Origin of the sequence: Ensifer sp. LC384 (genome assembly GCF_001695865.1) — a bacterium.
In the GTDB taxonomy this organism is placed as follows: Bacteria; Pseudomonadota; Alphaproteobacteria; order Rhizobiales; family Rhizobiaceae; genus Ensifer.
On record NZ_MBST01000035.1, the window covers coordinates 1 to 42,982 of the forward strand.

42 protein-coding genes and 3 pseudogenes are annotated in these 42,982 nt (G+C 61.4%); 30 read left to right on the plus strand and 15 right to left on the minus strand.

Annotated elements, in window-relative coordinates; all coding sequences use genetic code 11:
* Positions 1–339: 339 nt before the first annotated feature.
* Positions 340–507 (plus strand): annotated as a pseudogene (locus BC363_RS34675) (ABC transporter substrate-binding protein); the annotation flags it as partial.
* A gap of 256 nt (positions 508–763) precedes the next feature.
* Here BC363_RS34675 and BC363_RS23555 read toward each other — a convergent pair.
* Positions 764–1,951, minus strand: coding sequence for an ATP-binding protein (locus tag BC363_RS23555; protein WP_065785028.1), 1,188 nt, complete (start codon positions 1,949–1,951; stop codon positions 764–766).
* 210 nt (positions 1,952–2,161) lie between these two features.
* Positions 2,162–2,311: pseudogene (locus BC363_RS33775) on the minus strand (helix-turn-helix domain-containing protein); the annotation flags it as partial.
* 245 nt (positions 2,312–2,556) lie between these two features.
* Here BC363_RS33775 and BC363_RS23560 point away from each other — a divergent pair.
* A pseudogene (locus tag BC363_RS23560) lies at positions 2,557–3,075 on the plus strand (NAD(P)H-dependent oxidoreductase); the annotation flags it as partial.
* Between the two features lie 247 nt (positions 3,076–3,322).
* On the opposite strand, the gene BC363_RS23565 reads toward BC363_RS23560, so the two are convergent.
* Complete coding sequence (locus BC363_RS23565; RefSeq protein WP_083223593.1) at positions 3,323–3,760, minus strand: type II toxin-antitoxin system VapC family toxin; 438 nt, start codon at positions 3,758–3,760, stop codon at positions 3,323–3,325.
* On the minus strand, positions 3,760–4,005 hold the full coding sequence (locus BC363_RS23570; RefSeq protein ID WP_065785027.1) for a type II toxin-antitoxin system VapB family antitoxin: 246 nt from the start codon (positions 4,003–4,005) through the stop codon (positions 3,760–3,762). The genes BC363_RS23565 and BC363_RS23570 overlap by 1 nt, the downstream gene beginning before the upstream one ends.
* A 498-nt stretch (positions 4,006–4,503) precedes the next feature.
* Between BC363_RS23570 and BC363_RS23575 the strand changes: the two genes are divergently transcribed.
* The 4 genes from BC363_RS23575 to BC363_RS35590 all read left to right on the plus strand — a co-directional run bounded on the left by BC363_RS23575 (position 4,504) and on the right by BC363_RS35590 (position 7,900).
* The gene (locus BC363_RS23575; RefSeq protein WP_065785025.1) at positions 4,504–5,448 is read left to right on the plus strand and encodes a tripartite tricarboxylate transporter substrate binding protein; all 945 of its coding nucleotides are present in this window, start codon (positions 4,504–4,506) and stop codon (positions 5,446–5,448) included.
* Positions 5,445–5,936 (plus strand): tripartite tricarboxylate transporter TctB family protein, encoded by a 492-nt coding sequence (locus tag BC363_RS23580; RefSeq protein WP_065785024.1) that lies wholly within the window; start codon positions 5,445–5,447, stop codon positions 5,934–5,936. Before BC363_RS23575 ends, BC363_RS23580 begins: the two co-directional genes overlap by 4 nt.
* Before the next feature lie 14 nt (positions 5,937–5,950).
* Entirely contained in the window at positions 5,951–7,468 is a 1,518-nt protein-coding gene (locus tag BC363_RS23585) for a tripartite tricarboxylate transporter permease (protein WP_065785023.1), read from the plus strand.
* A 264-nt stretch (positions 7,469–7,732) separates the two neighbouring features.
* On the plus strand, positions 7,733–7,900 hold the full coding sequence (locus tag BC363_RS35590) for a hypothetical protein (RefSeq protein ID WP_139110098.1): 168 nt from the start codon (positions 7,733–7,735) through the stop codon (positions 7,898–7,900).
* A gap of 100 nt (positions 7,901–8,000) precedes the next feature.
* Here the strand turns inward: BC363_RS35590 and BC363_RS23590 are convergent, their stop codons facing one another.
* Both BC363_RS23590 and BC363_RS23595 read right to left on the minus strand, forming a co-directional pair.
* Positions 8,001–8,273, minus strand: a complete 273-nt coding sequence (locus BC363_RS23590) for a hypothetical protein (RefSeq protein WP_057223157.1) — start codon at positions 8,271–8,273, stop codon at positions 8,001–8,003.
* 127 nt (positions 8,274–8,400) lie between these two features.
* Positions 8,401–9,504, minus strand: a complete 1,104-nt coding sequence (locus tag BC363_RS23595; RefSeq protein ID WP_065785022.1) for a DUF475 domain-containing protein — start codon at positions 9,502–9,504, stop codon at positions 8,401–8,403.
* A 446-nt stretch (positions 9,505–9,950) separates the two neighbouring features.
* On the opposite strand from BC363_RS23595, the gene BC363_RS23600 reads away from it, so the two are divergent.
* From BC363_RS23600 to BC363_RS23610, 3 genes are all read left to right on the plus strand, one after another.
* Positions 9,951–10,859: a DMT family transporter gene (locus tag BC363_RS23600; protein ID WP_065785021.1), complete on the plus strand. Its 909-nt coding sequence runs from the start codon at positions 9,951–9,953 to the stop codon at positions 10,857–10,859.
* A 93-nt stretch (positions 10,860–10,952) separates the two neighbouring features.
* Entirely contained in the window at positions 10,953–11,348 is a 396-nt protein-coding gene (locus BC363_RS23605; RefSeq protein ID WP_065785020.1) for a VOC family protein, read from the plus strand.
* Positions 11,349–11,477: 129 nt separating this feature from the next.
* Positions 11,478–12,254 (plus strand): ABC transporter substrate-binding protein, encoded by a 777-nt coding sequence (locus BC363_RS23610; RefSeq protein WP_065785019.1) that lies wholly within the window; start codon positions 11,478–11,480, stop codon positions 12,252–12,254.
* A gap of 520 nt (positions 12,255–12,774) precedes the next feature.
* Here the strand turns inward: BC363_RS23610 and BC363_RS23620 are convergent.
* Positions 12,775–13,287 (minus strand): acyltransferase, encoded by a 513-nt coding sequence (locus tag BC363_RS23620; protein WP_244519938.1) that lies wholly within the window; start codon positions 13,285–13,287, stop codon positions 12,775–12,777.
* A gap of 157 nt (positions 13,288–13,444) precedes the next feature.
* Here BC363_RS23620 and BC363_RS23625 point away from each other — a divergent pair, with 157 nt between their 5' ends.
* The 7 genes from BC363_RS23625 to BC363_RS23655 all read left to right on the plus strand — a co-directional run bounded on the left by BC363_RS23625 (position 13,445) and on the right by BC363_RS23655 (position 20,749).
* On the plus strand, positions 13,445–14,485 hold the full coding sequence (locus tag BC363_RS23625; protein WP_065785017.1) for a Gfo/Idh/MocA family oxidoreductase: 1,041 nt from the start codon (positions 13,445–13,447) through the stop codon (positions 14,483–14,485).
* Between the two features lie 37 nt (positions 14,486–14,522).
* The gene (locus BC363_RS23630; RefSeq protein ID WP_202618605.1) at positions 14,523–15,500 is read left to right on the plus strand and encodes an NAD-dependent epimerase/dehydratase family protein; all 978 of its coding nucleotides are present in this window, start codon (positions 14,523–14,525) and stop codon (positions 15,498–15,500) included.
* Positions 15,497–16,645 (plus strand): DegT/DnrJ/EryC1/StrS family aminotransferase, encoded by a 1,149-nt coding sequence (locus BC363_RS23635; RefSeq protein WP_065785015.1) that lies wholly within the window; start codon positions 15,497–15,499, stop codon positions 16,643–16,645. Before BC363_RS23630 ends, BC363_RS23635 begins: the two co-directional genes overlap by 4 nt.
* Complete coding sequence (locus BC363_RS23640; protein WP_065785014.1) at positions 16,645–17,136, plus strand: acyltransferase; 492 nt, start codon at positions 16,645–16,647, stop codon at positions 17,134–17,136. The genes BC363_RS23635 and BC363_RS23640 overlap by 1 nt, the downstream gene beginning before the upstream one ends.
* Positions 17,133–18,248: a DegT/DnrJ/EryC1/StrS family aminotransferase gene (locus BC363_RS23645; protein WP_065785013.1), complete on the plus strand. Its 1,116-nt coding sequence runs from the start codon at positions 17,133–17,135 to the stop codon at positions 18,246–18,248. The genes BC363_RS23640 and BC363_RS23645 overlap by 4 nt, the downstream gene beginning before the upstream one ends.
* A 2-nt stretch (positions 18,249–18,250) precedes the next feature.
* Positions 18,251–19,882 carry a glycosyltransferase gene (locus BC363_RS23650; protein ID WP_065785012.1) on the plus strand — a complete coding sequence of 544 codons (1,632 nt, stop codon included), beginning with the start codon at positions 18,251–18,253 and terminating at the stop codon, positions 19,880–19,882.
* Positions 19,883–19,999: 117 nt separating this feature from the next.
* Positions 20,000–20,749 carry an SDR family oxidoreductase gene (locus BC363_RS23655; RefSeq protein WP_065785011.1) on the plus strand — a complete coding sequence of 250 codons (750 nt, stop codon included), beginning with the start codon at positions 20,000–20,002 and terminating at the stop codon, positions 20,747–20,749.
* 23 nt (positions 20,750–20,772) lie between these two features.
* Here the strand turns inward: BC363_RS23655 and BC363_RS23660 are convergent, their stop codons facing one another.
* Positions 20,773–21,636: a LysR substrate-binding domain-containing protein gene (locus BC363_RS23660; protein WP_065785010.1), complete on the minus strand. Its 864-nt coding sequence runs from the start codon at positions 21,634–21,636 to the stop codon at positions 20,773–20,775.
* A 104-nt stretch (positions 21,637–21,740) separates the two neighbouring features.
* Between BC363_RS23660 and BC363_RS23665 the strand changes: the two genes are divergently transcribed.
* A complete protein-coding gene (locus tag BC363_RS23665) occupies positions 21,741–22,151 on the plus strand; it encodes a 4-oxalocrotonate tautomerase family protein (protein WP_065785009.1) in 411 nt (136 codons plus the stop codon).
* Positions 22,152–22,228: 77 nt separating this feature from the next.
* Here BC363_RS23665 and mmsB read toward each other — a convergent pair whose 3' ends face one another.
* From mmsB to BC363_RS23685, 4 genes are all read right to left on the minus strand, one after another.
* Positions 22,229–23,125: a 3-hydroxyisobutyrate dehydrogenase gene (gene mmsB / locus BC363_RS23670; RefSeq protein ID WP_065785008.1), complete on the minus strand. Its 897-nt coding sequence runs from the start codon at positions 23,123–23,125 to the stop codon at positions 22,229–22,231.
* A gap of 56 nt (positions 23,126–23,181) precedes the next feature.
* On the minus strand, positions 23,182–24,246 hold the full coding sequence (locus tag BC363_RS23675; protein ID WP_065785007.1) for an enoyl-CoA hydratase/isomerase family protein: 1,065 nt from the start codon (positions 24,244–24,246) through the stop codon (positions 23,182–23,184).
* Positions 24,247–24,258: 12 nt separating this feature from the next.
* Entirely contained in the window at positions 24,259–25,401 is a 1,143-nt protein-coding gene (locus BC363_RS23680) for an isobutyryl-CoA dehydrogenase (RefSeq protein WP_065785006.1), read from the minus strand.
* A gap of 122 nt (positions 25,402–25,523) precedes the next feature.
* Entirely contained in the window at positions 25,524–26,942 is a 1,419-nt protein-coding gene (locus tag BC363_RS23685; protein WP_065785005.1) for an XRE family transcriptional regulator, read from the minus strand.
* 141 nt (positions 26,943–27,083) lie between these two features.
* Here BC363_RS23685 and BC363_RS23690 point away from each other — a divergent pair, with 141 nt between their 5' ends.
* The 6 genes from BC363_RS23690 (at position 27,084) to BC363_RS23715 (ending at position 34,788) form a co-directional block, all read left to right on the plus strand.
* Positions 27,084–28,616, plus strand: coding sequence for an acyl-CoA carboxylase subunit beta (locus BC363_RS23690; RefSeq protein ID WP_065785004.1), 1,533 nt, complete (start codon positions 27,084–27,086; stop codon positions 28,614–28,616).
* A gap of 11 nt (positions 28,617–28,627) precedes the next feature.
* The gene (locus tag BC363_RS23695; RefSeq protein ID WP_083223591.1) at positions 28,628–28,918 is read left to right on the plus strand and encodes a hypothetical protein; all 291 of its coding nucleotides are present in this window, start codon (positions 28,628–28,630) and stop codon (positions 28,916–28,918) included.
* A 30-nt stretch (positions 28,919–28,948) separates the two neighbouring features.
* On the plus strand, positions 28,949–30,952 hold the full coding sequence (locus tag BC363_RS23700; protein ID WP_065785003.1) for an acetyl/propionyl/methylcrotonyl-CoA carboxylase subunit alpha: 2,004 nt from the start codon (positions 28,949–28,951) through the stop codon (positions 30,950–30,952).
* A gap of 173 nt (positions 30,953–31,125) precedes the next feature.
* On the plus strand, positions 31,126–33,264 hold the full coding sequence (gene scpA, locus BC363_RS23705) for a methylmalonyl-CoA mutase (protein ID WP_065785002.1): 2,139 nt from the start codon (positions 31,126–31,128) through the stop codon (positions 33,262–33,264).
* A 200-nt stretch (positions 33,265–33,464) separates the two neighbouring features.
* The gene (locus tag BC363_RS23710; protein WP_065785001.1) at positions 33,465–34,046 is read left to right on the plus strand and encodes a VOC family protein; all 582 of its coding nucleotides are present in this window, start codon (positions 33,465–33,467) and stop codon (positions 34,044–34,046) included.
* A 28-nt stretch (positions 34,047–34,074) separates the two neighbouring features.
* Positions 34,075–34,788 carry a glutathione S-transferase family protein gene (locus BC363_RS23715; RefSeq protein ID WP_065785000.1) on the plus strand — a complete coding sequence of 238 codons (714 nt, stop codon included), beginning with the start codon at positions 34,075–34,077 and terminating at the stop codon, positions 34,786–34,788.
* A 15-nt stretch (positions 34,789–34,803) separates the two neighbouring features.
* Here BC363_RS23715 and BC363_RS23720 read toward each other — a convergent pair whose 3' ends face one another.
* From BC363_RS23720 to phnF, 3 genes are all read right to left on the minus strand, one after another.
* Positions 34,804–35,430 carry a hypothetical protein gene (locus BC363_RS23720; protein ID WP_065784999.1) on the minus strand — a complete coding sequence of 209 codons (627 nt, stop codon included), beginning with the start codon at positions 35,428–35,430 and terminating at the stop codon, positions 34,804–34,806.
* 33 nt (positions 35,431–35,463) lie between these two features.
* Positions 35,464–36,858, minus strand: coding sequence for a selenium-binding family protein (locus BC363_RS23725; RefSeq protein ID WP_065784998.1), 1,395 nt, complete (start codon positions 36,856–36,858; stop codon positions 35,464–35,466).
* A gap of 178 nt (positions 36,859–37,036) precedes the next feature.
* On the minus strand, positions 37,037–37,768 hold the full coding sequence (gene phnF / locus BC363_RS23730) for a phosphonate metabolism transcriptional regulator PhnF (RefSeq protein WP_141690408.1): 732 nt from the start codon (positions 37,766–37,768) through the stop codon (positions 37,037–37,039).
* Between the two features lie 90 nt (positions 37,769–37,858).
* Between phnF and phnG the strand changes: the two genes are divergently transcribed.
* The 7 genes from phnG to BC363_RS23765 all read left to right on the plus strand — a co-directional run.
* Positions 37,859–38,326, plus strand: a complete 468-nt coding sequence (gene phnG / locus BC363_RS23735; RefSeq protein ID WP_065784996.1) for a phosphonate C-P lyase system protein PhnG — start codon at positions 37,859–37,861, stop codon at positions 38,324–38,326.
* The gene (gene phnH, locus BC363_RS23740) at positions 38,326–38,925 is read left to right on the plus strand and encodes a phosphonate C-P lyase system protein PhnH (RefSeq protein WP_065784995.1); all 600 of its coding nucleotides are present in this window, start codon (positions 38,326–38,328) and stop codon (positions 38,923–38,925) included. Before phnG ends, phnH begins: the two co-directional genes overlap by 1 nt.
* Before the next feature lie 12 nt (positions 38,926–38,937).
* On the plus strand, positions 38,938–40,044 hold the full coding sequence (locus BC363_RS23745) for a carbon-phosphorus lyase complex subunit PhnI (protein WP_065784994.1): 1,107 nt from the start codon (positions 38,938–38,940) through the stop codon (positions 40,042–40,044).
* Complete coding sequence (locus tag BC363_RS23750; RefSeq protein ID WP_065784993.1) at positions 40,041–40,919, plus strand: alpha-D-ribose 1-methylphosphonate 5-phosphate C-P-lyase PhnJ; 879 nt, start codon at positions 40,041–40,043, stop codon at positions 40,917–40,919. The genes BC363_RS23745 and BC363_RS23750 overlap by 4 nt, the downstream gene beginning before the upstream one ends.
* A complete protein-coding gene (gene phnK, locus BC363_RS23755) occupies positions 40,916–41,692 on the plus strand; it encodes a phosphonate C-P lyase system protein PhnK (RefSeq protein WP_065784992.1) in 777 nt (258 codons plus the stop codon). The genes BC363_RS23750 and phnK overlap by 4 nt, the downstream gene beginning before the upstream one ends.
* A 65-nt stretch (positions 41,693–41,757) precedes the next feature.
* Positions 41,758–42,465, plus strand: a complete 708-nt coding sequence (gene phnL / locus BC363_RS23760) for a phosphonate C-P lyase system protein PhnL (protein WP_025429076.1) — start codon at positions 41,758–41,760, stop codon at positions 42,463–42,465.
* Positions 42,462–42,982: DapH/DapD/GlmU-related protein (locus BC363_RS23765; protein WP_065793329.1), on the plus strand; the 521-nt coding region annotated here is incomplete at its 3' end. The genes phnL and BC363_RS23765, both read left to right, overlap by 4 nt.

Here is a 42,982-nt window from a genome sequence, read left to right on the forward strand (position 1 = left end):
GCAAAACCCGCAGCCGCGGGCGATCATCTTCAATCATGTCGGCCTCCAGATCACCAACACTCTTGAATCAGACTCGTACGCTTCCCGAAATCCCCGTTAACCTGAGTTCAGGGCCGTGGGGCTTAGAGACGTCCTATGTTTGAGCATCACCATGCCACGATACAATGCCGATGAGTCTTTCTCTGCAGATTTGAGGCCAAAGCGCGCAGCTCGGTAGCAATCTTCACTTCACGCGTGGGCGGCATGTTCACCCAGTTGCCGTCGCCTCCCTTTCCTCGCGCGCGTCATAGACCTGATCGGAACAGGCCCCGCGGCGGTGGCGCTGGGTCTGCAGGAACCGCCGTCAGCCCTGAAGTCGCGGGTGAAAACACCGCCAACACCATGCAGGAAATGCTCGGCGCGCAACTGCGTCCGGTACCCGTCAGCCCCGGACTGATGGTCTATCTCGACCAGGTCAAGCGATCCCGGCTGATTGCCCGCTGGAACGAGGTCTTGCGGCTCCACTAAACCAGCGTTTTGCCCTGGTGAAATCTGTTTCGCTACTCCGTCCGTTCTCAGACCGCTCAAACATCGCTGACGACCATGGACCGTCGTGCGTCGCGTACCCTTCATTCCAGCTTCCCAAAAGATTTGCCGAGATCGTCAATGCCGGGGAGGGTTCCGTAGCGCGCAAGAATCCTCAATCGAAATAGGTGGCCTGTTTCGTGGCAATTGCGCGAACTGGAGGATGGAGCGGCGGCGCCATCATCTTGCAGCGTTCTTGCTAAGCTTTCTGAGCCTTGGGCTCTATCCAATTGCGCACCAAGTAGTCGCCAAACAAAGGCACTGTGAAATCGATATCTCCATAGGAAGGGCTATAGATCATTCCCTTCTTGATGATACTTGCCCGCATTGGCCCCAGCTTGTTAGATGGCTCTTTCATCATCTCCGCAACGTCGCCTGACTTGTAGGGCCCGTTGCCCAGCTTAGCCATGGCGCATACGTACTCACGTTCCCGCGGCGTCAGGCGATCAAAACGAACTCTGAAGAATCCGTCGTCTAGTCGCCGCAAAGCCTTCAGTGAAGACTGGTCAACGTCTGCGGCATCTATTGGCGAGTGATCTGCCGTATTCCATGCCTGATAGCCCCATTCTTGAAGGAAATATGGGTAGCCGCGCGTCTTCGCGACGATGGCATGCAATGCGTCGACCGCGATCCGCTCGCCTTCTCCCTCAATAGGATTTTTGATCGCTAGCTCGGCCGACTTTTGATCAAGTGCGCCGACCGAGGGATAAGAGAATAGCCGTTCCGCATAGGACTTTGCATCACCGGAAAGTGCGGCCACCTGAGGTAGGCCGGCGCCGAAGAACAAGACAGGAAGCCCCTTTTGGTTTGTCCGATGAATGGCGACAATCAATGCGCCGTAATCCTGTTCGCCAATGTACTGGATTTCATCGATCAAAAGGGTCCAACCGCGCCCTGCTGCTTTTGCTGCCTCACCGACTCTGACGAAGAGTTCAGCAAGATCATATTCAATGTTTCCGCTATCGGCAGTCCCCATCTCGGGGTCAACGGACAAGGCAAAGTCCCCCATTTCAACTTTGAATATCGAGGCAAAACTACGGAGCGCTCTCATCGCGCTAAAGGCAGTAACTTTCGCCTGCTCAATTACGCTGAGCTTGCGAAGAACCTGGTGGATGCGTGGATATAGGAGGACCGGAAGAGGAATCCCTTCCGGCGCTTCAATCATCGAAGTTAAGTGGCCATGGTCATCGGCGATCTGCTCGATTTTGTTTAGCAACACCGTTTTTCCGACACCGCGAAGACCAAGTACTATTTGCGATTGGGTGGGCTTACCGAAAATGGCTCGCTGGACAGCGATACGCGCGTCCTGAAGAATCCTGTCACGACCGGCCAGTTCGGGGGGTTGCGATCCAGCTCCGGGGGCGAAAGGGTTGCGAACTTCATCCATGACTCATACCCGCTTTAGATAGATATAGCGTAGATACCTTATAAGTGATTATAAGTAAATATAACTCCCTAGAAGCATCTAGAGCACGTCCATTTTAATCGGGGTCATATCCGGCTGCAGCGAAGTAGTTTGCACATTCCTGCGGCTTGAAGAGCGTGACGATTTTCCCGACGGTATCCCACAGCCGGAACGACGGCCCTGTTTGCCTGCGGTCAGTTGACCCTGTCGCGCATTGGCGATCCAGGCAATGGCCGTCGAAATCCCAATCCCAAACCGCGCCGCCGCCGAACGTGCAGACATCCCGGCTGAAGAAGCCGCCAGAACTCGACTGCGAAGATCATCGCTCAATGCCCGTGACATCCCTACCTCCTGATTCGAAAGCAGGGAATCACGGCAAACAACACCTGTCACCCAAATTTCGATTCCGCGTTCAACGGACACGCTCTAGATTCGCTGAGAGCCTGTGCTCAGCGTCGGTTAGCAGGCTACCGATGGTCGGAAGGATGCCATCGCATGGGCCGCGAAGACGCTCAACCGACTGAAGCGAAGATACTCCCTCGCCAATGTGACCGAGCCAGCCACTCCCGCGATCATAAACCACTACTCTCATCCTGCAGTTTCCGCTCGGGTGGTACAGGATGCCGGCGATCCTGAAAGGCTGGGTGGACCGGGTCTATGCTTACGGATTGGCCTATGGTGTTGGCGAGCACAGCGACACCTATTGGGGTGAGCGGTTTGGTGAGGGGACGTTCAAGGGCAAGCGGGCGATGCTGATCGTCACCACCGGCGGATGGCAGGAGCACTACTCGGCCCGCGGGGTCAACGGGCCGATCGACGACCTGCTGTTCCCCATCAACCACGGCATCCTCTACTATCCCGGATATGACGTGCTGCCGCCTTTTGTGGCCTACCGGGTCGATCGCATCGAGGCGGCCGGCTTCGAGGACATGGCCGAACGCCTGCGCGAGCGCATGAGGACACTTTCGACCACACCGCCTATTCCCTACCGACGCCAGAACGGTGGCGACTATCTGATCCCGAGCCTCGAGCTGCGTCCAGACCTCGCCAATCCGAGTGATCGCGGCTTCGCCCTCCACATCGATCGGCAAGATGCAGCCGAATAGCCGTGCAGCAATGCAGATGAAATTTGCAGAAGCTGCTCCACTAGCTCCTGCGCATCGCCAGCGATCCGTTTCCCGGTCTGATCGGGAAACGGATGGCGGACGGAACTCCGGCCTCAGCCTTGTGGCGCCGAACGGCCACACGCCGCGTTGCATTCCAGCGATGGTGCCGGGTTCAGGACGCTGGCTGCTACGCAGGACAAGGTATTGGGCAGCTGTCTACGGCTTGGCGTCGTCCCGGCTGGCGATCTCAGGCAACATCGATATCTGTCCTGGAAAAGTCATCACCTTTGAACAGAAGCGGCAAATGCCGGGACTTCGCACAAGCATAAGCGAAACAATCGCCGAAATTCAGCCGCGCCGGATGGCCGACAAAGCGACCATAGTTGCGTGCCGCCTCAATCGCTGCGCTGTGCAGGGATCCGCTGATAGGCATTTCTTGCCCATCGATTGCTTCAAGGAATTGCGCAACACTCTCCTGCGCCAGTTCGATGATATCCGGTGGCGTTGGAGCCTGGTCGCCGTTGTGCGAGATGGCAATGATACGTGCCAGGCTGATCACCGCTTCGAACACAGCAAGTGACGAATAAAAGATTGGCGTCTTTGACATCTCGATTTTGGCGAGATGATAACCAGCATCTTCCTCGCCGGCCAACACCGCCACGATCACAGAGGCGTCCAGAAACATCAGAGTTCCCACATCTCGTCGGTGAAGCGCTTCATGTCAAAGTTGGGCTTGTTCGACCCCATACGCGCTCTGAACTTGTCTTGAATTTTCGCGACGCGCTCGCGTAACGGCACTTCTTGCCGGATGCGATCGAGTTCATGCTGCAATGCGCGCCGAACGGCCTCTGTCTTGTTAGGAGCCTTGGACAGCTTCTGGAGCTCGGAAGCGAGATCGTCGACTGTATCGTCACGAATATAGAGCGCCATGGTTTTTCTCCTGAATATGCAGCAAGGAATATTCGAATATTCTATTCCGAATATTCAAGCAACACAAGACAGAACAGTTGGCTTACAATGCGCCACAAAACGAAGAGAATTTGAGCTTCCCGACCCACATCACCGCCGGGGCTCACTTCTTAGTTGGCAAATGACGCGAGAACGTTCGCGATTCGCGCACCAACAGGAAACGGCAGGGGGCCTGCCCCATGGCGAGCCCATTCGCGCCGCAAGCGGCAAGCAACAGGCTAAGATTTCGTAAACACTGCGCTTCATTTTCGCATTGAGGACTTGATGTCAGCTTAATGTCAGCTTTCTATGATGGCTTAGCAGTCGCTGGCGCCCCGTGGAGGCGGGCCCGCCGGTTGCGTCTGGGAGGAAGTCACCAATCCGGTCAGCGACAAGGGTCCTTTGGGCACCGTCGCGTCTTCCCGTTCGCACGCAGAAACAACGTGCGCGTGGAAAATCGCGCCTCATGGAGGACTGACCTTGAAACACTTTTTCCTGGCATCCATTCTCGCCGGCGCAATGGCGCTGCCGGCCTATGCGGCTGACTACACCATCATCGCTCCGGCAAACCCGGGCGGCGGCTGGGATCAGACCGCTCGTTCGCTCCAGACCGTCCTGCAGCAGGAAGGCATCTCCGGCAACGTACAGGTCCAGAACGTACCGGGCGCCGGCGGCACAATCGGTCTCGCTCAGTTTGCAAGCCAGCAGAAGGGCAACCCGAACGCCCTGATCGTCGGTGGTTACGTCATGGTCGGCGCGATCCTGACCAACAAGTCGCCGGTCACCCTCAAGGATGTCACCCCGATCGCACGCCTCACCGGCGAATATGAAGCGATCGTCGTTCCGGCCGCTTCCGAGATCAAGACGATGGCTGACCTCGTGGAAGCCCTCAAGAAGGATCCGGGCGCAGTTTCCTGGGCTGGCGGCTCTGCCGGCGGTACCGACCACATCGCCGTTGGCCTGATCGCCAAGGCAGCCGGCGTTGACCCGACCAAGATCAACTACATCGCCTACTCCGGCGGCGGCGAAGCCCTTGCAGCCATCCTCGGCAGCCAGGTTACGGCCGGCATCTCCGGTTACGGCGAGTTCGAAGCTCAGGTCAAGGCCGGCACGCTGCGCCTGATCGCAGTCTCGAGCGGCGAGCGCATCGCCGGCATCGACGCTCCGACGCTGAAGGAATCCGGCCTCGATGTCGTCGTTGAAAACTGGCGCATGGTTGCAGCGGCTCCGGGCCTCACCGACGAGCAGAAGGCGGCCGTTTCGGCCGACGTCGAAAAGCTTGCCAAGTCGGCCGGCTGGCAGGAAGTCCTGAAGACCAAGGGCTGGCAGGATAGCTACCTTGCAGGCGACGCATTCGCCGCCCAGCTCGACAAGGACGTTGCGGCCACCGAAGGCGTCCTCAAGGACATTGGACTGGTGAAATGACCAAGGGGCTCAACCCTTCCACCACAACGCGTCGCCCGGATCGGGCGGCGCTCTTCATCGCGGCCGTGCTTGCCGCTATCGCTGGCCTCATTTTCTGGGACGTGTCGCGCCTGGCAGGCGCTGCCGGTTACTCCCAGGTCGGACCGACGACGGTCCCCTACGCGATCGCCTGCTGTCTCGCCGGCCTTTCGGTCTGGACGGTCTTCGAAGCCCTCCGGAACGACTTTCCTGAGCGCGAGCGTCAGGAGTTCGGTCCAGTTTTCTGGATCGTCGCCGGCCTTGTCGCACAGATGCTGCTGTTGAACGTCGCCGGCTTTTCGATCGCCACCGGCATTCTCTTTGCGCTCACCGCGCGCGGCTTTGGCAAGCGCAAGCTCTGGTTCTCCCTGCCAGTCGGCATCGCGCTCTGTTTTGCCGTCTGGGTGATCTTCGCCAAGCTTCTGCAGTTGTCGCTGCCCGCAGGGCCGCTTGAACACCTGTTCTTCTAAGAGGGCCGTCGACCATGGCTACTTTTGAATTCCTGTTGCAGGGACTGTGGGTTGCTGCCCAGCCGATGAACCTGCTCTACGCGCTGATCGGCGTGACGCTCGGGACCGCCGTCGGCGTGCTTCCCGGCATCGGCCCCGCCTTGACCGTCGCCCTTTTGCTTCCCGTTACCTACCGGCTCGATCCGGCCGGTTCGCTGATTATGTTTGCCGGCATTTATTACGGCGGCATGTATGGCGGCTCGACCACCTCGATCCTGCTCAACACACCGGGCGAAAGTGCCTCGATCGTCACCGCGCTCGAAGGCAACAAGATGGCCCGCGCCGGACGGGGCGGACCTGCGCTTGCGACCGCAGCCATCGGCTCATTCGTTGCCGGCCTGATCGCGACGCTCGGCCTTGCGTTCATCGCGCCCTATATCGTCAAGCTGGCCCTGGTCTTTGGCCCACGCGAATACTTCGCGCTGATGGTACTCGCCTTCGTTACAGTTTCCTCGGCTTTTGGCGACTCTACCCTTCGCGGCTTGACGTCGCTCTTCGTCGGCCTGGCGCTTTCCGTCGTCGGCATCGATCAGCTGACCGGCCAGACGCGCCTTTCCTTCGGCGTCCCCGAACTGCTTGACGGTATCGAGGTCACCACGCTTGCCGTAGCGATGTTTGCTATCGGCGAAACGCTGTTCATTGCCGCACAGGGCGACAAGGGGCCGGACAAGGTCGAGGCCGTCCGCGGCTCGGTCTGGATGAGCAAACTCGACTGGGCACGCTCGTGGAAACCCTGGCTGCGCGGCACCTTCATCGGTTTTCCGATCGGCGCCATGCCAGCCGGTGGCGCTGAAATCGGCACTTTCCTGTCCTATGCGACAGAAAAGCGCCTAGCGAAGCATCCGGAAGAATTCGGCAACGGCGCCATCGAAGGCGTGGCCGGTCCGGAAGCCGCCAACAATGCGTCGGCCGCCGGCACACTCGTACCGCTGTTGACGCTCGGCCTGCCGACGACCGCGACCGCCGCGATCATGCTCGCTGGTTTCCAGCAATATGGCCTGCAGCCCGGACCGTTGCTGTTTGCAACCAACCCTCAGCTCGTCTGGGGACTGATCGCCAGCCTCTTGATTGCCAACTTCATGCTGCTGGTCCTGAACCTGCCGCTGATCGGGCTTTGGGTTAAGTTGCTGACGATCCCGAAGCCGTGGCTCTATGCAGGCATTCTCCTGTTTGCGACGCTTGGCACCATCGGCGCCAACCCGTCGGTCTACGAACTGGGCATGCTGCTCGCGTTCGGCCTGCTCGGTTATGCCATGCGCGTGTTCGGCTATCCGATCGCACCTGTTGTCGTTGGCCTGATCCTTGGGCCGCTGGCCGAGCAGCAGCTCCGCCGGGCACTGGCGATCAGCCAGGGGGATGTCAGCGTGCTCTTCACCTCGCCGATCGCCGCCGTACTGCTGGTCATCGCTGCGGCTGCGCTGATCGTTCCGCTGATCCTGCGGGCGCGCGGACGCGGCCAAGTGCTGGCGCAGCTTGCAGCCAACGAAGACTAAAAAGCCTTACAGCGCCGCGCGCCTGTTCAGGTGTGCAAAGGTCGCTGTAAGGTTTTGATCTTCTGCATAATTTTGTCCCTAAATCGATTCCGATTTAAGGAATTATGCAGGAGCCTCCCAAGGCTCAATCCGCGGGCCCGGTCGATCGACTATCGACCGGGCCTGCTTCCGTTGCATGGCTGTAGTGACTAATTGTGCATTGCAAAAAGACCTGGCAAACCCCATCTTTTTCTCATCAGAGAGAAAACGAAAGCGAGCAAAGAGATGGCTACCACAACTTACCGCAAGGGTTTCATCGGCCGCGCATTCGCAGTTCTCGGCGCCGCTAGCGCCGCTGCCGCTGCTGTCGAAGGCCACCGCCGCCCGAAAGCAAGCGACCTGCGCACCCTCGGCATCGATCCGGCCAATTTCCCGGACGCACGCCGCAGCTAACAAAGATTTCCAGCGCCCGTCACGACGGGGCGCCTTATCCTCCCAAGGATGAAACGGCTCGACCTCGAGAGAGGACGGGCCGTTATTTTTGACCAATGACCTAGCGTCCCGTGGCCATCCGCATCAAGTCGCGCATGCGCTGCCGCAGGATGCGCCCCCATGGCACCTCGGCATCGATTGCCCGGTAGCCGGCCTGCGTCAGCGAAAAGCGGACGCTGCCGTCGATCTCGCGTCTTGTGATGTACTGCATGTTCAAGGCACGAAAGACCGCGGCGTGAAGCTCTTGCGGCCAATCGATATCATCGGCCGGCACCCGATGTGCGCCTGCTCGGTAAACCTCTTCCAAAACCCGCTTCAGATCACCTGAAATCATCCCCCGTTATCCCGGGACGAAAGCAGTTTGGCAATGCTCGGCGGCCGTCGTTGCTGGCTTTCGGCTGCAAAAAGGCCCCGGCGCGGTCCGCACCGGGGCCTTTCAAGAAGTATGCGTGGTTGAGTGCTTATGCCTCGACGTGGGCCCGCTGATGGCTCACTTCCCCGCCGAGTTCTGCCTCGCGTTCCCGCTTATTGTAGCGGATGGAGGACCAGAGCGAGATACCGATCAGGGCAGCGCCGCCGAGGCCGGTGATCACTTCGGGGATGTGCACGAGCGTCTGGAAGTACATCACCACCGAGAGGATCAGGATCGCGTAGAACGCGCCATGTTCCAGGTAGCGGTACTCGTTCAGCGTGCCCTTCTCCACCAGCATGATCGTCATCGAGCGCACATACATTGCACCGATGCCAAGGCCGATGGCGATGACGAAGAGGTTCTGCGTCAAGGCGAAGGCGCCGATGACGCCGTCGAACGAGAAGCTCGCATCAAGCACTTCCAGGTAAAGGAAGGCACCGAAGCCGCCCTTTGCCGCAGCACTCAACGTCTGTTGCGACGCGTCGAGCAAACCTCCGACCACCTCGACGGCGAGGAAGGTCAAGAGCCCATAGATGCCCGAGTAGACGAATGTATGCGCCTCTGCCGGATCGAGCAGGGTCGAGAAACCAAGGATAAGCGCCAGCACGAAGGCAATTTCGATGCCCTTGATCGTGGCAAAACGCGCCATCTTGCTTTCGACCCAGGTGATCCAGTGCACGTCCTTCTCATGGTCGAAGAAGTAGGTGAGGCCCACCATCATCAGGAAGGTGCCGCCGAACGCAGCGATCGGCAGGTGCGCATCATTCATGATGCGGGCATATTCTTCGGGCTTGGTCGCTGCCAGAACGATCGCATCGATCGGGCCGATGCTCGCCGCGATAACGACGATGAGCAGCGGAAAGACGATCCGCATGCCGAAGACGGCGATGATGATACCCCAGGTCAGGAAGCGGTGCTGCCATTCCGGGGTCATGTCCTTCAGTTTGTTGGCGTTGACGATCGCGTTGTCGAAAGACAGCGAGATTTCGAGAACGGCCAAAACGGTGCAGATAAAGAAGACCGTGGCCATGCCGCCGAGCGTGCCGGTCGACTGCCAGCCGAGCCAGGCGCCAAGCACAAGGCCGATCGCCGTGACGATGAAGGCCCACTTGAAATAACCAATGGCGCTTGTGTGCGTTTGAGGCTGCGTCATCGACGGACCTCCTTCGCGCGCACGACACCCGGTTCGGAGAAAAAGTGAGGTTTGGAAACGAAAACACGCACGGCCGAAAGGGCACATGCGTTAGGCATGAGATCAGTTTTCATGGTAGCTAATCCGCCGGCTAATTTGCTGGCGGTACCGACATCACGAGAGCGCCGTAAAACTCTCGCCAGAGGGGCCCGGCACCAGTGTTCATCCCGTGGTCCGATGTCTGGACGGCAGGATCACCCCTTAAGTAGCAGCGCCGCGCGTTACGTCAAGAGGCAACGCCATCTCCCACAGGTCGATCTGGCATTCCGTGATCGAAATCAGGCAAGCGGATTGAGGTCGGCGCAGCGGGATTCATTCGTAAAACTTATCGTCCCATACGAAGAGCGCGATGGATCGGCGCGCGGGAATATGTAAAAGGCACGGGAACACGTTTGAAAGCCGCTCCCATGACCATACTGACCGCCTCTGCAACCGCTCCGAACGCTGCTCGGACAGGTGTCATCATCATGCTTCTCGGCATGTTGATGTTCTCGCTGAACGACGTCATGGGCAAATGGCTGGTGGCGACCTATTCCGTCAGCCAGTTGATGGTGATCCGCAGCATCGCGGCACTGCTCGTGCTTTCGCCCTTCATCCTGAAGCGCGGGCTGCGCTCGATGTTGCGCGTCGAGCGGCCTTGGCTCCAGGCGCTGCGCTCGCTGCTTTTTGCCGTAGATGCATCGGCCTTCTACTTCGCCGTCGCCTACATGCCGCTCGCCGACACCATGACCTATTGGCTGGCAGCGCCGATCTATGTTGCCGCCGCCTCGCCGTTCCTGCTCGGCGAGAAGGTCGGCTGGCGACGCTGGACGGCGATCCTCGTCGGTTTTGCCGGCGTCGTGATCGCGCTGGAGCCGTCGAAGGACACCTTCAGCCTGCCGGCCCTGATTGCCCTTGTCGGCAGCGCCGCCTTTGCCTTTGCGCTGATGCTCGGTCGAACGCTGCGCTCGACCCCGGATACGACGCTGGTCTTCTGGCAGGTCATCGGCGCGCTCATCTTTTCGTTGGTCGGCGTCGCCGCCAACCCTTCCGGCTGGGCGCCCGTCGATGGCGAGGCGATCCTTCAGCTCGGTATGCTGGGCATCGTTGCGATGCTGGCGCACATCCTGGTCAACCGCGCCCTGAAACTCGCGGACGCTGCAACGGTGGTGCCGCTGCAATACACGCTCCTCCTTTGGGCAGTCGTCTTCGGCTGGTGGTTCTTCGGCGACATGCCGCGCCCGACCGTCATCATCGGCGCCGGGCTGATCGTCACTTCGGGCCTCTTCATCTTCTTCCGCGAACAGCAGTTGAAGAAGCGCGGCCGAAACGTCTAGCGGCCGGCAAGCGATCGGAACCTTGGGAGGAGGGTTCCCACCTCCCTCGCCCTCTGATACTTCGCACGCGTCTCAAAGCTGAAGGAGGCTCACTTGGCCAAAGCGATCCATTCGATGATCCGGGTTCTCGACGAGCAGAAGTCCATCGATTTCTACGGCGCTGCATTCGGGCTTTCCGTTGCCGAGCGGCTCGATTTCGCAACCTTCACGCTCGTCTATCTCAGCAATGAAGAGAGCGAATTCGAACTCGAGCTCACGATCAACAAGGATCGCACCGAACCCTATGCGCTCGGCGACGGCTACGGTCACTTCGCCCTGTCGGTGAGCGACCTCGACAGCGAGCACAAGCGATTGACCGAGGCTGGGCTTGGGCCGAACAAGATCGTCGAGTTCAAACGCGACGGCGCGCTTCTGGCGCGGTTCTTCTTCATTACCGATCCGGACGGCTACAAGATCGAGGTCCTACAGCGTCATGGCCGGTACACGTGATCGTCCGACGGCGATCACAATCAATCAAAACAATACCAATTATCGCGTCTATCTATTTCGCTTATAGGCGGGCTGGATTTAGTGTTCTCCGGAAGCATCAAGAATGATGCGCCAACAAGGGGAATACGGATGAAGACGCAGATTGCAGCAATCATGCTGGCTGTCATGGCGGCGGCAACGTCGGCCGAGGCCGCAGACAAGATCAAGATTGGCACCGAAGGCGCCTATCCTCCTTTCAACTTCGTCGATTCGGCCGGCAAGATCGGCGGCTTCGATGTCGACATCGGATTGGCGCTCTGCGAGCGCATGGAGGCGGACTGCGAGGTTGTCGCGCAGGACTGGGACGGCATCATTCCCGGTCTGCTCGCCAAGAAGTACGACCTCATCATCGCGTCGATGTTCATCACCGAAGAGCGCAAGAAGCAGGTCGCATTCACCAATCCCTATTATCTTGCGGCCATGACGCATGTCGCGCCGAAGGGCGCCGGCATCACCGCCTTCACCAATGAGGCCCTCAAGGGCAAGGTGATCGGTGCCCAGTCGGGCACCACCCAGGCGGATTTCATCGCTGCTACCTATCCGGACGCCGAGATCAAGCTCTATCCGACCCAGGATGAAGCCAATCTAGACATGGTCAACGGCCGTCTCGACCTGCAGGTCGGCGACATGCTGCCGCTCCTGGATTGGGTGACGAAGAACGACGACGGCAAGGCCTGCTGCGAAATCATCGGCGAACCGATCACCGACAAGAAGTTCGTCGGCGATGGCGTCGGCATTGCCGTTCGCCAGGACGACAACGACCTGCGCGAGAAGCTCAACAAGGCGCTCGACGAAATCCGCGCCGACGGCACCTACAAGAAGATCAACGACAAGTACTTCACGGTCGACGTCTATACGATGAAGTAGACAGATCTGCTGCGACCGACCGCCGCCAGGGCGGTCGGCGCCAGGACAGGGTCGGTGATCGGCGGCGACTGGCTTTGAAGTCGGGACCATCGACGGTCGCCAGATAGCCCTCCCCCACCATTGGCGCGTCATCATCCGCCGCGGCGCCGTCATCCAGAGTAACACGAGTGTTGATTGGGGAATGTACGGCTGCGACACGGAAATTGGCGCCCACACCGTGATCGACAATTTGGTGCAGGTTGCCCACAACGTCCGCGTAGGCCAGGGATGCCAGATCACCGCCTGTTGCCTTCTCGCCGGCTCGACCATCATCAAGGATGGCGCTCGGATTGGGCCAAATGCGACGGTTTCGAACGGGCTCCGTATCGGGCGGCACGCGAGGCGTTGGGAGCAGTTGTCACGCCCGACGTTCCGGACGGCGGACACGTAACCGGCAATTCCGCCGTCCCACATGAGCGCTTCCTTGATCAGCTTCGGCAGGTGCGCTGACACACTCCTCTGCTAGACGCGTTCCGTAACTTCAATCGGTCACGACGTCTCCAGCGATACGCGCCGGCGTTCCCCACGCCTTCTTTTCGGCCGGGATGTCGCTGTTAACGAAGGACATTGCACCGATGACAGCGCGATCACCGATCGTCACGCCCTTGGCGATGATGGCGTTTGGACCGATATAGACGCCGTGGCCAATGGTCGTCGGAGCATAATCGATCGGTGCCTGGCCAAGCGTGACGCTCCTTTGAACAGTGTCATGCGAGTAGATCTGAACGCCGGCCGAGATGGAACAATGGTCTCCGATCGCCAGGCCACCGGAACCATCAAGAATGGTGTTCGGGCCGATCCAGGTGTGGGCGCCGACTTTGACGTCGCCGAGGATCAAAACATTGTCGTAACAGGATGTCCCCTCGCCGAAGCCATACTCACGTGCGTTCTCCCAGCGATCGGTAAGGAGATCACCGAGAGAGACACGCCGTTTGAACTTCTCGAGCTTCTCCTTCTGCAAGGCCGCTTGCAGCACTCTTAGAGCATTGAACACCAGGCTCCCCCTGACCAATCCGCAATACCTGCACCCTAATTTCCCTGCGGTGGAAACAACAGGCAAGATTGCCCGGCTCCGAGAGTTATACCCACGTCAGGCCCAAGCAAGCTTTCCTCGCAATATGAACCTACGCGGTTGCTTGAGAGGAATCAGCATGGTCAGGGTCGCACTTTGCGGGATGGGGTATTGGGGACGGAATCTTTTTCGGGTGCTGTCGAGCAACCCGGGCGTTGAACTCGTTGCCGTCGTCGATCCGAAACCGGAGCTCGCAGAAAAACTCCGCCAATCGCACCCGCAAATCGTGGTTCACGCCGACGCCAGCGCCGTCATGGCCGATCCGACGATCGACGCAGTGGTCATCGCGACACCGGTATTTTCACATTACGACCTGGCGCGCGCAGCCCTGGAAGCCCGCAAGCATGTCATGGTCGAGAAGCCGATGTGCGCGTCGAGCGCCGAGGCGAGTGACCTTGTCGCGCGCGCCGAGGTTTACGGGTTGACCTTGATGGTCGACCACACCTTCCTTTTCCACCCGGCGGTCCTGAAGCTGGCGGAACTCGTCCACTCCGGAGCGCTAGGTCACGTTTCCTACTTCGACTCACAGCGCATCAATCTCGGTCTGTTCCAGCCGGATGTGAACGTTCTCTGGGACCTCGCGCCGCACGATCTGTCGATCCTCGATTTCCTCTTCGGCATCGAACCGTTCGATGTCGAGGCCACGGGCTACTGCCACGTCAACCAGGGGTCGCCTGATATCAGCTACCTGACGCTGCATTATCCCAATTCGATGGTGGCTCATCTCAATCTAAGCTGGATGTCGCCCGTGAAGCTTCGCCGCGTCGCGATCGGTGGCAGCGAGCAGATGGTCGTCTGGGATGATCTCAATCGAGACGAGCCGCTAAAAATCTACGATTCCGGCATCACGTTCCATTCGAAGCAGGAACGGGATCTCATCCTGCCGAACTACCGGATTGGATCCGTTTCCTCGCCACGGCTTGCAGCGTCCGAGCCGCTTGTCGATGTCGTCGAACACTTCCGGCAGTCCATCACGAAACAAGTCACCTGCAAGACAGACGGGCGCCTTGGCCTGCGCGTCGTGCGCGCCCTGGAGCGCGCGCAAGCCGCACTCGACCTTAGCCTTCGTCGCGTCCGTGGGTTCATGCCTGCTTCAATCAACGCTGTAGCCGCGGAATAAACCAATGCAGAACACATCGTCCAAGACCGTCAACGCCCTGAATGGCAAGCGCATCCTGGTCACAGGAGGAGCCGGCTTTGTCGGCTCGCATATCGTCGATCAACTGATGCAGCAAGACGTGGCAAAGGTCGTCGTCATCGACAACATGGTGCGCGGTAGGCTCGCCAACCTTGCATCGGTTGCCCACCCCGATCGCCTCGAAGTCATCAACGCGGACATTCGCGATCGTGACCTGCTCGACAGTCTGATCGGCAACAGCGACGTCGTGTTCCATCAGGCAGCCCTTCGCATCACCCATTGCGCTGCCGAACCGCGCCATGCCTTCGAAGTGATGGCTCAATCGACATTCGATCTCATCGAAGCCTGCGTGAAGCACCGCGTCGAAAAGCTCATCGCCGCCTCTTCTGCCTCGATCTACGGGCTTGCACCGGAGTTCCCGACGACGGAGGTCGCAGCGCCCTATGCTGACCGGACGCTCTATGGCGGGCTCAAGCTCCTCAACGAAAGCCTGCTTCGCTCGTTCAACGACATGTTCGGGCTCAACTACTGCGCCCTGCGTTATTTCAATGTCTATGGCACGCGCATGGATATCCACGGCCGCTACACCGAGGTGCTTATCCGCTGGATGGAGCGTATCGCCGCCGGACAGGCACCGATAATTTTCGGCGACGGCCTGCAGACGATGGACTTCATCGATGTTCGTGACGTTGCACGCGCCAATATCGCAGCAGCACTCTCGCCTGCGTCCGATCAGGTCTACAACGTCGCTTCTGGCGAGGAAGTGTCGCTCAAGCAACTCGCCGATGCGCTGCTGAAGACCATGGGACGACCAGATCTGTCGATCGAATATATGCCGGCTCGAAGCGTCAATCCGGTCGAGCGGCGTCTCGCCGACCCAACCAAGGCAAAAGAACAGCTCGGCTTCGAAGCGACGATCAGCCTCGAGCAGGGACTGTCCGATCTTGTCGCGTGGTGGCAGCAGGAACGTGCGCTCGCGATGGAGGCAGCACAATGATCCCGCTGATGCGTCCTCTTGTCGGCCAGGCCGAAGCCGAAGCCGTTGCCGCGGTCATCGCCTCCGGCTGGCTGACGCAGGGCCCACAGGTTCTTGCCTTCGAAAACGAATTTGCAGCCATGACGGGTGCTGCATATGCTTGCGGCGTATCGAACTGCACCACGGCCCTGCATCTGGCGTTGCTTGCCGTCGGCGTCGGGCCGGGTGACGAAGTCATCACCGTCAGCCACAGCTTCATTGCCACGGCCAACTCCATTCACATGTGCGGTGCAACGCCGGTTTTTGCCGATATTGGTCCCGACGGCTTCAATATCGACCCGAGCGCAATCGCCGCGCTCATCACCCCGCGCACGAAGGCAGTGCTATGCGTCGATCAGATCGGCATGCCCTGCGACCTTCCCGCGATTTGCGAGGTCGCCCGCGCCCATGGTCTGCGGGTGGTTGAAGATGCGGCCTGTGCGAGCGGTGCGGAAATCCAGGCCAACGGCACCTGGACCAAGCTCGGCGGCATATTCGCCGATGTCGCCTGCTTCTCATTCCATCCCCGCAAGATCCTGACCACAGGGGAAGGCGGAATGATTACGACGAACGACCCCGAAATTGACGCGCGCTGCCGTCTGCTTCGCCAGCACGGCATGAGCGTTTCGGATCTTGCCCGCCACAAGTCCAACCGCGTCGTGACCGAAACTTACGATGAATCCGGCTTCAACTACCGGATGACCGATATGCAAGCGGCGGTCGGGCGCGAGCAATTGAAGCGGCTGGACAGCATCGTTGCCGAGCGCCGTGCCTTGGCGAGACGTTACGCGGAGCAGATCAGCGAAATCGGCGGCATCGCCGTGCCGGCCGAACCCACCTGGGCGCGCTCGAACTTTCAGAGCTACTGTGTCGGCCTGCCTGACATAGCGGATCGTGACGGCGTCATGCAATCCATGCTGGACAAGGGCATCGCTACCCGCCGCGCGATCATGTCGAGCCATCTCGAAAAGCCCTGGCAAAACGCCCGTCACGGCGGGTTGGAACGATCGGAGAAGGTTAGCCGCACACACCTGATCCTTCCACTGTTCAACGGCATGACGGAAGACGAGCAGACGGTCGTGGTCGAAGGCCTGAAAACGTCGCTTTCCGCACAAGGATTGAATTGATGCCGATCGCCGACACTGTTGTCCTGGGTGAAAACGTCGTCATCTACCATCCCGATCTCGCAAACCTCTATGGCTGCAGGATCGGCGATGGCACACGTGTCGGCACGTTTGTCGAGATCCAGTCCGACGTCGAGATTGGCGCCAACTGCAAGATCCAGTCGCATTGCTTCATCTGCTCGGGCGTCACGATCGAAGACGGCGTCTTCGTCGGGCATGGCGTGATGTTTACCAACGACCGCTACCCGCGTGCGATCAATGACGACGGCAGCCTGCAATCGGCAGCCGATTGGACCTGCCTGCCGACCCGTGTTTCCAAAGGCGCCTCGATCGGCAGCAACGCAACGATCCTGCCGGATCTCGTCATTGGTCAATACGCATTGGTGGCCGCGGGTGCCGTCGTGACGCGTAGCGTCCCGGACCACGCCATTGTCGCCGGCAATCCTGCCCGCATCGTCGGTTCAACTTCCCCTTCGCAACGGACATCCGAATGAACGCGCACGCCACAGTACCTTTCGTCGATCTCTCGATCCAGTGGAACCAGGTCCGTGCCGACGTCATGCCCGACGTCGAGCGACTGTTCGAGGCAAATGCCTTTTGCCTGGGGCCATGGGCCAGCGAGTTCGAAAGGCGCATCGCCGACTATCTCGGCGCGCGACATGCGGTTGCCGTCAGCAGCGGCAGCGCCGCCCTGCATCTCGCCGTCATTGCCGCCGGAATTCGCCGTGGAGACAAGGTGCTTGTGCCCGCCCACACCTTTATCGGCACAGTATGGGGCCTTCTCTACGAAGGTGCGATCCCGGTCTTCTGCGATGTGGAGCCGGCTACCGGCACCATTGATCTTGCCGATGCCGAACGCCGGCTAGACGACGGCGTCAGGGCCATCATCCCGGTACATCTCTACGGGCAGCCGGCCGACATGTCGGCGACGATGGAATTTGCTCGCCGCCACAACCTGACGGTCATCGAGGATGTGGCGCAAGCGATCGGCGCACGCCACGACGGCCGCAGCCTCGGGACGATTGGCGATCTCGGTTGCTTCAGCTTCTATCCGGGCAAGAACCTCGGCGGCGCCGGCGAAGGCGGCCTTATCGTCACCAATGACGACGAGCACGCCAAAGCGCTGCGGGCGCTCAGGGATCATGGTCAGTCGCAGCGGTACCTACACGAACGGATTGGCTACAACTACCGCATGGACGGCCTCCAAGCGCTTGTTCTTGGTCACAAGCTCGGCCACCTCGACGCCTGGACGGATCAACGGCGCGCAATCGCCACGCGTTACAAGGACACTCTTGCGCCAACACCGTTGAAACTTCCTGAGATCGTGCACGGCGACCATGTCTATCATCTCTACGTGGTGCGTACCGACCGCCGAGACGCGTTGAAGGCTTATCTTGACGGACACGGCATCCAGACGGGTCTGCACTACCCCATCCCGCTGCACCGGCAGCCGTGCCTGCAGGAGATTGCTGCGGGGCAATCGGACTTCCCTGTCACCGAGGAATTCGCATCACAGGGTCTGTCGCTGCCGATGTTTGCGGGCATGCGCGCCGACCAGCAGCAACGCGTCATTGACGCCGTCCTTGCATTTTTCGACGGAGAGTAGCCATGGCTGAGACAGCACAACGTCGCAAGGTTCTCTGCGTGCGACCGCGACAGAACCCGAACTGCGCGGCGGTCCTAGCGACGGTGATCGATGAATGGGTTCATGCGCTCGCGCTTCACTGCGACGTTAGCGTCATCGAGCAGGACTTCGACTTTGCTGAGGTCTACGAGCAGCTGAAGCCCGATTTCCTGATCTTCGACTCCGTCCATTGGGGGCGACCTCACCGGTTGAATATCGCCAACGCACAAGCGCATCCGCATGTACCGCGTGCGCTGTATCTCAACTGCGACCCGCACGACCCGATGCGGCCGCTCATTCTGCAGATGCTAGACAACTACGGCATCGACACGGTTTTCTGCACCGGCAACGAACAAATCCAACATATGCCGGAACTGCTGCGGATCGCCTCTTTCATACTGCCAAAATTCATCGATCCGACCGTGTTCCGGGATTACAAACTCGACAAGATTATCCCCGTCACGGTGTTCAGCGGGCATCTGTTCCCAACCTTTTACCCCTGGCGTGCACAGGTGACGGAAGAGGTCCAACGCCTGTTCCCGACACTGGTCTACACGCATCCCGGCTACGACAAGAACCATCAGGCACCCTTCGAAGTACGTGACGAGAAATACTCGCAGCTGATTTCACAAAGCTATTTCTCGATTTCCGACACCACACGGATGGACTACGTCGTTCGCAAACATCTGGAGATCCCGGCATCCGGCGCCATCCTCGTTGCGCCGGAATCGGAGCCCTTGAAGGAATACGGTTTCGTCGATCTTGAGAATTGCGTGCTCGGCTCCGGCCGCGAGCTCTACATCAAGATAAATGCGATCTCCCGTAGCCCTGATCTCTATTCCTATATCTGCAAGCAGGGTCACGACCTCGTTCACAGCCGCTATACCCGGCAATCCTGGACACACATGCTCGATTGGTTCGAATGCCGCATCAGGCTTCAGCCGGGCGAAATCGTGCAGCAGCAAGGCAAATTCGGGCCGTTCGAGAATGTCCCGGCCGCTCCTGGCACACCGTGGATTGCCGACGCCGTCATCTTCGATAGCCCGATGTCCGCCGTGCTGCGGTCGGCGCGCGACGCGATCCTCTCGGGAGAAGACCTTACGTCAACCAAGGCAGGGCTCAACGAGCTGACCACCTGGATCGGCCATGTGGCGGAGCCCTGGATCCTGATGGGCGTCATCGCGCTTCTTGAGGGTGACCTCAACCAGGCGGCCCTTTGGCTCAGCCGCAGAGGCAATGCCCAGGGCCAATCGGACCCGGAACTTGGCCGCCTCGATCCGGTCGAAATCGCCTGGCTGTTGATGCTTGCCGAACTGATCGAAGATGAAGGCCTTCGCGACCTGATGCTGGAGCGTGCGATCGACGCTCCCCACGTCAGCATCCGGCGCATGCAATGGCTATGGCGTGCCGATGCTGATGAATTCGATGACCACGCGACCGGCGTCGATGGTCCCGAGCCTGGCGACTGCTTGTCGATCCATTGGCTTGGCCAAGAGGATCTCGCAACCTGGATCTCCCTTGCCGAGCGCGTGCTCGCTGCCAATGGCAGAGCCGATCGGATTCGCTACGGTGCCGTTCTCGACGGCCAGTCCAAGATCATGCTCGGGGTGAGTTGAATAGAAGCGCGAGGCCGTTGATATCAATGGCCTCGTCGCTTCCATAACCTCTGTCGAAGCTTGCCTCCACCTTCCCATCCGGCCAAAGTCCTTCGTACAGGCAAGACGGGGCAAGATATGTTTGATCTGACAGGAAAGACCGCACTGGTCACCGGCGGTGGCCGTGGACTGGGCCTTGAGATGGCAAAGGCACTCGCCAAAGCGGGCGCATCTGTCGCGATCAACGGCCGCAATCGGTTGACCCTAGAGACCACGCGCGATCAGGTTGCGAGCGAAGGCGTAACCCTCGATATAGCGCCAGGCGACGTGGCGACGGATGCAGAAGCGATCCTGGCGGCGGCGGCACGCAGCACCGGAAGCCTGGATATTCTGATCCACGCCGTCGGCGAGCGCGACCGCCGCGGCACAGACGATATGGATGCGGCCGGCTTTGCGGCCCTCATCAACGCCGATCTGACTGCCGCCTACGGCATGGCGAAGGCAGCGCTGCCCTATCTCCGGCAGTCTGCCGCCGGACGGCTGATCTTCGTCACCTCGATCGCGGCCTTTGCAGCCCGTGCGGGTGACCCTGCCTATACCGCAGCGAAGGGTGGGCTTGGGGCGTTGACCCGTTCGCTTGCGGTCGAACTCGGCTCCGACAAGCTCACGGTCAATGCAATCGCGCCCGGCTGGTTTGCAACGGAAACAAACGCCGCGCTTGCCGCAGATCCCGCGTTGCAGCAATTCGTCGATGTCCGCATCCCATTGAAGCGCTGGGGCCGGCCGGAAGAGATAGCGCCGGCTGCCGTGTTCCTTGCATCGCCGGCCGCAAGCTTCGTCAACGGCATCACCTTGACGGTCGATGGCGGCATGACGGTTCAGATGTAGCGGCAGCCGCAGTCGAGCTGCCGTCAGGGCGCAGCAATCGTTTTTGAAAGCCCATCGGCAAGAAGGGCAGCAAGTGTGGCCGCGGCCCTTTCGGCGCCAGTCTTGAGACGCAGGCTGAATTCGGCGTCGGGCAGGGTCGGCAGCGCGAGCCTTTCCGGCGCAATCGCCACGCCCTCGCCGACGAAGCGTTCGGTTCTTGCCGTCAACGCGATGCCGCTGCGAACTGCGGCACGCAGGCCGGAGAGGCTCGGGCTTGTCGCTGCGATCCGGTAGGGCCGACCACTTGTTTCCAGCGCATCGACGGCCGCTGAACGGAAACCGCAGGGCGGATCGAGGACGGCAAGCGGCAATTGCTCGTCGGCAAGCATGACATCAGGCGATGCACACAGCCAGACCATCGGTTCGCACAGCACCGCGATTTCGTCGACCGCCCCGCCTTGCCGCATCACAATCATCACGTCGACCGCGCCCTGGTCGTATTGGCTCACCAGTTCTTTCGAGCGGCCTACCCGCAGATCCAGCCGCACCCGCGGGTGGGCGCCCGCAAACTGTTGCAGCAGTGCCGGCAACGTGCTGTCGGCAAAATCCTGGGTGCAGCCGAGCGACACGCGTCCGTCGGTGCGCGCACCCCTAAGGCTGAGCCAGGCGTCGCGATGGGCGTCGAGGATCTTGCGGGCATGCACGACCAAGTCTTCGCCGGCCGGCGTCAGAACTCGGCCGCGTCCGGAAGGGGCCAGCAACGCTTCCCCGATCAGCGCCTCCAACCGCTGCATCTGGGACGTGACCGCCGAAGGGGTTCGTCCGACGACGGTGGCGGCATGCGCCAGCGAGCCGCTTTCGGCAAAGGCCAGGAATGTGCGCAGCAGGTCAGGGTCGAGCGTTTGCATAACTTCATAATAATCGAATTGTTGATCAAGAACAATTCGATTTTGCTCCACTAATAGGAGTGCGAGATTGGCTCAACACCAACCGGCGTTCGAAGGAGCCGATCATGCCCATCATCAATATCAACGTCACCGGCAAAGCCGACCCCGCCCTGTCCCAGCGCATCGCCGTCGCAGTCAGCGATTTGACCGCTAAGCATCTGCACAAGGACCCGACGATTACGGCCATCGTCGTCAACTACGCCGACCCGGCGCACTGGTTCGTCGGCGGTCGTTCGCTTGCCGAACAGGGCGCCAACAGTTTCTGGCTCGATATCAAGGTGGTGGACGGCACCAACACCAAGCAGGAGATGGAGAGTTACCTTGAGGCCGTCTTTGCCGGCTTCCAACAGCTGCTCGGCAATGTGCATCCGGAAAGTTACATTCTCGTGCACGAGGTCTCGGCTGCCGCCTATGGTTTCGAAGGCAAGACGCAGGAGTTTCGCTACATCAGCAACAAGCTCAAAGCTGCGGTTTAGACGTCAGCACTTATGACTGAGCCAATGTGGATATGCGGCGTCGGTTCGGATCGACGCCGCAAATCTGTCGCGCAGGATCAGCCGGGCTTCGCGTCTTCGTTACCGCGCAGCAGACGAATGAGCGCGGAAAAGTCTTCGCCGCCATGCCCGAGCTTTTCGAACATGGAATAAAGCTGGGCGGCCTGCGCGCCCATGGGCGTCGAGGCGCCGCTTGTACTTGCCGCCTGCTGCGACAGCTTCAGATCCTTCAGCATCAGGCTTGCCGCAAAACCCGGCTTGTAGTCGTTGTTCGCGGGCGACGTCGGCACCGGTCCGGGTACCGGGCAATAGGTCGTCAACGACCAGCATTGGCCGGACGAGGTCGAGGCAACGTCGAACAGCGCCTGATGTGACAGGCCGAGATGCTCGGCGAGCACAAAGGCCTCGCAGACCCCGGCCATGGAAATGCCGAGGATCATGTTGTTGCAGATCTTTGCCGCCTGCCCCGCGCCGACGTCGCCGCAATGGACGATCTTCTTGCCCATGGCGTCGAGCAGCGGCTTGCCGCGGAAAAAGGCATCGTCGGCGCCGCCCACCATGAACGTCAGCGTCCCGGCGGCAGCTCCGCCGGTTCCGCCGGAGACCGGCGCGTCGAGCGACGGGCATCCGGCCTTGTCGGCAAACGCATGCGCCTTGCGGGCGCTGTCGACATCGATGGTCGAGCTGTCGATCAGCAATGTGCCGGGATCGACGAAGCCGAGCAGTTCATCCCAGACATAGAGGACATGGGCGCCGGCCGGCAGCATGGTGATGACGCATTCGGCCTCACGTACCGCATGCGCGATCGAACCCGCAACCGAAACACCCGTCTTGGCCGCAGCATTGCGCGATGCCTCCGACAGGTCGAAGCCGGTCACCGCGTGGCCTGCCTTCACCAGATTGGCCGCCATTGGGCCGCCCATGTTTCCAAGCCCGATAAAGGCGATCTTCGTCATCTTCACTCCTCCTGGATTGCAATTCGACCCGCGCCGATCAGAGCGTCTGGCTCCCTTCAGGCGACAAACAGTGGCAGGTGATCTCGGTTCGCAAATCGCGCGCGCATCTCCTCCGTTACCTCAGACAAGCCCACCGTCCATTTCGGGTTGCGGTCCTTGTCGATGACGGCGGCCCGCACGCCCTCGTAGAAATCCGGATTGGAAAGCATGCCGAGCGTGGCCGAGTATTCGCGCTCGAGGCATTCATTGAGCGAGGCGCTTTTTCGCCCGGCCCGCAAAAGATCGAGCGTCAGTTTCATGCTCAGAGCCGAGCGCGAGCGAAGCAGGGCCAGCGTTTCCCGGCCGAAATCGCTGTCTTCCGCCTCCAGCGCCGAAAAGATCTCTTCGATCGTATCGAAGGCGAAGCATCGGTCGATTGCCTTCAGATGTGGCGCAAGCGGCGACGATGGTGCCTGTTCGGCAACACCTCGGATTGCTGCATCGACATCCGCCGCCTTGGCCGAGGGCGGTAACGCAGCAAGGACGCGGATCAGATCGTCGAGCTTGCCGGTCGGGACGTAATGATCGGCAAGACGGGCATGGATCGCGTCAGTGGCACCGATATCGCGACCGGTAAGGCCGAGATAGGTGCCGAACTCGCCGGGGGCATGCGGCAGCAGCCAGGTTGCGCCGACATCCGGGAAATAACCGATGCCGGTTTCCGGCATGGCGAGCCGCGTGCGTTCGGTCACGACACGGTGGCTGCCATGCGCCGATATGCCGACGCCGCCGCCCATGACGATGCCGTCCATGATGGCGATATAAGGCTTCGGGTAAGCGGAAATCCGGCTGTTGACAACGAACTCTTCACGCCAGAACTGTGCGCCATCGGCCGGCCGCTCGTGTCCGCTCTCATAGATCATGCGGATGTCGCCGCCGGCGCAAAGCCCACGCTCACCCTCGCCCGTCACCATGACGGCCGCAACCGAAGGATCGTTCTCGAACTCGGTCAGCGCTTCGGCGATCAACCGGATCATCGGAACATTGAGGCTGTTCAGCGCCCTTGTGCGATTGAGCCGGATGCGACCGACCGCGCCCTGGCTTTCGACGATGACTTCCGGTGCTGCCACCTGCATTTCCATGAAAAGCCCTTCCTATTTCCGGCCGATGATCGAGCGCGCCACGATCAGCCGCATGATCTCGTTGGTGCCCTCGAGTATCTGGTGCACCCTCAGGTCCCTGACAATCTTTTCGACGCCGTAGTCGGCGAGATAGCCGTAGCCGCCATGGAGCTGCAGCGCGTCGTTGGCGACGTCAAAGCAGCGATCGGTGACGAAGCGCTTGGCCATGGCGCAGAGCTTGGTCGCCTCGACGTCGCCGGCATCAAGTGCCGAGGCCGCGCGCCAGAGGAAGGTGCGAGCGATCTCAAGGTCGGTTGCCATGTCGGCCAGGCGAAACTGCAGCGCCTGGAACTCGCCGATTGCCTTGCCGAAGGCTCGGCGCTCCTGAACATAGACAAGGGCCTTGTCGAAGGCAGCCTGCGCGCCGCCGAGCGAAGCTGCGGCAATGTTCAACCGGCCGCCGTCGAGCCCGCCCATGGCGATCTTGAAGCCGTCGCCTTCGGCACCGAGGCGGTTTTCAGCGGGAATCCGTACGCCATCGAGCATCACGGCGCGCGTCGGCTGCACGTGCCAGCCCATCTTCTTCTCGTTCGCCCCGAAGGTGAGGCCCGGCGCATCCTTTTCCACCACGAAGGTGGAGATGCCCTTCGGACCGTCCTCGCCGGTTCTCGCCATGATTACATAGAGACCGGACACGCCGGCACCGGAGATGAACTGCTTCTGGCCGGTCAGGACGTAACTGTCGCCATCCTTGACGGCCTTGGTTTTCAGCGCCGCCGCATCCGAACCGGATCCCGGTTCGGTCAGGCAGTAGCTCGCCAGTGTTTCCATGCTCAGCAGTTGCGGCAGCAACCGATGACGCTGCTCGTCGGTGCCATAGCGGTCGATCATGCCGGCGCACATATTGTGAATGGAAACGAAAGAGGCGACCGCCGGGCAGCCGGTTGCCAGCGCCTCGATGATGATTGCGGCGTCGAGCCGCGTCAGGCCCGTGCCGCCGACATCGTCGCGCACATAAATGCCGGCCATGCCGAGCGCGGCGGCGGCCTGTAGCTTGTCGACCGGAAAATGCTTTTCCTGGTCCCACTCGATGGCGTTGGGCGCCAACTCGTCGCGAGCGAAATCAAGCGCCATCTGACGGATGGCTTCCTGTTCCTCAGACAGGCGAAAATCCATATGCATGTCCTCCCTGACCGCATATTGAACGATTGGGGCTAGTTACACCAAATTCCGTACAGGCACAGGTGCAACTTCTCACAGGTTCTGTTCAAAAACGAACAGAAGCCTGCCAAACTCCATTAGCTCTCACTCAGACGATACGGCAGAGCGCCGCGCAAGTCATGGTCGACGATCAGCTTTCGCTTCAACGGCGGCACGGCACGGCTGGCGCATTTCGTGCGCTCGCAGATCCGGCAGGAAATGCCGATCGGATCAAACGCTGCGCGGTTGCCGAGATCGAGATCGTCGGCATAAACGAAGGCGTCGGCATAGGAGATCTCGCAACCGAGCGCCAAGGCATAACGCGGCTGTGCCGCGCGGAAGCCGCCGCCGCCCTTGGTGATCTGTGTCGCAAGGCAGAGATAGCGCACACCATCGGGCGTCTCGGCGAGCTGGCGAATGATGCGGCCGGGCGTCTCGAACGCCTGATGCACATTCCAGAGCGGACAGGCGGCGCCGAAACGGGCAAACTGCAGCTTGGCCGCACTATGGCGCTTGGTGATGTTGCCGGCCCGGTCGATGCGGGCGAAGAAGATCGGCACACCCTTCTGCCCCGGGCGCTGCAGCGTCGACAGGCGGTGACAGACCTGCTCCAGCGACGCACCGAAGCGCGCCGCCAGCAGCTCGATATCATGCCTGAGTTCACGCGCCGCCTTGTGAAAGGCCTGGTAGGGCAGGATCAGCGCACCGGCGAAATAATTCTGCAGCCCGATGCGACAGATCTCGTAGGCCTCTTCGGTGCGGAAACCAGCGCCGCCGGCAACCCGGTCGATCTCTTCCCGGGCGTGGAGCTGGGCGATCTGGAGCGCGATCTGGAAGTCGCGTGTCGCGGCGGGCGCATAAGGGTTCAGCGTCAGCAGGCGCGCGCGCGGATCATAGCGCCGGATCGCCTCGTCACCAGCCGCGCCCCGCAACACGCGCACGCCGTGACGCTGCTCGAGATAGGCTGCCAGCGCCGCATGGTTGTCGCCCTCGCCAAGCCCGAGTTCGCCAGCAAGCCGCTCGGCGAGACGATCGATGTCGTGGATATAGTTGTCGACAAAGTGGAAGAAGTCGCGAACTTCTTCATAGGGCGTCGTTTCCATCGAGGGCCCGCCACGGCCGATGGTATCGTCGATACTGGCAAGCTGCTCGCTGTTGCGACGATAGGCCTGATGGCAGCTGATCAAAGCGTGCGCCAGACCCGGCGCGTTCTGGGTGATCAGCTTCAGTTCCTGCAGGCTCGGCGAATAGGTCTCAAACAGCGGATCGCTCAGCGCTTCCGACAGGGCGGAGAGCAGCCTGTCGCCCTCACCGGTTGAAAGTTCGGCGATATCGATCTGGAACTTTTCGGCAAGCGCCAGAAGGACCGAAGCCGAGACGGGCCGCTGGTTGTTCTCGATCTGGTTGAGGTAGCTGGTGGAGATGCCGATGCGCTCGGCAAATTGTCCCTGCGTTGCCCGGTTTGCGTCCCGAAGTTCCCTGACCTTGCGGCCGATATAGAGTTTGCCGATCGCCATGTTCGCAACTTTGCAATTTACATTTCGCAATATTCTCTATTTCACATTTGCACATGAACGGGCGTTTTACCATCCGACCTTCGACGCTATTGCGAAGCGACAAACGCCTCTGCACAATCACGGAAAAACCGGGAGGGATTTATGCGCGCCATACTTGAACAGGTCGAAGCTCGCCGGGCGGAGGCAAGGGCCGGCGGCGGCCAGCGGCGCATCGACGCGCAGCACGGCAAAGGCAAGCTGACGGCGCGCGAACGCATCGAGGTTCTGCTCGATGAAGATTCCTTCGAAGAGTACGACATGTATGTCACGCATCGCTGCGTCGACTTCGGCATGGACAGCCAGAAAGTTGCCGGCGACGGTGTCGTCACCGGTTGGGGCACGATCAACGGCCGGCAGGTCTATGTGTTCTCCCAGGACTTCACCGTGCTTGGCGGGTCACTGTCTGAAACCCACGCCCAGAAAATCTGCAAGATCATGGACATGGCAGTGCGCAACGGCGCCCCCGTGATCGGGCTTAACGATTCGGGCGGCGCTCGTATTCAAGAAGGCGTTGCGTCGCTCGCCGGCTATGCCGAAGTCTTCCGCCGCAACGCCGAGGCATCGGGCGTCATCCCGCAGATCTCGGTGATCATGGGCCCCTGCGCCGGCGGCGCCGTCTATTCGCCGGCGATGACCGACTTCATCTTCATGGTGCGCGACTCATCCTACATGTTCGTCACCGGTCCCGACGTGGTGAAAACCGTCACCAACGAGATCGTCACGGCGGAAGAGCTTGGCGGCGCCGGCACACACACGAAAAAGTCCTCCGTCGCCGATGCGGCCTATGAAAACGACATCGAGACGCTGGAGCATGTACGCCTGCTCTTCGATTTCCTGCCGCTCAACAATCGCGAAAAACCGCCGGTCCGGCCATTCCACGATGACCCGTCGCGGCTGGAACGGCGGCTGGACAGCCTCATCCCCGACAGCGCGGCCAAGCCCTACGACATGAAGGAGCTGATCTTCGCGCTTGCCGACGAGGGCGACTTCTTCGAGCTGCAGCAGAGTTTCGCGCGCAACATCGTCACCGGCTTCATCCGCATGGAAGGCCAGACCGTCGGCGTCGTCGCAAACCAGCCGATGGTGCTTGCCGGCTGCCTCGATATCGACAGTTCGCGCAAGGCAGCCCGCTTCGTCCGGTTCTGCGATGCCTTTTCGATTCCGATCCTGACCCTCGTCGACGTGCCCGGCTTCCTGCCCGGCACCGCCCAGGAGTATGGCGGCGTCATCAAGCACGGCGCCAAGCTGCTCTTCGCCTATAGCCAGGCAACCGTGCCGATGGTGACGCTGATCACGCGAAAAGCCTATGGCGGCGCCTATGACGTCATGGCCTCCAAGCATATCGGCGCAGACGTCAACTATGCCTGGCCGACGGCCGAAATCGCCGTCATGGGCGCCAAGGGGGCAACCGAAATCCTCTACCGATCCGAACTTGGCGACGCCGAGAAGATCGCGGCGCGCACGCAGGAATACGAGGAGCGCTTCGCCAACCCGTTCGTCGCCGCGGAACGTGGCTTCATCGATGAGGTGATCATGCCGCATTCCTCGCGCCGTCGCATCGCCCGCGCCTTCGCCTCGCTTCGCAACAAGCAGGTCGATCTCCGCTGGCGCAAGCACGACACGATCCCGCTGTGATGGAGGCAACCATGGAGCCGGAACGCGAACGCATCATGACACCGGAGGAGGCCCGACGCGACCATCGCGAGATGCTGCGTTACCTGGCGGTCAACGCGCTCTACGGCATGGCCACCGGGGCAACCGTCGCCGGCGTGCTGATCTGGCTCAACATCGGCGCCGTCGGCACCCATATCGCCCGCTCCACCAGCCCCATACTCGCCACGGCCATGGTCGTCGTGCCCTTTGCGCTGCTCTTCGGCGGCGCTGTTGCGGCATCGTCCATCGCGCTCCTGCCCTACCGGCGCAAATTCAAACGCTGACGCGACACCAAGGATTTGAAAGAGAAACGCATGTTCACGAAGATCCTCATCGCCAACCGTGGCGAGATCGCCTGCCGCGTCATCAAGAGCGCGAAGAAACTGGGCATCCCCACCGTCGCCGTCTATTCCGACGCCGACCGCGACGCCATGCATGTGCGCATGGCCGACGAGGCAGTCCATATCGGTCCTTCGCCCTCGGCGCAGTCCTATATCGTCATCGACAAGATTATCGCGGCGGTCCGCAGCACCGGAGCAGATGCCGTCCATCCGGGTTATGGCTTCCTCTCGGAAAATGCCGCCTTCGCCGAGGCACTGGAGAAGGAAGGCGTGGCCTTCATCGGCCCGCCGGTCGGAGCGATCCAGGCGATGGGCGACAAGATCACCTCCAAGAAGCTTGCGGCCGAAGCCGGCGTCTCCACCGTGCCCGGTCACATGGGCCTGATCGCCGATGCCGAGGAGGCCGTGAAGATCTCGGGTTCGATCGGTTATCCCGTGATGATCAAGGCATCGGCCGGCGGCGGCGGCAAGGGCATGCGCATCGCCTGGAACGACCAGGAAGCGCGGGAAGGCTTCCAGTCATCGAAGAACGAGGCAAAGAACTCGTTCGGCGACGACCGCATCTTCATCGAAAAATTCGTGACCGAACCGCGCCATATCGAGATCCAGGTGCTTGGCGACAAGCACGGCAACACGCTTTATCTCGGCGAGCGTGAATGCTCGATCCAGCGCCGCAACCAGAAGGTCATCGAGGAAGCCCCCTCGCCGTTCCTGGATGCCGCCACCCGCAAGGCCATGGGCGAGCAGGCCGTGGCGCTGGCAAAGGCCGTCGGTTACCACTCGGCCGGCACGGTCGAGTTCATCGTCGACGGCAATCGCAACTTCTATTTCCTCGAGATGAATACCCGCCTGCAGGTCGAACACCCGGTCACCGAACTCGTAACCGGCCTTGATCTTGTCGAGCAGATGATCCGCGTTGCAGCCGGCGAGAAGCTCGCCTTCGGCCAGGCGGACGTGAAACTCAACGGCTGGGCGATCGAGAGCCGCCTCTATGCCGAAGATCCCTATCGCAACTTCCTGCCCTCGATCGGCAGGCTGACGCGCTACCGGCCGCCGGCCGAAGGTGCGAATGACGACGGCACGGTGACGCGTAACGACACCGGCGTCTTCGAGGGGGGCGAGATCTCGATGTACTACGATCCGATGATCGCCAAGCTCTGCACCTGGGGACCGGACCGGCTGACAGCGGTCGGGGCCATGGCGGGCGCACTCGACCAGTTCGAGGTCGAAGGCATCGGTCACAACCTGCCCTTCCTCTCCGCCGTGATGCAACAGCAGCGCTTCCGCGACGGCCGCCTGACGACCGCCTATATCGCCGAGGAATTCGCCGACGGCTTTCATGGCGTGACGCCGGGCGAAGCGTCGGCGCGCAAGCTGGCGGCCGTCGCCGTTTCGATCAACCAGGTCCTGCAGGAGCGCGCCAGCCAGATTTCCGGCACCATCGGCAATCATCGCCGGATCGTCGGCAACGATTGGGTCGTCACTCTGGCCGACATGGACTTTCCGCTGACATCGGGTGCATCGGCCGACGGCGCATACGTCCGCTTCGAAGACGGCACGTCCGCCTCGATCGCCGGCGACTGGACACCTGGCCGCACGCTCGCCACGTTCAACATCGACAATCAGCCGATGAGCGTGAAGGTCGAACTGACCGGCACCGCGATCCGACTGCGCTGGCGCGGCATCGACGTCATCGCCCGGGTCAGAAGCCCGCGCGTCGCCGAGCTTGCCAAGCTGATGCCGAAGAAGCTGCCGCCGGACACCTCCAGGATGCTGCTCTGCCCGATGCCCGGCGTCATCACCTCGGTCTCGGTCAAGGCCGGCGACACGGTGGAAGCCGGCCAGTCGCTCGCGATCGTCGAGGCGATGAAAATGGAAAACATCCTGCGCGCCGAAAAGCGCGCCACCGTCAAGCGCGTCGCCGTTGCCGCCGGCGCGAGCCTCGCGGTCGACGAGTTGATCATGGAATTCGAATGATGGTTGCCGAGCAATCACGCCCTCATTCCTGTGCTCGTCACAGGAATCCAGCAGCGCCGCGTTGGCGGCGCATGAAGTCCATTCTTTCACGCGAAGGACTTCGCGTGGCTGGATCCCCGTGCCTGTCACAGGGATGAGGTCCGGAAGAAGCCCTTTGGGCCAAGGAGTTACCGATGAGCGATAAGACCGTGAAAGACTGGGAGACCCTCGCCGAGCGCGAACTCCAGGCGCGCCCTGAAAGCCTCACCTGGCAGACGCCGGAAGGTATCGCCGTAAAGCCGCTCTATACCGCGGATGATCTCGCCGGCATCGGTCATCTCGAATCCCTGCCGGGTTTCGCACCGTTCCTGCGCGGCCCGCGCGCGACGATGTATGCCGGCCGGCCCTGGACGATCCGGCAATATGCCGGCTTCTCGACGGCCGAGGCCTCGAACGCCTTTTATCGCAAGAACCTCGCGGCCGGCCAGAAGGGCCTTTCGGTCGCCTTCGACCTCGCCACCCATCGCGGTTACGACAGCGATCATCCGCGCGTCGAGGGCGACGTCGGCAAGGCGGGTGTGGCGATCGATTCGGTCGAGGACATGACGATCCTGTTCGACGGCATTCCGCTGGAAGAAATGTCGGTGTCGATGACGATGAACGGCGCGGTGATCCCGATCCTCGCCTCCTTCATCGTCGCTGGCGAAGAACAGGGCGTTTCGCGCGACAGGCTGTCGGGGACCATCCAGAACGACATCCTCAAGGAGTTCATGGTCCGCAACACCTATATCTACCCGCCGGAACCCTCGATGCGCATCGTTGCCGATATCATCGAGTACACGGCAAAGGAGATGCCGAAGTTCAACTCGATCTCCATCTCCGGCTATCACATGCAGGAGGCGGGCGCGACGCTGGTGCAGGAGCTCGCCTTCACGCTGGCCGACGGCCGCGAATATGTGCGCGCCGCACTTGCCAAGGGCTTGAACGTCGACGAGTTCGCCGGCCGCCTTTCCTTCTTCTTCGCCATCGGCATGAACTTCTTCATGGAAGCCGCCAAGCTTCGGGCAGCCCGGCTCTTGTGGACGCGGATCATGACCGAGTTCGAGCCGAAGAAGCCGTCATCGCTGATGCTGCGCACCCATTGCCAGACATCAGGCGTCTCGCTCCAGGAGCAGGACCCCTACAACAACATCATCCGCACCGCCTTCGAGGCGATGTCGGCAGCCCTTGGCGGCACCCAGTCGCTGCACACGAACTCCTTCGACGAGGCGATCGCGCTGCCGACCGAGTTTTCGGCGCGCATCGCCCGCAACACCCAACTCATCCTGCAACATGAGACGGGCGTGACCAAGGTCGTCGATCCGCTGGCGGGCTCCTATTATGTCGAGAGCCTCACCAACGAACTGGCGGAGAAAGCCTGGGCTCTGATCGAGGAAGTCGAGGCGATGGGCGGCATGACCGAGGCGGTCAATGCCGGGCTGCCGAAGCGGCTGATCGAAGAGGCGGCCACCCGCCGGCAGGCGGCGGTCGACAAGGGTGAAGAAGTCATCGTCGGCGTCAACAAGTACCGGCTCGACAACGAAGAACCGATCGACATCCTGGAGATCGATAACACCGCCGTACGCGCAGCCCAGATCCGCCGGATCGAGGAGACCAAGCGTCGGCGCAATTCGCAGGATGTGGCAAAGGCGCTGGCCGTAATCACCGAGTTCGCCCGTACCGGCGAAGGTAACCTGCTGGCGGCTGCGGTCGACGCAGCCCGCGCCCGCGCGACCGTCGGCGAGATATCGGACGCCATGCGCGCGGCCTTCGGTGACCACGCTGCCACACCCAAGGTGGTCAGCAAGGTCTATGGCAAGGCCTATGAGGGCGAGCCTGAACTTGCGTTGCTGACCGAACGGCTCGATGAGGTCTCGGAAAAACTCGGCCGCAAGCCCAGAATCATGGTGGCGAAACTCGGCCAGGATGGCCACGATCGCGGCGCCAAAGTGATCGCCTCGGCCTTTGGCGATATCGGCTTCGACGTTCTGGCCGGGCCGCTGTTCCAGACCCCTGAAGAGGCGGCCGACATGGCACTTGCCAGCAAGGTCAACGTGATCGGTGTGTCGTCGCTTGCGGCCGGCCACAAGACGCTGATGCCGCAGCTTGCCGAAGCGCTGAAAAAACGCGGTGGCGAAGATATCATCGTCATCTGCGGCGGTGTTATCCCGCGGCAGGATTACGAATACCTGATGGACAACGGCGTTTCCGCCGTCTTTGGTCCCGGCACCAACGTGCTCGATGCCGCCCGCGCCGTGCTCGACCTGATCGAAGGCAAGCGGCGGAACATTTGAAGCCTGATCGCGACCGGGATTCCGCCGGTGCCTTGGTCAAAAGACGGGAGGGGCAGCGCGCAAGAGCGCTCCTTCCAGTCCATTCCCGTGTTCGACAAGCAAGAGCCGAAGTCGAAACAGGTGTAATATTGCTTTCTGAAACCGAGCGGAGCGCACTGTTGTCCAAGGGCCGCCGGCGTTCAATCTGCGGGAGGACGGCAATGCGCAAACTTCAATCGCAAGGGGTCCATCACATCACGCTCGTCGGCGCGGACCGACAGACGTCGATCGACTTCTGGGAGGGCGTGCTCGGCATGCCCTTCATCTTCGAGCAACCGAACCTCGACAGGGCGGCGGAAAGCCATCTTTATTTCGACCCGGGCGATGGCCGCCTGATCACCGTCTTCACCGACGAGGCCCGCAAGCCCGATCCGAAGCGGACATCGACGGATATCGGCTGCGTGCATCACATCGCCTTCGCCGTCTCGCGCGCGACGTTCCAGCAGGCGGTCGATCGTCTCAACGAGCGGGAGATCCACAACAGCGGCGTCAAGGATCGCGGCTTCATGGATTCGATCTATTTCGAAGACCCGCTTGGCCTGCTGATCGAGCTTGCGTCCTATCGCTTCGAGCCGCCGGCCGGCCACACACATGCCGAGGTGCTGATGGACGCACACCGGATCCGCGTCGCCCGCGGCGACTACGCCATTGCCGAAGTGCATCTCGCCGATGCGATCGAGGCCCTGATCGCGCGGAGCCGGCCTTCATTGTCAACCGATCGCGCGCCCAGGGATCCGTACTGAGCGCGGGCACAGAAAGGGAGGATCACTCATGTCTGCAATCAAACTCAATGTCATCAAGCCCAGCGTCAACAACCTGACCGCGCGTGTGTTCGTTCGCGCCGCAGGCCTCAATTTCAGCGAGCATGACGTCTATGGCCAGACGCGCTCGGCCGAGTATCTGGCGAGGGCACCTTCGCACCTGACGCCGATGATCGAAACGGCAGATTTGCCCAAGGGTGCGCTGTGGGAGAGCTGCGCGATCATGCAGTATCTCTGCAACAAACACGGGCTCGACGACTTCTATCCGAAGGATCCCGAGACGCGTGCGATGATCGACAGCGCCATGTTCTACCTGATCGGCACCTTCTACCCCTATGTCGCACGCGGCACCTATCCGGTGCTCAAGTTCCCACAATATCCGGGCGAAGTCGGCTATAGCGACGCCGACGCTGACACCAAGGAGCACGCGCGCAAGGAAGCTGCGGAGGCGCTGGCCGAGCCGCTCGAAGTCTTCCACAAGTTCTATATGGGCGAGAAAGCCTTCATCGGCGGCACCAAACCGTCGATTGCCGACATAAGGCTTGCCGCGACGCTCGAATTCCTCGCGGTGATCGATTATCCCCTGCCGGCCTGGGCGGCGACCTATATGGCGGCGATCGAGAAATCGCTCGGCAACGCCTACTCCGAACCCGCCGCAGATGTTCGCGGTTATATCGATTACGTGAAGGCCCAGAGGCAAGAGGAATTGACAGGGACCGCCTAGACCGGTGATTTACGTTCATTGAACAAGAAGGACGATACCGGTCGCGCCGAGCGCCAGTGTCCAGAGGCGATCGAAGTTGATCCACGCCGAGCGCAGGGCCGCAAGGCCAAGCCACTCGAAGACGGCGAGCGCCACCGCCGCGGTGACCGCTAGCATTGCCCCGCTATGAACCGCAACGGCGGCGAGCGAGACCGGCAGCGAACTCGCGATCGCGAGGTCGCCGGAGTGATCCGCAAGGCAGAGGCTGAGGACCGCGGGCACCAGCATCAAACCCGCCCCGTGGCTCGTTGCCATCAGGAAGGACCAGAGCGTAAGGCCGGCCATGCCGGTTCGCATTCCGACTCTGACGCGGTGGCTGTGTCCGTAAAGGGCACCGTAAGCAGCGAGGCCGAGAAGGAGCAAGGCGGCGGCAAGCCTGAAGCTGTGCAAATCCATGGCCGCGCCGAATGCGACAACGACCGCCAACACGGTCGCGATGGAAATGGCGTGGCCAATCGCAATGGGCACAAGCGACAGCCAGACGATCCGCCGGCTCTGGCGGTGAAGCCCCAACGCCACGGCGAAGAGCCAGCCCATCGCCGGATTGAAGCCGTGAAAGGCGCCAAGCCCCGCAAGCGAAAGCCATGGCCAGAAGGTCGTCATTCGCCCTGGTAGGGCCGCACGGCCGCACCCTCCTTACGGATAACAGTAGGAATCGGACGAACAGTCCCCGCCTTCGAGGCGAACCTGATGCGGGCGATGACCTTTTGGCCACTCGACGAAGAAATTCTCGTCGAACGCGATTCCGCCGCCGTCATTGACATCCAGCTTGACCATCCACCCGTCGATGCCGTCGGGATAGAATTGCGGGTCGATCGCCCCGTAGAGCGAATTGGTGAAATAGACCCGCTTGCCGTCCCGGCTGATCTCCACCATCTGCGGCCCGCCGTTCAACGCGCCGTTTGCAGCCTTCGGATGGGTCGCGCGCGAAACGATCCCACCGATCCGTACCCGGCCCGTTTCCTTCGGCGCGAGGGGGTCGGAAACGTCATACTGGATCATGTCACCTGTGCCCCAGCAGGAAACGTAGAGGAACCGATCGTCCATCGACAGGTCGATGTCGGTGACGAGCGGCGCGACCGCGCTGAAGCCCTTGAGCACGGGCGGCAGGAGGTCCGGATCGGCGGGCTCCGCCGGGATCTCGATCACCTTCTTGACCGCCCATTGGTCTTTGTCGCGATACCAGGTCCAGATCGACGCGGAGAGGTCCTTTAGGCTGATGACACAGCCGACGAAGCCATAGGCCTTGGTCGGATCGTGGGCCGGGCGCAGTTCGAAGACGAGCTGGTGCTCTTCGCCGAAGTCGATCTCCTGCAGGTGCTTGCGCTTGTTCATATCCCAGAAATGCAGTCTGCGGCCGTATTTCGAGCCGAGCAGCACCTCCGGAACCAGCCCGTCCTCGAAGGTATCCGGCGTCCCCCATTCGCTGGTGATCATCGTGTCGTGGCCGAGATGCCACCAGAAATCATAGGCGAGCTTTTGCGGCCCACGATCCATTTCCCATTGGCCGAGCACGTCGAAACTCTGGTGATCCAAGAGGAAGATGCCGCCGGGCGCATTGCCGTTGCGGTCCGCGAGCGCGTTGACGTAGATGCCCTCGGGCCCGCAATGGACGGTGTGCAATCGCGAATAGTTCGCCCTTTCGGCAATTTCCGAAGGTTCGATCACACGGATGATCTGCGGATTGCGCGGGTCGGGCTTGGTGTCGAGGATGTGGAGCCGCGAGGACCTCAAGCCCGGCACGACCAGATAGCGACGCTCGACATGCGGGTGCGGCGCATTAGGGCAAAGACAGGAGGAGCAGGCATTCCAGCCGAAATGATGGAGTTCGTCGCCAACATTCGGCATGTCCACCTGTCCGACGATTTGCGAATAGCTCGGCGACGTCGGGTCGACATCGACAACGGCGATTGCATCCGGCCTCGCTCGCTCGGGATCGAACGCTGCGACATAGGCGACGGTTTCCTTTGGAGCCTTGGCCGCCATGCGTGGTGATGGATAAAAGGAAGGATCGGGTCGCCACGTCGCCATTTCCATTCTCCCCGGAGAATTCCCAATGCGTGGATCCTGATGCAGGCTTTGGTGATGCGGCAAAATCGCGTCGGAAATGCGGCATATTGCCTTATTTCCTCGAAAGGAGAAGTGAAACGTCCACTGGGGAATTGCATCGACCGTCGTCCTGGGCTTACCCCCGGCCTGTCGCGCTATCTTATGTCTCGATCTTCAGCTTCATTCGGTCCGCGGCAAAGCGCGTACGGGAAAATTCGACCGGTCGGCCCTCGAGATCGGCGTTGACCGACTGCGCCTCCATGACGATCGCGCCGGGTGAGAGCTTCAGCAAGGCGAGTTCGTCGGCATCGGCATGCCGCGCCACCAACTCGGTCGTCACACGGACATAATCGTCCAGCCCGTGGGTGGCGAATGCTTTGGTCACCGAGCCGAGCCGCGCATATTCTTCCGCCATCCGGGGAAACCGATCGGCGGGAAAATAGCTGGCGGAAACCGACAGCGGTCGCCCGTCGCCGCTGCTGACGGTGCGAAGCTCCACCAGGCGCGCTCCGGGCGAAATGCCGAGAGCCGCGGCGATCTCGCCGCTCGCCGGCAACTCGGCATGGCCGATAAGCTGGGTGCCGATCTCCTTCACCTGGCGGCCAAGCCCCTGTGAGAAGCGCGTGCGCTTCGAGATCGGGTAGCTCACCCTTTCCTTGCGCTCGATCATCGTGCCGCGGCCCTGCACGGCGCGAACCAGCCCCTCCTCGGCAAGGGCTGCCAGCGCACTTCTGACCGTATGCCGGTTGACGCCGAACTCGCCCGCAAGGACCGTTTCGGGCGGTACCATGCCGGCGGCGTCGTAATCGCCATTGCTGATCGCCAGCCGGATCCGGTCAGCGATCTGTCGCCAGAGCGCGACGCCTGTCTGCCGTTCAACCACTTTTCGCATTGCCATGTCACAAGCCTGTCATTTGCGGACGCTAAGGAAAAGTATAAGATGTGCACTTGTCTAGATCAATAGACATTTGAGGTGAAAGTGATGGATGCGAAGCTGAAACAGGAAAGTCCGCCGGACCTGGCGCGCAAGGAAGGCATGCGGCTGCTGGCCCGTGCGTCTTCGGACGAACTCAACGCAGCCTGGGAGGCGCTTGCCAACAAGCCCGATATCTCGCCCGTTCGCGGACCGGAAACGGGCCTCGTCATGGTTCGCGGCCGCATCGGCGGCGGCGGCGATGCCTTCAATCTCGGCGAAGCGACCGTTTCGCGCGCAACGATCCGGCTTTCGACCGGCGAAATCGGCCATGGTCAGTTGCTTGGCACCGACAAGCAGCGTGCGCGCCTTGCCGCCATTTTCGATGCGCTCTTCCAGCGTGAAGCCGACCGCGCCGCCGTTCAGGCTCTTCACCGGGCGATTGCTTCTCGCATTGAGGCGGAAGATCGCCGCACGGCAGAGGAAACCGCAGCGACCCGCGTCGACTTTTTCACCATGGTTCGCGGAGACGACTGATGGCCAGCCAATCGCAAATCTACGCCGGCGCCTTCGCCGACCCGGTCTTTTCCGCCCAGTCCGTCTTCAAGAGCCTGATGGACGGGTTTGCCCGCCCGGGACAGATCGTCCGCCTGGAGGCGTCGAGCATGCCGCCGGCACCATTGGGCGCGGCTGCCGGGGCCGTGGCCCTGACGCTGTGCGATCACGATACGGCCGTCTGGCTGACGCCGGCCCTTGCCAAATCCGCCGTACCGCAGTGGATCGCCTTCCACACCGGCGCGACCGTGACCAACACCAAGACGGACGCCCGCTTTGCCTTTGTCGAAAAAGGCGCGCCGGTCCCCGGCTTCGACCAGTTTTCGCTCGGCACGCAGGAATATCCGGATCGCTCGACGACGCTCGTCATCGAGATCGAAGCACTGACCGGCGGCAAGCCGCTGGTCGCTCGCGGACCGGGCATCAAGGATGACATCACCATCGCAGTGCGTGGACTGCCTGAAGTCTTCCTCGACTTCTGGAGCGCCAATCGGGCGATCTTCCCGCGCGGCATCGATCTCGTGCTGACAGCAGGCGACAGCGTCCTCTGCTTGCCGCGCACATCAAGACTTGTCCGATAGGAGGCATAACCCATGTATGTTGCAGTGAAGGGCGGCGAAGCCGCCATTGCAAACGCCCACCGCCTCCTTGCCGATCGCCGCCGCGGCGACCGCACTCTGCCATCGATCACCATACAACAGGTCGTCGAACAGCTCGGCCTTGCCGTCGACCGCGTCATGGCTGAGGCCTCGCTCTACGACCGCGAGCTCGCAGCACTTGCCGTGCGCCAGGCACGCGGCGACATGATCGAAGCGATTTTTATCCTGCGCGCCTACCGCACGACGTTGCCGCGTTTCGGCTACTCCGAGCCTGTCGACACCGCGACGATGAAGGTCGAGCGCCGCGTCTCGGCCACCTACAAGGACCTGCCCGGCGGACAATTGCTCGGGCCGACCTTCGACTACACCCATCGTCTGCTCGATCCCTCACTGATCGATGACGCGGCGGTCGAACAGCCAGCCGTCAAGGAGCCGGGCGAGCATGTGATGCGCATCTCGGACATTCTCGACGGCGAAGGCCTGATCGAAGGCGACGGCCGCATGCCTGAGGGCCACGTCATGGGCGACCTTACCCGGGAACCGATGGAGTTTCCGATGGCCCGCGACCTGCGACTGCAGGCCCTGGCACGCGGCGACGAGGGTTTCCTGCTGGCGCTCGCCTATTCGACCCAGCGCGGCTATGGCCGGACGCATCCCTTTGTCGGCGAAGTCCGCATCGGTGAGGTCGAAGTTGAGTTGGACCTGCCCGAACTCGGCTTTGCCGTCTCGCTCGGCGTCATCCGTGTGACCGAATGCCAGATGGTCAACCAGTTCATGGGCTCGGCGAAACAGCCGCCGCAGTTCACCCGCGGCTACGGCCTCGTCTTCGGCCAGAGCGAGCGCAAGGCCATGTCGATGTCGCTCGTCGACCGGGCGCTGCGCACCGACGAATTCAGCGAAGATATCGTCGCCCCGGCACAGGATCAGGAATTCGTGATCTCGCATGCGGACAACGTGCAGGCGACCGGCTTCGTCGAGCACCTGAAGCTACCGCATTATGTCGATTTCCAGGCTGAACTCGACCTCGTTCGGCGCATGCGCCGCGACTACGACGCTGCCCGCGCCGGCAGCCAGGACGGCATGAAGGAGGCCGCCGAATGACCGACCTCGCCACCTACAACTTTGCCTATCTGGATGAGCAGACCAAGCGGATGATCCGTCGCGCCATCCTGAAGGCGATCGCCATTCCCGGCTACCAGGTTCCCTTCGCCTCGCGCGAAATGCCGATGCCCTATGGCTGGGGCACCGGCGGCGTGCAGGTCACCGCCTCGATCCTCGGCCCGAAGGACGTGCTGAAGGTCATCGACCAGGGTGCCGACGACACCACCAACGCCGTGTCGATCCGCGCCTTCTTCCAGAAGGTCGCCGATGTCGCCGTGACGACGAAGACCAAGGAGGCGACCATCATCCAGACGCGCCACCGCATCCCCGAGGAAGGCCTGCGCGAGGGCCAGACGCTCGTCTATCAGGTGCCGATCCCGGAACCCTTGCGCTTCCTGGAGCCGCGCGAGACTGAGACCCGCAAGATGCACGCGCTCGAAGAATACGGGCTGATGCATGTGAAGCTCTATGAGGACATTGCCCGCAACGGCCACATCGCCACCACCTATGCCTATCCGGTGAAGGTCGAGGGACGCTATGTCATGGATCCCTCACCGACGCCGAAGTTCGACAATCCTAAGATGCATATGTCGGAAGCGCTTCAGCTTTTCGGCGCCGGCCGCGAGAAGCGCATCTATGCGGTTCCGCCCTATACCGAGGTCGTCAGCCTCGATTTCGACGATCATCCCTTCGAGGTGCAGAAGTTCGACAAGCCCTGCGCGCTCTGCGGCGCCGAGAACGTCTACCTTGACGAAGTGGTGCTCGACGACAGGGGCGGACGCATGTTCGTCTGCTCGGACACCGACCATTGCGAAGACCGCCGCGACTGCGGCCATGCTGGACACATGCTTGCCCGCCAGGAGGCTGCAGAATGAGTGCCGTACCGCTTCTTAAAGTCAATGATGTCTCGAAATTCTACGGCAGCCGCACCGGATGCCGGAATGTCTCCTTCGACCTCTTCCCAGGCGAAGTGCTGGCGATCGTCGGGGAATCCGGCTCGGGCAAGACGACGCTTCTGTCCTGCCTTTCAACCCGGCTGATGCCGACGTCGGGCATCGTCGAATACCATATGCGCGACGGCCAGTACCGAGACCTCGCGCGCATGGGCGAGGCAGAGCGGCGCTTCCTGATGCGCACCGACTGGGGCTTCGTCCACCAGAACCCGGCCGACGGCCTTAGGATGACGGTCTCGGCCGGCGCCAATGTCGGCGAGCGGCTGATGGCCGTCGGCGACCGGCACTACGGTCACATCCGTGCCGCCGCCAGCGACTGGCTCGAGCGGGTCGAGATCGGCATCGACCGCATCGACGACCAGCCCCGCGCTTTTTCCGGCGGCATGCGCCAGCGCCTGCAGATAGCCCGCAACCTCGTCACCTCCCCTCGCCTCGTCTTCATGGACGAGCCGACCGGTGGCTTGGACGTTTCGGTCCAGGCGCGCCTGCTCGATCTGGTGCGCGGCCTTGTGCATGATCTTGGCCTTGCGGCCATCATCGTCACCCACGATCTCGCCGTCGCACGGCTGCTGTCGCATCGCATGATGGTGATGAAGGACGGCGCCGTCATCGAGCAGGGCCTGACGGACCGCGTCCTCGACGATCCGCGCGAGCCCTATACCCAACTCCTCGTCTCCTCCATCCTGCAGGTATGACGCATGATCCCGAAAAGTGAAAATCGGTTTTCGGTCAAGATCATGCGCAAAGGAAAGTAAGAATCATGGCCACGCCCCTTGTTGTTTCCGAAGTCGCAAAAAGCTTCACCATGCACCTGCGTGACGGCGTCCGCCTGCCTGTTGTCGCCAACGTCTCCTTCTCGGTCAAATCAGGCGAATGCGTCGTGCTCGGCGGCCCCTCCGGCGTCGGCAAAAGCTCGATCCTGAAAATGCTCTACGGCAATTACGGCGTCGACGAAGGCCAGATCCTGATGGAGCACGACGGCAAGCTGGTGAACCTTGCCACCGCCGAACCGCGCACAGTGCTTGAAGTCCGGCGCGCAACGCTCGGATATGTCAGCCAGTTCCTGCGCGTCGTGCCGCGTGTCTCCGCACTCGATATCGTCGCCGAGCCGCTGCAGGCGCGTGGGGTCGCCATGGAAGATGCCCGCGCACGGGCCGCCGAGCTGCTGTCGAAGCTCAACCTGCCCAAGGAATTGTGGTCGTTGCCACCAGCAACCTTCTCCGGTGGCGAGCAGCAGCGCGTCAACATCGCCCGCGGCTTCATCACCGACCACAAGATCCTGCTTCTCGACGAGCCGACAGCATCTCTCGACGCGAAAAACCGTGCCGTCGTCGTCGAAATGATCGCCGAGAAGAAAGCGAAGGGAACGGCACTGATCGGCATCTTCCACGATGAGGAAGTCCGCGACGCGGTTGCCGACCGCATCCTCGACGTATCGGCTTTCTCGCCGCGAAAGGCTGCCGCATGAGCCAGAAACTCGGGCTCGAGCCCTTCATCCACCCGACCGCGAGCGTCAACAACTCGACGCTTGGCCGTTACACCGAAGTCCAGGAGCGTTCGCGCCTGGAAGAGGTCGAGTTCGGCGACTACTCCTACATCATGCAGGACGGCTCGATCTGGTGCGCGACGGTCGGCAAATTCGTCAACATCGCCGCCGCCGTGCGCATCAACGCCACCAACCATCCGACCTGGCGCGCGACCCTGCATCACTTCACCTACCGCGCCCCGAACTATTGGGACGATTCCGAACTCGATCACGATCTCTTCGCCTGGCGCCGGTCCAACCGGGTCACCATCGGCCACGACGTCTGGATCGGCCACGGCGCAACGCTGCTGCCCGGGGTCAATGTTGGCAATGGGGCCGTCATCGGCGCGGGCGCTGTCGTCTCCAAGGACGTCGCCCCCTATACGATCGTCGGCGGCGTGCCTGCCAAGCTCATCCGTGACCGGTTCAATGCCGGTATTGGCGAACGCATGGACAACCT

What these genes read in the sequence shown, in the direction of transcription:
- BC363_RS23680 (WP_065785006.1), bottom strand. Translation starts at nt 25,401, where the DNA reads ATGGATTTTCGCCTGTCTGAGGAACAGGAAGCCATCCGTCAGATGGCG.
- BC363_RS23590 (WP_057223157.1), bottom strand. Translation starts at nt 8,273, where the DNA reads ATGATTTCAGGTGATCTGAAGCGGGTTTTGGAAGAGGTTTACCGAGCA.
- BC363_RS23580 (WP_065785024.1), top strand. Translation starts at nt 5,445, where the DNA reads ATGACCAAGGGGCTCAACCCTTCCACCACAACGCGTCGCCCGGATCGG.
- BC363_RS23710 (WP_065785001.1), top strand. Translation starts at nt 33,465, where the DNA reads ATGCGCAAACTTCAATCGCAAGGGGTCCATCACATCACGCTCGTCGGC.
- BC363_RS35590 (WP_139110098.1), top strand. Translation starts at nt 7,733, where the DNA reads ATGGCTACCACAACTTACCGCAAGGGTTTCATCGGCCGCGCATTCGCA.
- BC363_RS23570 (WP_065785027.1), bottom strand. Translation starts at nt 4,005, where the DNA reads ATGGCGCTCTATATTCGTGACGATACAGTCGACGATCTCGCTTCCGAG.
- mmsB (WP_065785008.1), bottom strand. Translation starts at nt 23,125, where the DNA reads ATGACGAAGATCGCCTTTATCGGGCTTGGAAACATGGGCGGCCCAATG.
- phnG (WP_065784996.1), top strand. Translation starts at nt 37,859, where the DNA reads ATGGATGCGAAGCTGAAACAGGAAAGTCCGCCGGACCTGGCGCGCAAG.
- BC363_RS23685 (WP_065785005.1), bottom strand. Translation starts at nt 26,942, where the DNA reads ATGGCGATCGGCAAACTCTATATCGGCCGCAAGGTCAGGGAACTTCGG.
- BC363_RS23625 (WP_065785017.1), top strand. Translation starts at nt 13,445, where the DNA reads ATGGTCAGGGTCGCACTTTGCGGGATGGGGTATTGGGGACGGAATCTT.
- BC363_RS23720 (WP_065784999.1), bottom strand. Translation starts at nt 35,430, where the DNA reads ATGACGACCTTCTGGCCATGGCTTTCGCTTGCGGGGCTTGGCGCCTTT.
- BC363_RS23585 (WP_065785023.1), top strand. Translation starts at nt 5,951, where the DNA reads ATGGCTACTTTTGAATTCCTGTTGCAGGGACTGTGGGTTGCTGCCCAG.
- BC363_RS23645 (WP_065785013.1), top strand. Translation starts at nt 17,133, where the DNA reads ATGAACGCGCACGCCACAGTACCTTTCGTCGATCTCTCGATCCAGTGG.
- BC363_RS23725 (WP_065784998.1), bottom strand. Translation starts at nt 36,858, where the DNA reads ATGGCGACGTGGCGACCCGATCCTTCCTTTTATCCATCACCACGCATG.
- BC363_RS23555 (WP_065785028.1), bottom strand. Translation starts at nt 1,951, where the DNA reads ATGGATGAAGTTCGCAACCCTTTCGCCCCCGGAGCTGGATCGCAACCC.
- BC363_RS23600 (WP_065785021.1), top strand. Translation starts at nt 9,951, where the DNA reads ATGACCATACTGACCGCCTCTGCAACCGCTCCGAACGCTGCTCGGACA.
- phnL (WP_025429076.1), top strand. Translation starts at nt 41,758, where the DNA reads ATGGCCACGCCCCTTGTTGTTTCCGAAGTCGCAAAAAGCTTCACCATG.
- BC363_RS23650 (WP_065785012.1), top strand. Translation starts at nt 18,251, where the DNA reads ATGGCTGAGACAGCACAACGTCGCAAGGTTCTCTGCGTGCGACCGCGA.
- BC363_RS23595 (WP_065785022.1), bottom strand. Translation starts at nt 9,504, where the DNA reads ATGACGCAGCCTCAAACGCACACAAGCGCCATTGGTTATTTCAAGTGG.
- BC363_RS23660 (WP_065785010.1), bottom strand. Translation starts at nt 21,636, where the DNA reads ATGCAAACGCTCGACCCTGACCTGCTGCGCACATTCCTGGCCTTTGCC.
- BC363_RS23640 (WP_065785014.1), top strand. Translation starts at nt 16,645, where the DNA reads ATGCCGATCGCCGACACTGTTGTCCTGGGTGAAAACGTCGTCATCTAC.
- BC363_RS23745 (WP_065784994.1), top strand. Translation starts at nt 38,938, where the DNA reads ATGTATGTTGCAGTGAAGGGCGGCGAAGCCGCCATTGCAAACGCCCAC.
- scpA (WP_065785002.1), top strand. Translation starts at nt 31,126, where the DNA reads ATGAGCGATAAGACCGTGAAAGACTGGGAGACCCTCGCCGAGCGCGAA.
- BC363_RS23715 (WP_065785000.1), top strand. Translation starts at nt 34,075, where the DNA reads ATGTCTGCAATCAAACTCAATGTCATCAAGCCCAGCGTCAACAACCTG.
- BC363_RS23655 (WP_065785011.1), top strand. Translation starts at nt 20,000, where the DNA reads ATGTTTGATCTGACAGGAAAGACCGCACTGGTCACCGGCGGTGGCCGT.
- phnK (WP_065784992.1), top strand. Translation starts at nt 40,916, where the DNA reads ATGAGTGCCGTACCGCTTCTTAAAGTCAATGATGTCTCGAAATTCTAC.
- BC363_RS23665 (WP_065785009.1), top strand. Translation starts at nt 21,741, where the DNA reads ATGCCCATCATCAATATCAACGTCACCGGCAAAGCCGACCCCGCCCTG.
- BC363_RS23610 (WP_065785019.1), top strand. Translation starts at nt 11,478, where the DNA reads ATGAAGACGCAGATTGCAGCAATCATGCTGGCTGTCATGGCGGCGGCA.
- BC363_RS23675 (WP_065785007.1), bottom strand. Translation starts at nt 24,246, where the DNA reads ATGGAAATGCAGGTGGCAGCACCGGAAGTCATCGTCGAAAGCCAGGGC.
- BC363_RS23565 (WP_083223593.1), bottom strand. Translation starts at nt 3,760, where the DNA reads ATGTTTCTGGACGCCTCTGTGATCGTGGCGGTGTTGGCCGGCGAGGAA.
- BC363_RS23695 (WP_083223591.1), top strand. Translation starts at nt 28,628, where the DNA reads ATGGAGCCGGAACGCGAACGCATCATGACACCGGAGGAGGCCCGACGC.
- BC363_RS23700 (WP_065785003.1), top strand. Translation starts at nt 28,949, where the DNA reads ATGTTCACGAAGATCCTCATCGCCAACCGTGGCGAGATCGCCTGCCGC.
- BC363_RS23635 (WP_065785015.1), top strand. Translation starts at nt 15,497, where the DNA reads ATGATCCCGCTGATGCGTCCTCTTGTCGGCCAGGCCGAAGCCGAAGCC.
- BC363_RS23690 (WP_065785004.1), top strand. Translation starts at nt 27,084, where the DNA reads ATGCGCGCCATACTTGAACAGGTCGAAGCTCGCCGGGCGGAGGCAAGG.
- phnH (WP_065784995.1), top strand. Translation starts at nt 38,326, where the DNA reads ATGGCCAGCCAATCGCAAATCTACGCCGGCGCCTTCGCCGACCCGGTC.
- BC363_RS23750 (WP_065784993.1), top strand. Translation starts at nt 40,041, where the DNA reads ATGACCGACCTCGCCACCTACAACTTTGCCTATCTGGATGAGCAGACC.
- phnF (WP_141690408.1), bottom strand. Translation starts at nt 37,768, where the DNA reads ATGCGAAAAGTGGTTGAACGGCAGACAGGCGTCGCGCTCTGGCGACAG.